Source organism: Bradyrhizobium sp. HKCCYLRH2047 (genome assembly GCF_051168175.1).
Classification (GTDB): domain Bacteria; phylum Pseudomonadota; class Alphaproteobacteria; order Rhizobiales; family Xanthobacteraceae; genus Bradyrhizobium.
On sequence record NZ_JBNPUM010000011.1, the window covers coordinates 1 to 56,295 of the forward strand.

Below are 56,295 nucleotides of genomic sequence, written 5' to 3' on the forward strand. Positions count from 1 at the left end.
CTCGCGTGTCGTGACGATCGCGCGCTACGCCCCTCTGCGGTGAGGCGGGATGCGCGGAGATAATCATGATTTCCGATAAAGCGCAAGATGTTTTTATTTTTCGGAATAAGCGCTGGGTCTTTCGCTTGTCAGGCCGGTTATCTGGCGGAGCTGGTTCGGTTGCCTCAGGACCGCTCGGCATCCTGAGGCCAATGAAAAAATCGCTGTCTCGATTTGAGGGCGGAGTGTCGCTGAAGTGATTGCCTCGTGCCGAGCAGCCCTCTGCAGCCTTCTCGCGAGGGCAACCGTCTTGCTGGCGTTATGGCCACTGGCGGCAAGCGGTCTGCCGACTGAAATCCTCGCCTATATCTACAATGTAAGGCTTCGTCGGTCACGGCGAGGAAATCGCCTCAACAGTTAGGCGCCTCTCCCCCCCGACTACTCGGATAGTTTGATTTTAAAAATCTACAATCTATGATAGATTTCGGACGTTTGAAGTTGTAAAGGGCCGCCGAGGCTGTTCTTGAGATGACAGCGTCGGTCTGATGCACCCACGTCCTATTGATTTTCAGGAATGAATACTGGCGAAGGACTAACGGATGTCTATGCAGACGGTACCGTCGGGATCCACCGGTGGAGGCGCTGGTTCGAAATCATTGAGTGGCTTCGCGGTTCAGATGCAGGAACAAGAGTTCTGGTGCTGGGCTGCCGTGAGCGCGAGCGTCGCCATCTTCTACGGTGCGGTCAATCGGACACAATGCGAAGTTGCTTCAGGTGAACTGGCACCTTTGGATTGCTGTGGGGTGGATGCGAGCGGTGCATGCAATCGGGCGTGGTACCTGGACCGCGCGCTCACTCGCGTTGGTCACTTTGCCGGTCTCATTCTCTCCGACATATCCTTCGCGGACCTCGTGAGCGAAATGAATGCTGATCGGCCATTAGGTTGCCGGATACAGTGGGCCGGCGGCTTTGGCGCCCACTTTGTCGGAGTGGGCGGATGGTCCCGGGATGGTACGGGCCTGGAGTATGTGGAGGTTCACGATCCATTTTACGGCTTCGTTCAAATCGCATACAACGATTTTTGCTCGTCTTACCGTTCTCCCGGAGACACATGGACGCATACGTATTTTACTTCTGCAACTCCTAGCCCCGTGGCCGGCGGCCCTGTCGCGGACGCTCCGCTTTCGGCGTAATGGGATCGTAAAAAGGGACTCCCGATATGACTATTGTCAGTCGTCTTGGTCCGTCTGGCGGGGTGGCTGCGGTGAACGCCGCTCTCCCGCATTTGTTGTCCAGGGGCCCTCGAAGCAGCAGTTCTACGCTCGGCGGCGCCAAGAAAGTTCATAACAAAGGTGCGATCCCGCTTTTTCTGATTAGTCCAGCAGACGCACTAAAATCTGATTTTCTGCACAAGAGTGATCCCACGGCGTGGCGATATCCGATCGTTTGGGCAGGCGGCATAGCCTTGGCTGACGTCCGAGCCGATAAAGCTCCTCCAAATCTCTCAGCGCTTATTCGCGGACCTGTGGCCGAGCGCTTTTTCAAAGCGACGGAGATAGTGAAGCGGGAGTATGAATCCTCGAGTGAAGAGTATGAGGTCAGAGCGCTGGAGGTGCCTGCAATGTATGTGACGGCACTATGGCTACATGAGGCTCGCGGGTTTGAGGATATTTTCTTTCCAATAGCAGAAGGCAAAATCGAGCCAAGCATAGATGGCAGAAGTATAGAAGATGATCCGCATTTCCTCGATCGACTGAAAGAAGCGGCACAAGATCGCTTCGCTATCGCCGTCCCGTCTTCTCCTCATCGACGCGGTTTCTAGAATTGTTGCGGTCGACTCAATAGTCGCGCATGATTTGATGATCTCGTTTAATCAGTGTGGCTTTCCGTAAGGTTTGTGTTCACCGCTTCTTCCACCCGCCCCGCTTCCCCGGCGCGCCGCCGGTCGAGCGTGGGGCCGGGCCGAATTCGGGTCCGGATTCGCGGGAGTTGGTCGGCTGGATGATCTTGCTGCTGCTGCCGAACGGCTTTGCCGGCAGCTTGGCGTTGGGGCGGTAGGGCAGGGATTCCGGGCCGTGCATCTCGTCGAGATGCGGCTTGTGGACTTTGGAGCTGGTGCTGCGTGAGGCGCCGCCGGTGATCTCGTCGACCGAGGGCATCAGTGGATCGTGGTCGCGAGACTTTGCGCCGCCACGACCGCCGCGACTCGCGGGCCCCCCTCCCTGACCCTCCCCCACGAGGGGGGAGGGAACGGAGGGACCGCCGGCGCGGCTTGATGAACTGCGGCTGGAGCCACCCCGGCCCTTCAAGGCCGCCGTCGGCAAATTGGCGGCGTCGCCGTATTTCTTGGTGCCGGCGTAGGCGCCGGCCTTGCCCTGGACGGTGCGCTGCTTGGCGGTGGGGTCGTCGACGACGGCGAGTTCGGTGGCGCGGAGGCGTTTGACCTCGTCGCGGAGGCGAGCGGCTTCCTCGAAGTTGAGATCGGCGGCGGCTTCGCGCATGCGGGTTTCGAGGTCGGCCAGCACGGCCTCGAAATTGTGCCCGATCGAGATGACGTCGTCGGTGGTGGTGCCGCCGCCGGTCTCGATCAGCACGTGGTCGCGCTCGTACACCGAGTTGAGGATGTCGCCGATCGACTTCTTGACGCTCTCAGGCGTGATGCCATTGATGGTGTTGTACTCGACCTGCTTCTCGCGGCGGCGGTTGGTCTCGGCGATGGCGCGCTCCATCGAGCCGGTCATCTGGTCGGCGTAGAGGATCACCTTGCCGTCGACGTTGCGCGCGGCGCGGCCGATGGTCTGGATCAGCGAGGTCTCGCTGCGCAGAAAACCTTCCTTGTCGGCGTCGAGGATGGCGACCAGCGCGCATTCGGGAATGTCGAGACCCTCGCGCAGCAGGTTGATGCCGACCAGCGCATCGAAGGCGCCGAGGCGGAGATCCCGGATGATCTCGATGCGCTCGATCGTGTCGATGTCCGAATGCATATAGCGGACGCGGATGCCCTGCTCGTGCAGATATTCGGTGAGGTCCTCGGCCATGCGCTTGGTCAGCACCGTGATCAGCGAGCGATAGCCGGCCTGCGCGGTGGCGCGGACCTCGCCGAGGAGATCGTCGACCTGGGTACGGGCGGGGCGGATGTTGACGGGAGGATCGATCAGGCCCGTGGGGCGGATGACCTGCTCGACGAACACGCCGCCGGCCTCGTTCAGCTCCCAGCCGCCGGGGGTCGCCGACACCGCGACCGTCTGCGGCCGCATCATGTCCCACTCCTCGAAGCGCAGCGGGCGGTTGTCCATGCAGGACGGCAGGCGGAAGCCGTATTCGGCGAGCGTCGCCTTGCGGCGGAAGTCGCCGCGGAACATGCCGCCGATCTGCGGCACGGTCACATGGCTTTCGTCGGCGAACACCAGCGCATTGTCGGGGACGTATTCGAACAAAGTCGGCGGCGGCTCGCCGGGCAGGCGGCCGGTGAGGTAGCGCGAGTAGTTCTCGATGCCGGCGCAACTGCCGGTCGCCTCCATCATCTCCAGGTCGAAGGTGGTGCGCTGCTCCAGCCGCTGCGCCTCGAGCAGGCGCCCCTGCGCATGCAACTGGTCGAGCCGGATCTTCAGCTCTGATTTGATCGACTTCATCGCCTGCACCAAAGTCGGGCGCGGCGTCACATAGTGCGAATTGGCGTAGACCTTGATGAACTCCAGCTCGTCCTGCTTGTGGCCGGTGAGCGGATCGAACTCCTCGATATTCTCGACGGTGTCGCCGAACAAATTCACGCGCCAGGCGCGGTCCTCATAGTGCGCCGGGAAGATGTCGATGACGTCGCCCCGCACACGGAAGGTGCCGCGGGTGAAGTCGTGCTGGGTGCGCTTGTATTGCAGGGCGACGAGGTCGGCGATCAGCTGGCGCTGGTCGATGCGCTCGCCCTTCTTCAGCGCGAAGGTCATCGCGGTGTAGGTCTCGACCGAGCCGATACCGTAGATGCACGACACCGAGGCGACGATGATGACGTCGTCGCGCTCCAAGAGCGCCCGCGTCGCCGAGTGGCGCATGCGGTCGATCTGCTCGTTGATCGAGGAATCCTTCTCGATATAGGTGTCGGTGCGTGGGACGTAGGCCTCGGGCTGGTAGTAGTCGTAATAGGAGACGAAGTACTCGACGGCGTTGTCGGGGAAGAAGCTCTTGAACTCGCCATAGAGCTGCGCGGCCAGCGTCTTGTTCGGCGCCAGGATGATGGCCGGGCGCTGCGTCGCCTCGATCACCTTGGCCATGGTGTAGGTCTTGCCGGAGCCGGTGACGCCGAGCAGCACCTGGGTGCGGTCGTTGCGCTGGATGCCCTCGACCAGCTCCTTGATCGCCTGCGGCTGGTCGCCCTTGGGCTCGTAGGCGGACTTGATCTCGAAGCGGACGCCGCCTTCCGACTTCTCCGGGCGCGGCGGACGATGCGGCGTCCATATCTTGAGCGACCCGTCGTCCTTGCGGAACTCGGGACGGCCCTCGCGGATCAGCGACTCCAGCGCTTCCGCCGTGGCCTTGACGCCGAGCGCCTCCATCTTGCTGCGCGGCGGACGGGCGAGCGCTTCCTCGTCGTCCTCGGCCGTGGGCAGGCCGAGCTGCCGCGCCAGCTCGGGATCGAGCGTCGGGATGGTGGCGGCGGTGCCGTAATTGGCTTGCGGCGCTTCGGCGAGGCCTGACTCGCCAGCGTTGTCAAAGGGCGCGTCCGCTTGCGCTGCGGCGCTCCCTCCCCCCTTGTGGGGGAGGGGGGGGGAGGGGGGCACTCCGGCACGAGCTGTGTCTGAGTCGTCAGCCAGCGCGGGAGGCGGCGCAGGTCGCGCTGCCACGCTCTCCTCCTCTCCCCCTTGCGGGGAGGAGGCGGGGGTGGACTCACGGGTAGTGTTGCTTGGGGCACCCCCCTCCCCAGCCCTCCCCCACAAGGGGGGAGGGAGCGCAGCGTCCTGCTGGGCTGAAGCTCGTGACGTGTCACGGACGGACGACCGCCCCCCCGCCGGCTGCGGATTCGGCCGCAGCGGCATGGGTCGCGCCGAGGCGTCGCCCGTCGCGACCTCGGCGCTCCTGCCCTTCGTCGACGCCCGCGCGCGGTGCGCGGCGGCTTCGCCGCCGCTGCGGCGGTCCCAGGAATTATCCGGCGGAGGCTGCAGTCCCGTTGAGGAACCGATGCCGCTCTCGCCGCGGTTGATGGCGGGATTGAGCAGCTCGGCGAGCGCGGGCCCGATCGGCTGCACGTCGGGCCGGTGCGCTTTCGATTTCGGAGTTCGGCCGGGCTTCTTGGGGGTGTCGGGGGTCTTCGCCATCGCCCGAATATGGGACGGATGAGGCCGACTTGAAAGAGTGATCGGGCGCCCCCTCCAGCCCTGCTGACAGCATGGTGGCAGCAGGACGCCGCGATGCGCATGCGCGCGGACGACCACGCGCGTTCAATGAGCGCGATGGCGTTCCCGCGACGCCGTGCCGACGGTCAATGCCGGGTCGGCTGCTCGACGATGTCGAGATGCACGCCGTGGCAGGCGACGCATTGCAGGGCCCAGTACTCGGAACCGCCGCGGCCGTTGATGACGCTCAGGACGCTCAGCTCCGCATCGCAGTCCGGGCATCGCGTACGCACCGAAAAAGCGAGGTGTTTGACGGCAGGCTCAGCCATGAATTGCAGTCCGCATTACGAATACACTCGGCATTTCGAATTGGCGTTTGGAATGTTGGCTTGGAACCGTCTGGCCGCGCGGGTGGACTCTCGGGGACTTCACTCTCGGAGATTGTTCCACGTCGCGCTATCCGTCTTTTCCCGGGGTTCGGTCGATATCCTCCGTCGCGTGCTTCAAAGTGCGCCGAATCGGTTTGCAGGTGTCAGCCCCACCGCTTGCGAAAGCGGTCGATATGGCTTTTCGCGTCGGCAATCGCCATGTCCGCATCGGACCAGGCGAAGCCGACTTCGAGCGAGGGGAACGAAACGCCATTGATCACCACCGGGGTCATGTCCGCGCGGCGGATCCGCGCGTGCCACAAGCCGCGTCCTGCTTCGAACGGCTCGATGGCGAAGTCCTCGTACAAATACGTCATTGCGCAGTCCTGGATGTCCCGAACGGCAACGACAGCATGAATTGGTCCGATCATTTGTGAACAGGTTCACACGTCCGCGTCTTTTTTGATCGCGTCCCTGCGTTGAGAATTCCGGGTCGCGGGCTGTGACGCCGCGCGCATGATCCAGCGCCGGAACGCGGCGAAATCACGTTGGCCGGCCTGGAAATGTCGGTAGACAAGATACCAGCGCTCGCCTTTCGGGACGGTCAGTGCGAACGGTGCAACCAGGCGTCCCGCGGCGAGATCGTCGTCGATATAGGGCCGGATGCCCATGGCGACGCCGAGACCGTCGATCGCGGCCTGCAGCGCATGGCCATAGTACTGGAACTCGGTGCCGCGCGCGCTGACGCGCGTGATGCCCGCGGCCTTCAGCCACAGCGCCCAGTCCTCGGCGGCGTGCGACACCCGCAGCAGGCTCGGTCCCTTGAGATCCGCCGGCTTCTTCAAGGTCGCGGCGAGCCGCGGCGTGCACACCGGCACGAGATCGGCGGCGAACAGCGGCTCGGCGACGAGGCCCGGCCAGGCGCCGTCGCCGAGCTTGATGCCGCAGCTCCAATCGTCGCCGAACGGCACCGCCGCTCCGCCGGTGGTGATGCGCACCTCGATGTCCGGCTGCTCGGTGCTGAAATCGGCGAGCCGCGGGATCAGCCATTTCATCGCGAAGGTCGGCCCGACGCCGAGCGTCAGCACCCGCATCGACGACGGCGCCATGATCTGCGCGGTCAGGCTCGACAGCGCGTCGAAGATCGGCGTCAGCCCGCTCTGATAGGCGCGGCCGGCGGCGGTCAGCGCCAGCCGGTTGGCCTTGCGCTCGAACAGCACCACGCCGAGCCGCTGCTCGAGCAGGTTGACCATGCGGCTGATCGCAGCCGCGGAGACGTTGAGCTCGCTGCCTGCCGCGGCGAAGCTGCCGGTGCGCGCCGCCGCCTCGAACGCCTTGATGCCGTTGAGGAACAGCAGCCGTCTCATCGCGCCCTCAGGAAAACTGATGGAGGGCAAGATAACTCGGTTTGTGCCGATATCGCCAGTGCGACAAATTGCATGGCGAGGAGCTCAGCCATGACACCCGCCCTGATTGCAGCGCTCGGATTGCTGATGGTGGCGACGGCGTTCCTGTCGGGCCTGTTCGGCATGGCGGGCGGGCTGATCCTGATCGGCGTGCTGCTGGCGATCATGCCGCTGCCGGCGGCGATGGTGCTGCACGCGGCGACGCAGATGGCGTCGAACGGCTGGCGCGCGGTGCTGTGGCGCCGGCACATCCGCTGGCGGCCGGTCGCGGTGTATCTCGTCGGCTGCGCGCTGGCGCTCGGCCTGTGGTCGCTGATCCGCTACGTGCCGGACACGCCGATGGCGCTGCTGCTGCTCGGCATCACCCCGTTCATGGCGCGGCTGATGCCGCCGAGCCTGAAGCCCGATCCGGACAGTGTCTGGCAGGGCGCGATCTACGGCACGATCTGCATGGGGCTGATGCTGATGACCGGCGTGTCCGGGCCGCTGCTCGACACGTTCTTTCTCGGTGCGCGGTTCGATCGCAGGTCGATCGTCGCCACCAAGGCGACGTGCCAGGTCGCGAGCCATCTCACCAAGCTGATCTATTTCGGCGGCATCATCGACCAGGCCGCGGGTCTCGATCCGGTGCTCGCGCTCGTCGCCGTCGGGGCGTCGATGCTCGGCACCAGCCTGGCGCGGCGGCTCCTGGAGGCGATGAGCGAGCAGCAGTTCCGCACCTGGGCCACCCGCATCATCACGGCGGTGGCGAGCTATTACATCCTCTATGGCGGCTGGCTGCTGCTGGCCGCGCAGAGCTCGGCGGCGGAGTAAGGCGAGCATGGCCGTATCGGCAGATCCCCTGGTGCTGGACTTCGTCGAGTGGATCGCGCGCGCGCCGCGCCGCCACGCCGAGGTGGTGGCGACGTGGCGGACGAGCTGCCCGCGGCTGACGGTGTGGGAGGATGCCGCCGATCTCGGCTATGTCACGCGCGAGGCGATCGCGGGCGTCGGCATCTTCATCGTCGTCACCGACGCCGGCGCGCAGCTGCTGCGCGACAACGGCCGCGTGGTGCGCTAGAACGGGCCGGAGATGGAGGAAGGACCGGGAATGGCCGTGAAGCTGTATGAACTCGTCGGGACCGATGCGGGCCGCCCGTTCAGCCCGTACTGCTGGCGTACGCGGATGGCGCTGGCGCACAAGGGGCTGAGCGCCGATACGATTCCGTGGCGCTTCACCGAGAAGAGCGCGATCGCCCCGCATGGCTCGGAGAAGGTGCCGGTCATGCTCGACGGCGACCGCGCGGTGGCCGATTCCTGGGCGATCGCCAACTACCTCGAGGACACCTATCCGGACCGGCCGTCGCTGTTCGGCGGCGCCGGCGGCCGCGCGATGGCGCGCTTCATGAATGCCTGGGGCGACATCGCCATCGTCGGCGGCATCTTCCCGCTGATCATCGCCGACATTCCGAAGAACCTCGCCGCCGCGGATGCCGACTACTTCCGCAAATCGCGCGAGGCGCGGTTCGGCAAGAGCCTCGAAGAGGTCATGGCCGCGCGCGACCAGGCCGTCATCGGCTTCCGCAGGTCGTTGGAGCCGCTGCGCCAGACCTTGAAGACGCAGGCCTTCATCGGCGGCGATGCGCCCGATTATGCCGACTACATCGTGTTCGGCGGCTTCCAGTGGGCGCGCGTGGTGAGCCCGTTCCGGCTGCTGGAGGAGAGCGACAGCGTCCATGCCTGGCGCGAGCGGCTGCTCGATGCGTTCGACGGGCTGGCGCGCAAGTCGCCCGGTCACCCGGTCTAGCTGGGGACCCGCGGCGGCCGGCGCTCGCGCCAGGCCGCCAGCCCGTCGGCGAGATCGCGGCTGCCGACCAGGCTCGCGAACTGCTCGCTCTCGACCTGCAGCCCTTCGCCGATCGTCATGTTGAGCCCGCGCGTCGCGGCGGTGATGATGCCCGTGACCGTATCCGGCCCGTGGCGGATGATGCGCTGTGCCAGCGCGCGCGCCGCCGGCAACAGCCCGTCGTGCGGCACGACGGCGTTGACGAGGCCGATCTCCAGCGCGCGCTGCGCCGGGAAGGCGTCGCCGGTCAGCAGCAGCTCGAGCCCGCGCTTGCGGCCGACCAGCCGCGGCAGCCGCTGCGTGCCGCCGAAGGTCGGCGGCATGCCGAGCCTGATCTCGGGCTTGGCGAAGCTGGCGCGCTCGCTCGCCACCGCCAGATGCACCGCCTCGGTGATCTCGCAGCCGCCGCCGAAGGCGAGCCCGTTGACCGCCGCGATGACCGGCTTGCGGAACGCCTCAAGCCGCGCCGTCATCGCCTGGCCGCGCCGGACGAAGTCGCGCAGCGCCGCGGCACGCCCCTGGCGGACGCTCGCGGTGAATTCGTCGATGTCGGCGCCGGCTGAGAAGGCGCGTTGCCCGGCGCCGGTGAGGATCACGGCCCTGACGCCGGCATCGGTCTCGATGCGGTCGAGCGCGGCCATCAATCGATCGATCAGCGCGTAGCTGAGCGCGTTCAGCCGCTGCGGCCGGTTCAGCGTGATCACGGCGATGCGGTCGGAGATGTCGAGCAGGATGAGGTCGGTCATGGCGTCTCGCAGGCTGAAGGGTGGAGCAGGCGGAGACTAGGCGCCGCGGCCGCCGAGGTATATTCACTGGTCAGTATACATTGACCGAGCGCCGCCATGCCCCGTTCCTCCGATCCCACGCCCGCCCGCATCGTCGCCGCCGCGAGCCGGCTGTTCTATGCCGAGGGCATCCGCGCCGTCAGCGTCGATGCGGTGGCGGAGAAGGCGGGGGTCACCAAGAAGACGCTGTACTATCATTTCCGCAGCAAGGACGATCTCGTCGCGGCCTATCTCGCCGCGCGCGACCAGCCGAACCTGGCGCTGTTCAAGCGCTGGTTCGACGAGACCGACGGCGCGCTGCCCGACAAGATCGCCGGGATCTTCAACCAGCTCGCCCGCGCCGCGCGGCATCCGAAATGGCGCGGCTGCGGCTTCCTGCGCACCACCGCGGAGCTCGCCAATCTGCCCGGCCATCCCGCCATCAGGATCGGCGCCGCCCACAAGAAGAAGTTCGAGGCCTGGCTGCAGGCGATCTTCGCAGAGCAGGGAATTGCCGAAGCGGACGCGCTCGCCCGCCAGATGCTGCTGCTGCTCGACGGCGCGTTCGCCGTCGTGCTGCTGCATCGCGACCCCAGCTACATGGAAACCGCGGGCGCGGCGGCACGGACGCTGATCGCCGCGACCCTGCCGAAGGGCAAGCGGTCCGCGTCGCGCGCAACCCTCAGCCGGCGCAGCCGCGTCCCCTGACCTGTTCGCCGCGGACGACCGTGGCGACCATCTGGCTCGCCATGCCGTCGAAATCGGATGGCTTGATGTAGCCGGCGGCGTAGGCTTCCTGCGTGAGCCGTTCGATCCTTCGATCCTCGGCGGTCGTCCATACGCCGGCGATATAGGCGGCGCCGGCCGGACCATAGGTCTCGGGGTAGCGCTCGTTCTGGTTCTGCCGATGATAGTAGTAGTGGTTGAGACCGCTGATGAAGTTGTCGCGCTTGGCGCCGCAGCGGTCGCTCCAGGCGAGGTCGAGCGACTTCAGCGCGTCTTCGCGCTGCGAGCGCCGGGCGTCCTCGGTGTATTTCTCGTGGTCCTGAAACTCCGCGCCGGTGACGGGCGGAAACGCCGCCGTGGTCGGCGCGTCTGTCAGGAACAGCCGTCCGCCGACCTGCCAGACGACGATGGCCGCAATGATGAAGATCAGCCGGTTCATGGCAGCGCCCGTTGCTATCGCCGGTCCCGTTGCGCCTGCCTCGTCCGGCACACCGCCGACTCGTCGGACCAGAAAGCGGGGCCGGCGAAGTGCGGGACCTCCTCGCGCACATCAGCCGGAAAGTCCGCCTTGGTGATGCCCTTCTCCTCGAAGGCTTCGAACAACGCCTCCTTCACGCGCTGATCGAGCGGCGTGCCGACGCTGTCGGCCGCCTCCCGAAGCGATTTGTCGGTGCAGATTTTCGCGCCCCAGAACTGCCGCTTGCAGTCCAGCTTGGCAACATAGGCCCGCGTGTAGGCCGTCAGTGCGTCGACCAGGTTCTGCTTCATGGTTGTGTCGCAGGGCGACAGCTTGTAGGCCGTCGCGGCCTGCAACGCGTCCATGCGTAAAACGTCCAGCTTGGGATTCTTGTCGCTCTGCGAGGTGTGCTGCGCGAGCCACGCCTTGCGCTCGAACTCCTTCGATTCTGGGCCGCCGAAGGTCCTGTCGACCGTCGGGGAGAGGGGAGCCACGACCGCCACGGTCCCGGGCGTCGGCGCAGCGAGATTTGATGCGGCTTCAATCGAAGCTGTCTGCATCATGCCCCGCCACGGTCCATCCGGAAGCGGAAACCCCCTGACCGCCCAACTCACACCAGCGAACGCAGCCAAGAATGCCGCACCTGCGGCGCCAATGAATCGCAACATGAAATAAGCCCATCCACCAACGCCGTGCACGGTAGGGCGTGCGGGTTAATGCATCCGATAGGGCCGTGGGCACCGGCGCAACGACGTGAACCGATTGTGACCATGTTCGGTCGCGTTTGAAGACAATGGCAAAGCTGTACGGCCGCTTCACAGGCCGCGGATCTGACGTCACATCCTGGCGGGCAGCACCGAACGGCGCGCGAGCAGCGCCATGGCGGCGTCGAGATCCGGCAGCACGGCCGCCGCATTCGCCCGCGAATGATCGTTCGGCGCCACGATGTCCGGCACCATCAAGGTGATCGCGCCGGCGGCGTACGCCGAGGCGACGCCGGGATTGGAATCCTCGATCGCGACGCAGGCTGGCGCGCGCGTCCGCAGCCGTTCCGCGGCGAGCAGAAAGAGGTCCGGATGCGGTTTGGCACGGGTCACGTCGTCGCGCGTCAGCACCGCATCGAAGCGGTGGTCGATGCCGGCGAGGCCAAGGTGTTCCGCCGCCGTGCGGCGCGAGGAGGAGGTCACGACGGCCTTGGGCAGCCCGACCGCGTCGATCGCGTCGAGCAGCGCGATGACGCCGGGTTTCAGCGGCATGCCCGCCTGCAGGATCTCGATGGTCTTGGCCGCGAACAGGCGGTTGACTTCGAGCAGCGGAAAATCGTCGCCGAAATGGTCGCGCAGGGTCTGCTCGTTGTCGGGTCCGGGAATGCCGATCATCGCGTGACAGAGCTCGACGACGCCATCACTATAGCCGAGCGCATTCAGCGCTGCGATTGCCGCTTCGAGATAGACCTTCTCGGTGTCGAGCAGCGTGCCGTCCATGTCGAGCAGGACGGCTTCGACGTGCCAGCGTGTCACGAGCCCGGCTCCGGTTCGCCGGCCAGCCTCTTGAGGCAATTGATGCACAGGCAGTCCTTGAACCGGGTCTGTCCGGTCTCGGGCAGCGGCAGGCGCACGGCCTCTTCGAAGCACCAGCAGGAGCCGCCGGGATCGCAGCTGAACTCCGCGCCGCACGACTCGCAGATGAGTTGCCGCGCGGCCACGTCTGCTAAACGATTTGTCACCTTCGGAACCACGTCCGATCCACCTCTTTTCATGTCCGGTTCATCTGCGCGGGCAAGTATAGTGCGTGACAATCTGCCGCGCCATCGCAGTCTGCGGTCGCGGCAGCAAACTGCTTCGGGAGCTCCCGTGATGACGGGCCGCTGGTGAGGATGAGGCATGGCGCGTGATGCCCAGGCGGCTCTTGTCGCATTGAATCGCTTCGGCTTCGGCGCGCGTGGCGGCGCCTCGGGCGATCTCGTCAATGCGGCGTCGGACCCGCGCGGCTTCGTCAAGGCCGAGCTCGGCCGTCCCAATGGAGCGCTGCTGGAGGCGCCGGGCTTGCAGTCGACGCCCGCACTCGCCGCTGCCGTCTTCGCCTATCAGGACGAGGTCAAGCGGGCCCGCGAGGCCGCGAAGTCGGAGGCTGCGCCGCAGGACCCGTCCAGTCAGACGCGCGGCTTGTCCACGAACGGCGCGGACAAAGCCATGGCCGCGCCGCCCTCGGCAGCCCCGGCGGCCGGTGCCGACCCCGCACCCGCGATGCAGGGAGCGCCGGCAAAGCCCGCGCAGGCTCAGCAGCCGCCCAACGTCGTCCAGAAGACGTTCCGTGCTGAAGCGCTGGCGCGGCTGCAGCGCGCCGTGCTCGCCGATTGCGGCTTCACCGAGCGGCTGGTGGCGTTCTGGTCGAATCATTTCTGCATCTCAGCGGGCAAGGGCGAACTGGCGCGGATGTGGGCTGGCGCGTTCGAGCGCGAGGCGATCCGGCCGCACGTGCTCGGGCGCTTCGCCGACATGCTGAAGGCGGTCGAGCAGCATCCGGCGATGCTGTTCTTTCTCGACAACCAGGAATCGCTCGGACCGGACTCGCGCGCCGGCCAGAACCGCAAGCGCGGCCTCAACGAGAATCTCGCGCGCGAGATCATGGAGCTGCACACGCTGGGTGTCGGCGGCGGCTATAGCCAGGAGGACGTGACGTCGCTGGCGCGCATCATCACCGGCTGGAGCTTCGCCGGCCGCAACGCCCGCAACGCGGCGCCCGGCAGCTTCGTGTTCAATGCCAATGCGCATCAGCCAGGGCCGCAGACCCTGCTCGGCAAGGTCTACGGGGATGATGGCCTCGCCCAGGGCGAGGCTGCGCTCGGCGATATCGCGCGGCATCCGTCGACTGCGAAGTTCATCGCCACCAAGCTCGCGCGCCATTTCGTCGCCGATGATCCGCCGCCTGCGCTGGTCGCGCGGCTCGAGGCCGTATTCAAGAAGAGCGACGGCGATCTGAGAGCGGTGACGCTGGCGCTCGTCGATGCCGATGAAGCCTGGTCGGCACCGCTGACCAAGATCCGCTCGCCTTATGAGTTCCTGGTCGCGGGCGGCCGGCTGCTGGCGCGCGTGCCCGAGGATCCCGGCTTCTATCTCAATTCCCTGAACATGCTGGGACAGCCGCTGTGGGCGCCCGCAGGGCCGAACGGATTCGGCGGATACCACCGCGATGTGGGCCGCCCCCGAGGGCATGAAGCTGCGGCTGGACATCTCCGCGCAACTCGCCGCGCGTCTCGGCAACAATCTCGATCCCCGTGATCTGCTCGATCTCGCCGCGGGAGACGCGACTTCGACGGAGACGCGGCGCACGATCGAGCGTGCGGAATCGCGCCAGCAGGCGCTGGCGCTGCTGCTGATGTCGCCGGAATTCCAGAGGAGATGACGATGGACCGGATCGCGACCTCGCTGTTGACCTCGCGTCGCCACCTGCTGCTGGCAGGCGCGTCCTTTGCCGCCTGGGGCTATCTGCCGAAATTCGCGCGGGCCGCCGATCGGCGTGATCCACGGCTGATCGTCGTGATCCTGCGCGGCGCGCTCGATGGGCTCGCCACCGTGGCGCCGGTCGGCGATCCCGACTACGCCGGGCTGCATGGCGCGATTGCGCTGACGACGGCGGGACCGAATCCGGCGCTGCCGCTCGACTCGTTCTTTGCGCTGCATCCGGCGATGCCGGAATTCGCACGCATGTATCGCGACAAGCAGGCGGCGGTGGTTCACGCGGTCGCGACACCGTATCGCGAGCGCTCGCATTTCGATGGCCAGGACGTGCTCGAAAGCGGCTTTGCCGGTCCTGGCCGCGTGCAATCGGGCTGGCTGAACCGCGCAGTCGAGGCTCTGCCACGCGGCCCCCGCGTCACGGGCGCGCTCGCGGTCGGTCCGACGGCACCGCTGGTGCTGCGCGGCGCAGCGCCCACCGTCGGCTGGGCGCCGGTGACCTTGCCGCAGGCCGATGACGACACCGCGACGCGGCTGGTGGACCTCTATGCGCATCGCGATCCCGCATTGGCGGCTGCGCTGTCGCAGGGGCTCAAGCTCGACAAGGTCGCGTTCGGCGACGACATGAAGCCGAAGCCGGGCGGCAACCAGATCGCGGCGATGCGCCAGGTCGCGCGCGGCGCGGCGAAGCTGATCGCGGCGGATGATGGTCCGCGCATCGCTGCGCTGGCGTTCGACGGCTGGGACACCCATGCCAATGAAGGCGGCGCGGTCGGCCGGCTGGCGCAACTCCTGTCGGGTCTCGATGGTGCGCTCGCCGAGTTCGAGAGCGGGCTCGGCCCGCGCTGGCGCGATACGGTCGTGATGGTCGCAACCGAGTTCGGGCGCACGGCGAAGATCAACGGCACGCAAGGCACCGATCATGGCACCGGCACCGTCGCCCTGCTCGCCGGCGGTGCGGTGAAGGGCGGGCGGGTGATCGCCGACTGGCCGACGCTGAAGATGGCCAGCCTCTACCAGGGACGCGATCTTGCGCCGACCACGGATCTGCGCGCGGTGCTCAAGGGCGTGCTCGCCGATCATCTCGGCATCGGTGAGCACGCCCTCGGCGGCGCGGTGTTTCCGGACAGCGCGGCCGTGAAGCCGATCAAGGGGCTCGTGGCGTAGGGATCGCTTGCGCCCTGTCCTGATCGGGTCCCGTAGCGTTCAACGTCGCGGCATCAGCGGCGATTGCCGCAGGCGCATTGCATCGCGAAGTCTGCTACTCCCTGGCCTGCGGCATTCATCCTCAGGAGATCAGCATGTTCATCGCCATGAATCGTTTTCGCGTTGCCAAGGGTTCGGAGGCCGCCTTCGAGCAGGTCTGGCTGTCGCGCGACAGCCATCTCGACAAGGTGCCGGGCTTCGTCGAGTTTCACTTGTTGAAGGGACCGGAAGCCGAGGACCATACGCTCTACGCCTCGCACACCATCTGGGCGTCGAAGGGGGCGTTCGAGGACTGGACCAAGTCCGAAGCCTTCCGCATGGCCCACAAGGGCGCCGGCGACAACAAGCCGCTCTATCTCGGCCCGCCGCAGTTCGAGGGCTTCGAGGTGAGGCAGACGGTGGGTGGGAAGAAGTAGGACGTTGCTCGGGATTTGGATTCGAGCTGCCGCTGCGTAGCCGGTATGCTCCCTCTCCCCGTTCTTCACGGGGAGAGGGTTGGGGTGAGGGGCAGCGGCACGGGTGGTGGTCGTCGCGCTCGCCCGGTCTCGTCAGCTCGTGCTGTATTGCAGTCTCAACGGCTTCAGCACGATGAAGACCTGCGATGAGGTACGGCACATGCGAGGACCAGATCTGAAATCCGTCGGTCTTGCTCGGCGGCTCCGCACTGCCCAGACGAACGCGGAGAACACGCTGTGGGATAAGATACGCAGCCGTCGGCTGGATGGTCACAAGTTTGTTCGGCAGCTCCCGGTCGCAGAATATATCTGCGACTTCGTTTGTCGAGAGAGGCGCCTCATCGTTGAAATTGACGGGGGACAACACAGCGAGTCTAAGCAGGATGTTGTTCGCGATCGCCGTTTAGCGGAGGAAGGCTATCGGGTTCTTCGCTTTTGGAACAACGATGTCCTAGGAAATATCGAAGGCGTTCTGACGCTGATTCAAGATGAGCTGACGCGTGAGTAGTGGGCGCTCTGGCAAGGCTGCACCGCCCGATCCGCTGCCCCTCACCCCAGCCCTCTCCCCGTGAAGAACGGGGAGAGGGAGCCCACCGATCGCACGGCAGCATCTCGCTTTCCGCTCTCAGAGGTGGCCACGCCAAAAAAATGCGGCCCCGGTCAGAGACGGCGACTGACGGGGACCGCTGAAACGCGTGACCGGTGACGGGGGATGATCAGGCGCTCGATGGAGCGTAGGCCTGCCCCGTGACGGCGGCGTGACACCGTCCGCTCACAGCGCCTTGCGGTAGACGATGAAGCCCGAGCGCTCGGCGACCTTGTCGTAGAGCGCCTGTGCCGTGGTGTTGGTCTCATGCGTCTGCCAATAGACCCGCGGCGCACCGGCCTGTCGCGCTTCGCGGTAGACCGCCTCGATCAGCGCCCGGCCGACGCCCTTGCCGCGGGCGGCCTCGCTCGTGAACAGGTCGTTGAGATAGCAGAGCGGCCCGATCGTGGTGGTGGCGCGATGAAACAGGTAGTGCGCCAGGCCGATCAGCTCGCCGCCACACTCGGCGACCAGGGCATGCACCGGCTCGTCGGCATCGAAGAAGCGCGACCATGTCACGGCGGTCACCTCGCTCGGCAGCGCCGTCGGCCCCGAACGGCCGTAGAAGGCGTTGTAGCCGTCCCAGAGCGGCAACCAGCGATCATGATCGTCGCGCGCGATGGCGCGCACAGTGAGGGCTTCGTGCATGAAGGCTTCGCCGTCCGTTTGAATCTCGACGGACCTTCGATACGCGCAGCCGCGCTCGCGATCAATCCGAGACGGTCAGCGGCGGCACCGGTTCGGCGGCGGGCGGCCGCACCAGCTCGACATAGACAGACCGATCCTCCTCGGTCAGCGGCGAGAACGAAAGCTCGCCCCGCCGCTCGATCAGGATCAGCAGTGACGCCGCCAGCAGGATCGCGAGTGCCAGGGTCACGGCAACGATTACGACCGTCGATTTCATCGCCATCTTGTGCGCGAGACAATCATCGCCTGTTGTCGCGAAAACCGCGAAGGGTTGTCAAAATGGCTTCCTGTTAAGCGGGCATCGACAAGACGGCGCGGATCGACACCACCGCGATGGTGACGCTGACACCCAACGAGAGCGTGCTGGCCGCGATCGTCGCGACCACGGCGGTGGTCAGGCTCGGCGACAGGGTGAGCGTCGCGTCGTCGTGAAAGCCGCTGACGGGCGCCGGGAGCTCTCGGCGGAGGTCCGGCGCTAGCGGCCATGCCTGGCCGCGAACCCAACTGAACTTCGGAACGGAAGCAAGACGCCACCCGGACATGAAGTCGAAATCCCTTACCCATACATCCGCGAGCGAATCACTCGCAGAGGTAAATTCTAAGGTCGCGCTGGGCAGGATTGCGGCGGCAAATCAGAAAAAAGGGCAGAAACATGGCGTCGGCGGTGATCGTTCCCGCCATCGCGTGTATTTTCCCCGCTGTTCTACGGATAGTCGGTAGTCTTACGGTGAACGTGTCAGCCGTAGTCGGCAGCAATGCCTGCCGAATCGATCAGCGCCGGCTGCCAGTCCATCGCGACGAAGCCGGGCGTCTGCTCGACGCGGCGCAGCCAGCTGCGAATCTTCGGGAAGGTCGACAGATCGAAGTCGCAGCGATCGGCGACGTGGGTGTAGCCGTAGAGCGCGATGTCGGCGACCGTCAGCTGTTTCGCGGCGAAGTAGTCGTTGCTCTTGAGGTGATTCTCCATCACCTGGAGCGCGGCATAGCCACGCTCCATCCAGTCCTCCAGCGCATGGGTCTGCAGGTCGCGCCCGCCCTTGACCAGCAGCAGCCAGAAATAGGCGGCGCCGATGTTCGGCTCGAGCGCATGCTGTTCGAAGAACATCCACTGCAGCGCTTCGGCGCGCTCGATGCGCTGCTCCGGCACCAGCGGCGTGCCGCCGGCGACATACCAGAGGATCGCGTTCGATTCGGCGATGAAGCGGTCCTCGCCGACCTCCAGCAGCGGCACCTGGCCGCTGGGATTCTTGGCGAGAAAATCCGGCGTGCGGCTCTCGCCGCGCAGGATGTCGATCTCGATCGCCTGATAGGGCGCGTTCAGAAGCGCGAGCGCAAGGCGGACCTTGTAGCTGTTGCCTGACCGCTGCATCGAATAGAGCTTGTACATCCGGCCGGTTTCGAGTTCGAGGAATCAAGGGTTGGACGCATCGCGCATCCGGACGCCAGATCGTCCCGCAATGCGGCCAGACAATGATGCCGATGAGCGCAGGCTGCAAGAGCCGGCGGATGGAAAAAGTCGAAATGCGCTACTGCACTGCACTCTCGAATAACAACTTTCCAATAGATTCAAACAATCGAGATCACGCCTGCGCGATGCGCGCCTGTCCACCGATCTCGACCGCGCGATCGGTGAGTGCGCGGCGCAAGGTCAGCGCGAACAGGGTCATCAGAACGATGAGGCCCAGCGGTATCGTCGTCAGCCCGGCGACGCTGCGCGAGAGCAGCGGCACGATCCAGGCGGCCGCGAGCACGCTGAGCTCGTAGTCGCGAAAGCCGTTCGCGAGGCCGTGCCGGACGAAGAAGATGATCGCGACCGCAACGACGACGAGGTCGTAGTCGAGCACATAGGGCGTCGCCAGCAGGCTCGCGCTCGCCAGTGCCGACGCCTTGAGATCGAACGCCGCCTCGCTCCGCCACAGCCAGGCAAGTCCGGCCGCGAGCGACAGCGCCAGCAGGCTCTGCAGCGCATAGGCGGATCTGATATCGGCGCCCCAATGACGCGCGGCCGAGAACACCGACTGGATCTTCTCCCAGCCGGTGCCGCCTTGCTCGAGCACGACGCTCTGTGTGAAGGTCATCGACTGGAAGAAGGCGTGCCAGACGTCGTTGCCGAGCGCGGCGAAGCTGATCGCGACCAGCGCGGCCACCGTGGCGGTTGCCGCAGCAATCGTCGGCCAGCGAGCGCCTGCGAGCAGCGCCACGGGAATGAGCACGCCGAATTGCGGCTTGTAGGCGAGCAGGCCGATCAGGATGCCGGCCGTCCACGGCCGGCTGCGCTCCATCAGCAACAGCGCGCCGCCGAGCAGCGCCGCGGTGAAGAACGCGTTCTGGCCGTGACCGATGTTGACGAACACGGCGGGAAACGCGGTCGCGACCAGCAGGGTCTCGGAACGCGGCAGGATCGCGCGCATGACCGCGAGGTACGCGAGCAGGCTCGACACGACCCAGAGCGCGAGCCCGCCGGCATAGGGCAGCAGGGCGGTGATGGCGGCGATCGCGAAGAAGAAGGGCGGGTAGTGCCAGCCGAAGAACGGCACGTCGCGGCCGTCGAACACGGCCTTTTCCATCGCATGCTGCAGCGGCGGATCATAGGCGTCGGCCGCCTTGCCCTGAAGGGTCAGCACGCCTGCCGCATAGACGTTGGAGAAGTCGGTACCGATCGGCTTGCCGTTGCGGTCGATCAGGCCATCGGACAGCGCGATCCAGCCGGCGATGGCCACGATCGTGACCGCGAGCAGGATCCAGCTGTAGGACTTGATCCGCGTGGCCGTCAGCCAGTCGCCGGATCGCAGGGCGTACCCGATATTGGTCATTTCGGCCTGAAACTCTGGACAATCGTGGGGGCCACGCTAGCGGGGCCGCTTTAACGTTCCCTAAAGTCTTGGGAGCCATGTGCCCAAGCTTCTTGCGATGCAGCGCCCGGGGCCTTAAAAGCAAGCGTTTCCCTGACATGACTGGTCGTGGCCCGAAAAGGGTGATCCACGACGCCTGCATAGGAGCTGATGATGTCCTTTCTCGCCGCTGCGCTCGACCGTGTGAAGCCGTCCGCGACCATCGCGGTCACGGACAAAGCGCGCGTCCTCAAAGCGGCGGGGCGCAACGTCATCGGGCTGGGCGCCGGCGAGCCGGATTTCGACACGCCCGACAACATCAAGCAGGCCGCGATCAAGGCGATCCAGGACGGCAAAACCAAGTATACCGCGGTCGACGGCATCCCCGAGCTGAAGGAAGCCATCATCGGCAAGTTCCAGCGCGAGAACGGCCTGACCTACAAGCCGAACCAGGTGATCGTCGGCGTCGGCGGCAAGCAGGTGCTGTACAATGCGCTGATGGCGACCATCAATCCCGGCGACCAGGTGATCATCCCGGCGCCGTACTGGGTCAGCTATCCCGAGATGGTGGCGCTCGCCGGCGGCGAGCCGGTGCCAGTGGTCTGCACAGCCGCGCATGGCTTCAAGCTGCAGCCGGAGGCGCTGGAGAAGGCGATCACGCCGAAGACCAAATGGCTGATCCTGTGCTCGCCGTCGAACCCGACGGGCGCGGCCTACACCAAGGCCGAGCTGAAGGCGCTCACCGAGGTGCTGGTCAAGCATCCGCATGTCTGGATCATGACCGACGACATGTATGAGCATCTGGTCTATGACGACTTCGTGTTCACCACGCCGGCACAGGTCGAGCCGTCGCTGTACGACCGCACGCTGACCGTGAACGGCGTCTCCAAGGCCTATTGCATGACCGGCTGGCGCATCGGCTATGCCGGCGGCCCGGCGCACCTGATCAAGGCGATGGCGACGATCCAGTCGCAGTCGACCTCCAACCCGTGCTCGATCGCGCAATGGGCTGCCGTCGAAGCCTTGAATGGTCCGCAGGACTTCATCCCGGCCAACAACAAGGTGTTCAAGGAGCGCCGCGACCTCGTGGTGTCGATGCTGAACCAGGCCAGCGGCATCGAATGCCCGCGCCCCGAGGGCGCGTTCTACGTCTATCCGTCCTGCGCCGGCACGATCGGCAAGACCGCGCCGTCGGGCAAGGTGATCGACAATGACGAGGCCTTCGTCACCGAGCTGCTGGAGACCGAGGGCGTCGCGGTGGTGCACGGCTCGGCATTCGGCCTCGGCCCGGCATTCCGCATCTCCTACGCGACCAAGACCTCCGACCTCGAGGACGCCTGCAAGCGCATCCAGCGCTTCTGCGGCAATTTGAGGTAATCGGGCAACAGCGACCTTTGAATCTCTAAAGGTCAATTTCCGCACAGAAAGGCGCCATGTTTTGAACATGGCGCCTTTCTTTTGTCCGGGATCAAGTTGCGTGGCGTAAGGTTGGAGTTCGATGCGGCTGCTTGTGCTGTCGATCGTGGCGATGGTGATGCTCGTGCCGCTCGCGCAGGCCCATCAGGGCCGCCCGATGCGTGCGGGGGTTCTGGAGTGCGAGGGCCGCCGGACGGCCGGCAAGCTCGTGATGTCACAGGCCCGTCTGCGCTGCGTCTTCCGCAGCCAGGGCCGCGCGCCGGAGCGTTATGTCGCCAAGGTCCGCCGCTACGGTCTCGATCTCGGACTGACGGATCAGACCCGGATGGCGTGGGCGGTGTACGCGCCGGTCAACGATTTCGGCCGCAGCGAGCTGCGCGGGCGCTATGGCGGATTGTCGGCCAACGCCGCCGCGCTGGTCGGCTTCGGCGGCAGCTTCCTGGTGCGCGAGACCGATCGCGCCACCCAGCTGCAGCCGATCAGCCTGCAGGGGCAGACCGGCATGAACCTCGCCGCGGGAATCACCGAGGTCGAGCTGGTGCCGCTGCTGCCGATCCATCCGAGCCCGAGCCAGCCCTCGTCCTACTTCTCGCGCTACTACCGCTGAGCACGGCGACAATGCCTCGCAGCCGCGCTGTGCGAGAGCGTGCTTCGTTCAGCCAGATGAACGGCGCGCCGCTTCTGGTGCGGCTGTAAGCCTTGTGGCATAGATGTGATGGCTCGTGATCATCAGTCCCGATCACCGAGCGCCGCATCACATGTTCATTTCAGCCGGAGTTTTATTCATGCGCTCGACCATCCTCGCCGGGCTCACCGCTGCGGCCGTCCTCTGCATCGGCGGCGCTGCCCAGGCGCAAGATCGCGTGCGGGTCGGCGTCCTCGAATGCCGCGGCGGCGCCAGCGTCGGCTTCATCGTCGGCTCGGTCACCCATCTCGGCTGCGTGCTGCGCGCCGACGGGCTGCCGGAGGATCGTTACGTCGCGACCATCCGCAAGGTCGGCCTCGATCTCGGCATCACCCAGGAATCGCTGCTGGCCTGGGTGGTCTATGCGCCGGTCGCGCGGCTCGGGCCGGGCGATCTCTCCGGCGATTATGCCGGTGCGCAGGGTTCGGCCGCGGTCGGCGTCGGTGTCGGCGGCAACGTGCTGGTCGGCGGCTCCGCCAACTCGATCGCGCTGCAGCCGCTCAGCGTCCAGGGCCAGGTCGGCATCAGCGTCGCGGCGGGGCTGCAAAGCCTCGAATTGCGCCCGGGTCGGTGATCTTCCCTTTGCCGTGAACAGCGCTCTTCCCGCCATCGTGCGGGAAGACGGTGGGATCCCCCGCACTGCAGCAACGTTTTTCGCAGGCCGCCTGCTTGCCAAAGCGGCAGCCGAGGCAGAGCATTCGGCTTTGCCGACCCAATCAAGGGCCGAGCTCCACAACGAGGAGGCGGCGAATGGGACAAGACCTGAGAAGTCCCCGAGGTCCACGGTGCATCGCGCTGGTGGGCCCTTTCCAAAGCGGTAAAACCACTCTCTTGGAGGCGATCTTGGCGCGGACCGGCGCGATCGCGCGCGCGGGCAGCGTCGATGCCGGCACATCCGTCGGCGATGCCAGCCCGGAGGCGCGCCAGCACAAGATGAGCGTCGCCATGACGGCGGCGACCACGACCTTCATGGGCGACAGCTACACCTTCCTCGACTGTCCCGGCTCGATCGAGTTCATCCACGACATGCGCGCCGCGCTGCCGGCGGTCGATGCGGCGATCGTGGTCTGCGAGGCCGATGAGAAGAAGCTGCCGCAATTGCAGATCATCCTGCGCGAGCTCGAGCAGCTGCGCATCCCGCGTTTCCTGTTCCTCAACAAGATCGACCGCGCCAATGCACGCATCAGGGAGACGCTCGCGACCTTGCAGCCGGCCTCGCGCGTGCCGCTGGTGCTGCGCCAGATCCCGATCTGGAACGGCGAGCTGATCGAGGGCTTCGTCGACCTCGCATTGGAGCGCGCCTTCATCTATCGCGAGCACAAGGCCAGCGAGGTGATCGCGCTCGAAGGCGGCGATCTCGACCGTGAGAAGGAGGCGCGCTTCTCGATGCTGGAGAAGCTCGCCGATCACGACGATTCGCTGATGGAGCAGCTGCTGGAGGACATCCCGCCGCCGCGCGACGCCGTGTTCGATGATCTCGCGCGCGAATTGCGCGAGGGACTGATCTGCCCGGTGCTGCTGGGCTCGGCGCTGCGCGAGAACGGCGTGCTGCGGCTGATGAAGGCGCTGCGCCACGAGGCGCCCGGAATCGCCGAGACCGCGCGGCGGCTCGGTGTGAAGGACACCAAGGAGCCGCTCGGCTATGTCTTCAAGACGCTGCATTTGCAGCATGGCGGCAAGCTGTCATTGACGCGGGTGCTGTCCGGCCATCTCGACGACGGCGCGACGCTGCATGCCGCCTCGGGCGAGGCGGCGCGCGTATCCGGCATCCTGGCTGCGACCGGCGCCTATGACAGCAAGCGCGCGGGGGCCGAGGCCGGGGACACGGTGGCGCTCGGCAAGCTCGATGCGGTCAAGACCGGCGATACGGTTGCGACCGGCAAGACGGCGCCACCGCCGCTGGCAAAGGTGGAGGCGTGCCCGCCGGTGCTGGCGCTCTCGATCGCCGCCGTGGACCGCAAGGACGACGTCAAGCTCGGCCAGGCCTTGCAGCGGCTGCACGAGGAGGATCCGTCGCTGACCATGGTGCAGAACCCGCGCACCCACGACACCGTGCTGTGGGGGCAGGGCGAGATGCATCTGCGCGTCGCGCTGGAGCGGCTGCGCGACCGTTTCGGCGTCAACGTCAAATCGCACCAGCCTGCGATCGGCTATCAGGAGACCATCCGCAAGCCGATCACGCAGCGCGGCCGCCACAAGAAGCAGTCCGGCGGGCACGGCCAGTTCGGCGACGTCGTGCTCGACATCAAGCCGCTGCCGCGCGGCGAAGGCTTCCGCTTCGCCGAGAAGGTGGTCGGCGGCGCGGTGCCGCGCAACTACATCCCGGCGGTGGAGGAGGGCGTCGTCGACGCAATGGCCCGCGGCCCCCTGGGCTTTCCGGTGATCGACGTCGAGGTGACGCTCACCGACGGCTCCTATCACAGCGTTGATTCGTCCGACCTCGCGTTCCGCACCGCGGCGCGGGCCGGCGTCGGCGAAGGCCTGCCGCAATGCGCGCCGGTGCTGCTGGAGCCGATCCACACCGTCGAGATCGTCTGCCCGACGGAAGCGACCGCCAAGATCAACGCGATCCTGTCGGCGCGGCGCGGCCAGATCCTGTCCTTCGACACCCGTGACGGCTGGCCGGGCTGGGACTGCGTCCGCGCGATGATGCCGGAGGCGGAGATCGGCGAGCTGATCGTCGAACTGCGCTCGGCGACCGCCGGTGCCGGCAGCTTCACCCGCCAGTTCGACCACATGGCCGAGGTGACCGGCCGCGCCGCCGACCACATCATCGCTTCCCACCGCGACGCCGCCTGAGCCGAACGCGTCGCGCCGAACAGCACCGGCCCGTCATCCTCTCTCGGGATGGCGGGCCGGATCGCGTCATGGCCGTCGCTCGCCCGCGCGGGGAACGGACGGCGAGGGCCGGGTTCCAGCTTGATTCTGAGATCAGTTTGTGATGTATTTTACATCATTGTCTTTGTCTCAGACATCATTTATGGTGTCTGCCACGTGAGGCCATCGTGATCACGTCGTTCCAGATGCGGGCAGCGCGAGCGCTGCTCGGGATAGATCAGAGAACCTTGGCCGAGCTGGCCGGCGTGTCGCTGCCGACGATCCAGCGGATGGAAGCCTCCACGGGCAACGTCCGCGGCGTGGTGGACTCGCTGACCAAGGTCGTCGATGCGCTCAATCGTGCGGGCGTGGATCTGATCGGTGAGCATTCCCGCAGTGAGAATGGCGGGCGTGGTGTTCGCCTGAAGGACCCGGGGCCGCCCCGCCGCATGGGCCGTCAAACTGACATTGTGCGCGATGACGCGAGCTAGGCTCATCGCGCGCCACGGGGCTCCTGAGCGCTTCGTGTGGGACGCATCGTCGGCTGCGCCGCGGTCCGATGAGGCGACGGGAGCGTGGTCGGCATGAGCATCGCAAACGAACACCGTTCGCATGGGCGGGTCGGACATCATGAGCCGACCTTCGCCGAGCTTTATTCCCCCAAGCTCCTGACGGTCTTGCGCGAGGGCTACGGCCTCAGCGACTTTCGCGCCGACGCGCTGGCGGGCCTGACGGTGGCGATCGTGGCGCTGCCGCTGTCGATGGCGATCGCGATCGCCTCCGGTGTCTCGCCGGGGCGCGGCCTCTACACCGCGGTGGTCGGCGGCTTCCTGGTTTCGCTGCTCGGCGGCAGCCGCTTTCAGATCGGCGGTCCCGCGGGGGCCTTCATCGTGCTGGTCGCTGCGACGGTCGATCGCCAGGGTGTCGATGGCCTGCTGATCGCGGCGATGATGTCCGGCGTGATGCTGGTGATCGCCGGATATCTGCGGCTCGGCACCTACATCAAGTTCATTCCCTATCCGGTCACGGTCGGCTTCACCGCGGGCATCGCCGTCATCATCTTTGCCAGCCAGCTGAAGGATCTGTTCGGTATCACGCTTGCGGGCAAGGAGCCGGGCGAGCTGATCCCGAAGCTCGCGGCGCTCGCGCATGGCGCGCCGACCGCGACCATGCCTGCGGTCGCGACGGCCGCGCTGTCGATCGCGATCATCGTCGGCCTCAAGCATCTGCGGCCGACCTGGCCCGGCATCCTGATCGCGGTCGTGGTCGCCGCCATCATCACCTACGCGCTGCAGCTTCCCGTCGAGACCATCGGCACCCGCTTCGGCGGCATCCCGCGCGAGCTGCCGGCACCGGCGCTGCCGGCGTTTTCGCTTGCCAAGATCCAGGCGGTGTTTCCCGATGCGATTGCCTTCACGCTGCTCGGGGCGATCGAGTCGCTGCTCTCGGCCGTGGTCGCCGACGGCATGACCGGCCGCCGCCATCGCTCCAACTGCGAGCTGGTGGCGCAGGGCTTTGCCAATATCGGCTCGGCCTTGTTCGGCGGCATCTGCGTCACCGGAACCATCGCGCGCACCGCGACCAACGTCCGCGCCGGCGCGCGCGGGCCGGTGTCGGGCATGCTGCATTCGCTGTTTCTTTTGGTGTTCATGCTGATCGCGGCGCCGCTGGCGAGCTACATCCCGCTGTCGGCGCTGGCCGCGGTGCTCGTCGTTGTCGCCTGGAACATGGCCGAGAAGCACGAGTTCGCCACCCTGATCCGATCGTCCTGGGGCGATGCCACGGTGCTGCTCGCAACCTTCGGGCTGACGATCTTCCGCGATCTCACCGAGGGCATCCTGGTCGGCTTCGCGCTCGGCGCCGTGCTGTTCATCAACCGCATGGCGCAGATGACCGGCGTCGAGAGCGGGTCGCCTCTGGCCGCAAAGGACCGCGCCGACTTCGAGGATGAGGCGCGGGTGCCGTACAATCCGAAGCTCAGCGCCGACAAGGACGTGCTGGTCTATCGCATCACCGGCGCGTTCTTCTTCGGCGCCGCCTCGACCGTCGGCACCGTGCTCGACTCGATCGCCGACCGCCGCAAGGCCTTCGTGGTCGACTTCGCAGCGGTGCCGTTCCTGGATTCGACAGCCGCCAACGCCATGAGCCGCGTCGCCGCCAAGGCCAGGCGCCAGGGCATCCGCCTGTTCATCACCGGCGCATCACCGACCGTGCGCCGGGCGCTGCTGACCCACGGCGTGCGGCCGCCGCTGGTGCGCTTCCGCGAGACCATCGAGCGCGCGGTCGCCGACATCAAGGGCAAGGAGACGCCGCAGGAGGACATCTCCGACGGGCTGGCGGCGAGCTGAGTCCGGCCTCGCGCGCCGGTCTCCACCGAGGCGCACCGACGGCCGGCTTCGTCGTCGCGGCCGGTTCGACTGCCCGCAGCATTGACTCCGGCCGGAGCTTGTCCGATGTCACGGCCATGACCGTCGCCGCCAAACCCCGCGCCGCGTGCCTGATCGGCTGGCCTGCCGCGCATTCGCGCTCGCCCCTGATCCATCATCATTGGCTGCACGAGCTCGGCATTGCCGGCGGCTACACCATCGAGGCGGTGCCGCCGGAAGAGCTTGCGGATTTCGTCACGCATCTCGACCGCCGCGGCTTCGTCGGCGCCAATGTCACCATTCCGCACAAGGAGCGCGTGCTGGAGCTGACCGAGCCGGACGCGCGCGCCCGTGCCGTCGGCGCCGCGAATACGTTGTGGTACGAGGACCGCATCCTGCGGGCCACCAACACCGACGTCGAAGGCTTCATCGGCAACCTGGATGCCGCCGCCCCGGGCTGGGACCGCACCGACGAGGCGCTGGTGCTCGGCTCCGGCGGCTCGGCGCGGGCCGTCGTGTTCGGTCTGCTCGAGCGCGGCATCGGCCGCGTCCATGTGGTCAACCGCACCGCTGCGCGCGCGCAGGCGCTGGCCGATCAGTTCGGCGACCGGGTCGTTGCCGAAGGCTGGGATCGCGTCGGCGCGCTGCTGCCGCGCGCGGGCCTGTTCGTGAACACCACCTCGCTCGGCATGCACGGCCAGCCGCCGCTCGAGCTCGACGTCGATCTGCTGTCGCCGCACGCCGTGGTCGCCGACCTCGTCTACGTGCCACTGGAGACGCGATTGCTCGGCGCCGCGCGATCGCGGGGCCTGCGCACCGCCGATGGGCTCGGCATGCTGCTGCACCAGGCGGTGCGCGGCTTCGAATTGTGGTTCCACCGCCGCCCCCAGGTCACGCCCGAACTGCGCGCGTTGGTCGAGGCTGATCTCACAAGGGCTTGAGTGTGGAATGAGCGGCCCTCTCCGGCGTTTCACTCGTCAGATGCCCGCGTCTCCGATACGAGCGCGGAACGCGTCTCTCGAGCCCTCGGAGTTTTCAGCATGTCTGCCCGTCTCGTTCTGATCCGTCCGGTCGCCGCGCTCGCAATGGTTGCGGCGGCGTCGCTGACCGCCATCGCGCAGCAGGCGCCAGTGCCGACGCGCGTGCGCGGCGCCATCGAAAGCGTCGACGCCGATACCATGACGGTGAAAGCCCGCAGCGGCGAGATCTTCAAGCTCCGCATGGCCGGTGATCTGCGCGTCTCGGGTGTCGTCAAGGCGCAGCTTTCCGACATCAAGCTGGGCTCGTTCATCGGCGCCACCACGGTGCCCGGTCCGGACGGCGCGCCGAAGGCGGTCGAGATCCACATTTTTCCCGAGGACATGCGCGGCACGGGCGAAGGCTCGCGGTCGTGGGACCTGAAGCCGAACTCGAGCATGACCAACGCCACCGTATCCGAAAGCTCGGTCTCGACCGACGGCCATACGTTGCTGGTCAAGTACAAGGGCGGCGAGAAGCGCGTCGACATCGCGCCGGACACGCCGATCGTGACCTTCGTGCCCGGCGACAAGTCCGAGCTGAAAGCCGGCGCCAAGGTGATCGCGATCGTCAAGCCGTTGCCTGACGGTTCGCTCGAGACCAGCCGCGTCAGCGTCGGCCGCGATGGGCTGACGCCGCCGATGTGAGCGGCGCCGCGAGCACGGTGCGCTCCCTCTCCCCTTAGACCCTCGACCCAACTCCGCCTAATCCGCCAGCACCTTGCGGTCGATCTCGGCCACCGTGTTAACGCCGCACAGGCCCATCGTCGTCAAGAGCTCGTTGCGGATGATGTCGATGGCCTTGGCGACGCCGGCCTGGCCGCCGGCACCGAGGCCGTAGGCATAGGCACGGCCGAGCATGCAGGACTTGGCACCGAGCGCGAGCGCGCGCATCACGTCCTGGCCGGAGCGGATGCCGCCATCGAACATGATCTCGATCTTGTCGCCGACTGCTTCCGCAATGCCGGGCAGCACGTGGATCGAGGACGGCGCGCCGTCGAGCTGGCGGCCGCCGTGGTTGGAGACGACCAGCGCCTGCGCGCCGGTGGCGGCCGCGAGCTTGGCGTCCTCGATGTCGTGGATGCCCTTGATGATCAGCTTGCCCGGCCAGATCGAGCGGATCCAGTCGACGTCCTTCCAGTTCAGCGAGGTGTCGAACTGCGCCGCGGTCCAGGCCGAGAGCTTGGTGAGATCCTCGGTGTTCTTCACGTGGCCGGCGATGTTGCCGAACGTCCGGCGCTTGCCCTGCAGCACGCCCTGCACCCAGGCCGGCCTGATCGCGAAATCGAACAGCTTCGACAGCGTCCATTCCGGCGGCACGCTCATGCCGTTCTTGATGTCCTGGTGACGTTGGCCGATCACCTGCAGGTCGACGGTCAGGCATAGTGCGCTGCACTTCGCGGCGATCGCGCGCTCGACCAGGGCCTTGATGAAGCCGCGGTCCTTCATGACGTAGAGCTGGAACCAGAACGGCTTCTCGACGCTAGCAGCGATGTCCTCGATCGAGCAGATCGACATCGTGCTCTGCGTGAACGGGATGCCGGCGGCCTGCGCTGCGCGGCAGGCGTGAATCTCGCCGTCGCCGTGCTGCATGCCCAGGAGGCCGACCGGCGCCAGGATCAGCGGCATCGACGCGGGCTCGCCGAGGATCGTCGTCGACAGATCGCGCTTGGACACGTCGACCAGGATGCGCTGGCGGAATTTGATCTTCTGCAGATCGTCGCGGTTGGCGCGCAGCGTCTCCTCGGCATAGGAGCCGCGATCGGCGTAGTCGAAGAAGGCTTTGGGCACGCGGCGCTTGTGCAGCAGGCGCAGGTCTTCAATGCAGGTGACGTGTTTCATCGCGGTCTTCGGCTCCCCACCGGCGTCTCGTTTCTTAAGGCTGGGGCAGTCATCTAGCATCTTTGCGGCGCCTGCCAAATCCAACTTGGGAACCGCAACGGCGTCTGGGCAAGGCAGGGCAAACTGCGCGCGTCACGCAACACGACGTCGGGGCTGCCGGAGCGAGCACATTCCGGCTGCGGCGGGCTCCGGCGGGCGAGCCCTCCGGAGCCGTCAGGTCGAATGAAAAATTAGCCTTAACAACGGCTTACAGAGGCTATGGCGGTTTCGTGGTAATGATTCATCATATTTTTTGAAGCCATCTTAGCCTTAAGGCGACTATAACCCGCGGGCTGACCGGCAGGGCGGCTCCCGTGATTCGCACCCGCCGGTAACGAAATCCAGAAGCCGTTGCTGGGGGTCATATGAGCCGTAACTATTTCGGGACCGATGGGATTCGTGGCCGCGCCAACGGCCTGATCACGCCGGAACTCGCGCTCAAGGTGGGGCAGGCCGCAGGTCTTCTGTTCCAGCGCGGCGAGCACCGCCACCGCGTGGTGATCGGCAAGGATACGCGCCTCTCCGGGTACATGATCGAATACGCCATGGTGGCCGGCTTCACCTCGGTCGGCATGGACGTGCTGCTGGTCGGCCCGATGCCGACGCCGGCGGTCGCGATGCTCACCAAGTCGATGCGCGCCGATCTCGGCGTCATGATCTCGGCTTCGCACAATCTGTTCGAGGACAACGGCATCAAGCTGTTCGGGCCGCAGGGTTTCAAGCTGTCCGACGATGTCGAGAGGCAGATCGAGCAACTGCTCGATGAATCGCTCGACAAGAAGCTGGCGCAGAGCGCGAGCCTCGGCCGCGCCCGCCGCATCGACGGCGTGCACGATCGCTACATCGAATTCGCCAAGCGCACCCTGCCGCGCGACCTCTCGCTCGACGGCCTGCGCGTCGTGGTCGATTGCGCCAACGGCGCGGCCTACAAGGTCGTGCCCGAGGCGCTGTGGGAGCTCGGCGCCGACGTGATCTCGATCGGGGTCGATCCGGACGGCTTCAACATCAACAAGGAATGCGGTTCGACCTCGCCGGAGGCGCTGTGCCGCAAGGTGCGTGAGATGCGCGCCGACATCGGCATCGCGCTCGACGGCGACGCGGATCGCGTGATCCTGGTCGATGAGCGCGGCCACATCGTCGATGGCGACCAGCTGCTCGCGGTCATCGCGCAGAGCTGGAAGGAGGACGGCCGCCTGGCGCGCGCTGGTATCGTCGCGACCGTGATGTCCAATCTCGGTCTCGAGCGCTTCCTGCAGGGGCAGGGGCTCGAACTGGTGCGCACGCCGGTCGGCGACCGCTACGTTCTCGAGCGCATGCTGGCCGACGGCTACAATCTCGGCGGCGAGCAGTCGGGCCATATCATTCTCTCGGACTACGCGACCACGGGGGACGGCTTCGTCGCCGCGCTGCAGGTGCTGGCGACAGTGCAGAGGCTGCGCCGTCCGGTGTCCGAGGTCTGCCACCGCTTCGATCCGCTGCCGCAGATCCTCAAGAATGTGCGCTATCGCAGCGGCAAGCCGCTCGACGCGGACGAGGTGAAGTCGGCGATCGATACCGGACAGAAGCGCCTCAACGGCCATGGCCGACTGCTCGTGCGCTCCTCCGGCACCGAGCCGGTGATCCGCGTGATGGGCGAGGGCGACGACCGCGACCTGGTCGAGGAGGTCGTCGACGAGATCGTGGCCGCGGTGGGCAATGCGGCGGCTGCTGCCGCCTGATCACCGGCGATCATATTTTCGATTGTGGCCTGTCATCGTCAGATGGCAGGCCTTTTTGCTGGCTCACGATCTTCTCGCGTCCGAGTACGTCGCCAGGATGCTTCTGATCGCGTCGTTCAACCATTTCGTACGGCGGATCGGTATTTGGAAGGCATGGCTTCGCCATGAGCCGGGTCGGTCGACTAATTAGTTCGCATTGCCTGCATCGCCTGGCGCAGCCGCTAACGATCTGTTAGGATGAGTTGTCCGGCCGTTAACGGTTCCCACTCGCTCATGGAAAATCAACCTTAATTATTAGGGTTAAGCGCCGCTTAAGCATTTGGTGCGATTGTACGGCCGTCAGTTGTGATGTGGGGCCTGGTTCTCGATTGCCTCACCGGCCAAAGGGACGAAGCCAATGCGTAGCGTTATGTCTTTGATCGCCGCCGGAGCGGCCTCTCTGTTTTCCACTCTGGCCTTTGCGGCCGACATGCCCATCATGCCGCCTCCGGTCTACGCGCCGCCGCCGGCGGCCGATTTCGGTGGCTGGTATCTGCGCGGCGACATCGGTTTCAGCAATCAGAAGGTCAAGGACGTCCATTATTCGCGCGAATCCGCCTACACGCCGATGACGTCCTTCAACCAGACCTCGGCGTTCGATACAGCGGGCATCTACGGCGTCGGCGTCGGCTATCGCTTCAACAGCTGGTTCCGCGCCGACGTCACCGGTCAGTATCGCGGCAATTCGAACTTCAAGGCTACCGACCGCTTCAACGCGACGGCGGGCGGCGTGCCCTATAGCGGCATCGACAATTACAGCGGCAGCAAGTCGGAATGGCTGGTGCTCGCCAACGCCTATGTCGATCTCGGCACCTGGTGGTGCGTGACGCCGTTCATCGGCGCGGGCGTCGGCGGCGCGCGGGTGACGGTCTCGAACTTCACCGACACCGGCATCAACAACCTGCCGTTCACGACCACGAGTTTCGCGACGGCGCCGACCTCCTCGAAATGGAATTTCGCCTGGGCGGCCCATGCTGGTCTGGCCTACAACGTCAATCCGAACCTGGTGCTGGAGCTGGCCTACAGCTACGTCGATCTCGGTCAAGGCCAGACCGGCGTCCTGTCCGACTATGTCGGGAACACCACCGGCAACGTCTTCAAGTTCAAGGACATCACCTCGCACGACCTGAAGCTCGGCGTGCGCTGGAATTTCGACCAGCCGCCGCCGCCTCCGATGCCGGCGCTGATCCGCAAGGGCTGAATCGAGCGCTCGCCCTCACTGCAAATCGAACGAACGGCGCGGGCGTCCCGCGCCGTTTCGCGTTTCTGATCGGGCGAAGCGCGCGCGTTTTCGCTGAAAGAATTTCCGTGCAGAGCGCTGCGACAACGAATGATTAAGGTTAACGCGCGATGATCGGAACAGAGAGTCAAGTGCTGATTGGAGCGTTGCGATGCGTAGCCTGGTGGTGGCGGTTTCGGTGTGCGGCATGATCTCCGCGGCCCAGGCCGCGGACTTGTCCGACCTTCCGATCCTGCGCGGCGGCCTGACCGAGGGCCTGAACAATTCGCGGGTCAACTGGGACGGCTACTATGTGGGCGTCCAGGGCGGCTACGGCTCGTCCGATGAGAATTTCAACGGCTCGACCAAGAACATGACGGCGGCGGTGCTGGCCAACACGCTGATCGAGAGCCAGATGCAGGTCTCGTCCTGGAACCCGAATCTCGGCAAGCAATCCTCGCGCGCATCGGGCTTCGGCGCCTTCGTCGGCTACAACAGTCAGTGGGACGACGTCGTGCTCGGCGTCGAGGCGAGCTATCTGCACGGCAAATACGGCGGCATGGCCTCTTCGAGCCGCACGCTCGTCAGCACGGCCGCACTGACCGACGGCAACTTCCACGCCGTGACGTCGACGCAGTCCTCGCAGATCTCGATCACCGACATGGCGACGATCCGCGGTCGTGCCGGCTATGCGATGGGCTGCTTCCTGCCCTACGCATTTTTCGGCCTTGCACTCGGCAACGCAGATATCGGCCAGTCCGTGACGGTTCAGGACCGGGTCAGCACGACCTTTCTCGGCACCTACACGCCGCTTGCGCCGCTCAGCGCCAACAACCTTCAGCACAATCACCTGATCTACGGCTACAGCGCCGGTCTCGGCGTCGACGTCAATCTGGTCGGCGGCCTGTTTGCGCGGGCCGAATACGAATACGTCCGCTTCACCTCGACGGTCGACACCAGCATCAATACGGTGCGCGCGGGCCTCGGCTACAAGTTCTGAGCTGATTGCAAGCCTGTCCTGTATGCCGATGTCCATCAGCATCCGTCCTGCGCAGCGCGACGACGTCGCTGCCATTGTCGCCATGCTCGCCGACGATCATCTCGGCCGGGCGCGCGAGCGCCTCGAGCAGCCGTTGCCGCAGTCCTACTACGACGCGTTCGAGACGATCGCGCGGGATGGGAACATCACCCTGATCGTTGCCGAGGAGGCGGGCCGGGTGGTCGGCTGCCTGCAACTCTGCATCCTGCCCGGGCTCAGCTCGCAAGGTGCGTCGCGCGCGCTGGTCGAGGATGTTCGGGTCGCCACCGACCGCCGCAGCCGCGGCATCGGCGAGCAGCTGCTGCAATGGGCGATCGCCGAGGCGCGCAAGCAGCGCTGCAATCTGGTCGAGCTGATGACGCATCAAAGCCGCACCGACGCGCAACGCTTCTACGGGCGGCTCGGCTTCGCCAAGAGCCATTTCGGCATGGTGATGCGGTTCTGATCAGCGCGGCAGGCGGTAGGCCGCGACGGCGTTCGGGCCGAACGCCTTGTCGCGGATGTCCGAGCCGAGCTGTGTCAGGCAGTGCTCGAGCGCCTGCTTGATTTCACGGTAGCTGCCGGCGAGCAGGCAGACCGGCCAGTCCGAGCCGAACATCAGCCTGTCGGCGCCGAAGCAGCGCGCCACATGTGTCACATAGGGCTGCAGCCGCTCCGCGTCCCAGTCGGTCCAGACGGCTTCCGTGGCGAGCCCCGACACCTTGCACCAGACATTGCCGCAGGCCGCGAGCTCGGCGATGCGATCGGCCCAGTCCTGATCGAAGCCGGTGGCGATCGGCGGCTTGGCGGCGTGGTCCAGCACGAAGCGCGCCCTCGGAAAAGCGCGCACCGTCGCAATCGCCGCCGGCAGCTCGCGCGTGCGCATCAGCAGATCGTAGGTCAAATCGCGGGCGAACACGATGTCGAGGCCGCGCCTGACGTCGCCGCGAAAGATCCATGCCGGGTCGGCCTCGTCATGGACCTGGTGGCGGATGCCGACCAGCCTGTCCCCGCCGGGCAGGCCGCGCAGCCGGTCGATCGTTGGTCCCACCGATGGATCGGTCAGCTCGACCCAGCCGACGACACCGGCGACGAACGGCGTCGCATGGGCAATGCGCAGGAATTCCTCGGTCTCGTCGAGCGACGACCGGGTCTGCACCAGGATGCTGGCGTCGAGACCGTTCTCGGCCAGCAGCGTGGCGAGATCGGCGGGACCGAACGGCCGGCGGATCGGCGCCAGCGCGTCACCGGCCATCCATGGATAGTCGGCGCGACCAGGATCCCAGAAGTGCTGATGCGCATCGATGAGGCGGCTCATGGCGCCTCTCCCGGCAGCGGCGCGCGGGCGTCGACCAGGTCGCTGGCGCGCAGGTCGCGCCAGAACGCGGGCGGGATCGGCGCGTGCGCCAGCGCGATGTTGTCGGCCGCCTCCTGCGCATTGCGCGCGCCCTGCAGGCCGACGGTCACCGCGGGATGGGCCAGGCAGAACTGGATCGCGGCCGCCTTGAGCTCGATGCCGTGCTGCCTGCACAGCACATCGAGCTGGCGTGCCCGCGCCACCAGGGCGGCATCGGCATCCTCGTAGTTGAACTTCGCCGGCCCATGAGGGTTGGCGAGGATGCCGCTGTTGTAGATGCCACCGAGAATGATGGCGATGTTCTGCCTCTCGCAGATCGGAAACAGCGCCGTCAGCGCACCCTGGTCGAGCAGCGTGTAACGGCCCGCCAGGAGAAAGCAGTCGACCGGAACGGCTTCGGCAAAGCGCGCCAGCATCTCGGACTGGTTCATGCCGGCGCCGATCGCCTTGATGCTGCCGTCGTCGCGCAGCCGCTGCAGCGCGCGAAAGGCGCCGGCCACGGCCGCGTCGTAGTGATCGTCGGGATCGTGCACGAGCAGGATGTCGATGCGATCCAGGCCGAGCCGGACCATGCTCTCCTCGACCGAACGCATCACGCCGTCATGGGAGTAGTCGAATTGTGGCCGCAGCGGCGGCGTGCCCTTGTAGTGCGGGTCTTCGCCCGAGGCCGTCGCGTCCGGCCGCAACAGCCGGCCGACCTTGGTCGAAATCACGTAGCTGTCGCGCGGCTGCCGGCGCAAGAACGCGCCGAGCCGCTGCTCGGCGAGGCCGAAGCCGTACAGCGGCGCGGTGTCGTAGAAGCGCACGCCGCGCGACCACGCCGCGGCGATCGTGGCTTCGGCATCGCCATCGCTGACCGGCGCGAACAGGCCGCCGAGCGGCGCCGTGCCGAGGCCGAGACGGGTGATGTCGAGCGAGCTCCTCCCGAGACGGACGCGTTCCATTCTTCTATCCTTATTGTTCGGCGCGTGCAGATCGCGTCATTGTGCATGGATGCGTTCGACGAAACAATGACGTCGCATGGTGCAGCACAACGAAGAGGAAGGGACGATGTCGGCGATCAATCCACTGACGGCCTTCGGAGTCGTGCTGGCGACGGCGGCGACCGACGCGGTCTACGTGATGTTCACGTCGGCGGTCGTCGCCAAGCGGCGCGTATCGGCCGCGACCTGGAGCTCGATCTGGTACATGCTCTCGTCATTCGCCGTGATCAGCTACACGGAGAACTGGATCTACGTCGCGTTCGCTGCGGTCGGCTCCTGGATCGGCGCCTACGCCTCGATGACCTTCCTGCATCGTCCTCCGGCTGGCCAGTCGCCCGTCGGTGCCGCGCCGGAATGAATTGCATTCGCTTGCATGCCAGCACGACTGCGTGAACGCCGGCGCGAGCGCGCGAAGTTCCTTGACGCGGAACGACCCTTCCCGTAATCACCGGGGCGGGACACCTCCCCCCAACGGGAGGCTTACTATCTGGAAGGATAGACGATGACTGCAGCGAAGCCCTCGCAGCGGCCTGTTGTGCCGCATTTCTCCTCCGGCCCCTGCGCCAAGCGTCCCGGATGGACCTCCGAAAATCTCAAGGACGCTCCCCTCGGCCGCTCGCATCGCGCGAAGGTCGGCAAAGCCAAGCTCAAGCAGGCGATCGAGCTGACGCGCGACGTTCTCGAAGTGCCGGCCGACTACAAGATCGGCATCGTGCCCGCGTCCGACACGGGTGCGGTCGAGATGGCGCTGTGGTCGCTGCTCGGTGCGCGGCCCGTCACCACGATCGCCTGGGAATCGTTCGGCGAAGGCTGGGTCAGCGACATCATCAAGGAGCTCAAGCTCAAGGATGTCACCAAGCTGCATGCCGGCTATGGCGAGATTCCGGATCTGTCGAAGGTCGATCCGGCCAGCGACGTCGTCTTCACCTGGAACGGCACCACCTCGGGCGTCCGCGTTCCCAACGCCGACTGGATCAGCGCGACGCGTGAAGGCCTGACCATCTGCGATGCGACCTCCGCTGCATTCGCTCAGCCGCTTGACTGGCCGAAGCTCGACGTCGTTACCTTCTCCTGGCAGAAGGCGCTCGGCGGCGAGGCCGCGCATGGCATGCTCATCCTGTCGCCGCGCGCAGTCGAGCGTCTCGAGACCTACAAGCCGGCCTGGCCGCTGCCGAAGATCTTCCGCCTCACCAAGGGCGGCAAGCTCAATGCCGGCATCTTCGAGGGCGAGACCATCAACACGCCGTCGATGCTGTGCGTCGAGGACTATCTGGATGCGCTCACTTGGGGCAAGTCGATCGGCGGTTTGAAGGCGCTGATTGCGCGCGCCGATGCCAACACCAAGGTGCTGGCCGACTGGAAGGCGCGCACGCCCTGGATCGATTTCCTGGCGCAGGATCCCGCGATCCGCTCCAACACCTCGGTGTGCCTCAAGGTCATCGATCCCGCGATCACATCGCTTTCGGCCGATGCCCAGGCGGAGTTCGCCAAGAAGCTGGTGGCGCTGGTCGAGAAGGAGAACGCCGGCTTCGACTTCGCACACTATCGCGATGCGCCGGCTGGCCTGCGCATCTGGTGCGGCGCCACCGTGGAAGCGAGCGACGTCGCGCTGCTGACGCAGTGGATCGACTGGGCGTTCGCCGAGGCCAAGGCCGCGCTGCCGAAGGCCGCCTGAGGCACGTGCTGTCTTCGTAGGGTGGGCAAAGGCGCGTAGCGCCGTGCCCACCATCTATCTCACCTCACGCGAGAGAGCGGTGGGCACGCTCCCGCCTTCGCTCGAAGAGCTACGGCGGGCAAGTCGCTTTGCCCACCCTACAAGTTTCCAACTCATCTCGGCGCCCTGCGCCGTCCCTCGCAAAGAGGGCGTGAAGGAACATCGTCATGTCCAAACCCAAAGTTCTCATTTCCGACGCACTCTCCCCGGCTGCCGTGCAGATTTTCAAGGATCGCGGCATCGAGGTCGACTTCCAGCCCAATCTCGGCAAGGACAAGGACAAGCTCGCCGACATCGTCGGCGACTATGACGGCCTTGCGATCCGCTCCGCCACCAAGGCCACGGCCAAGATCATCGAGCGCGCCAAGCGGCTCAAGGTGATCGGCCGCGCCGGCATCGGCGTCGACAATGTCGAGATCCCCGCGGCGACCGCCAAGGGCATCATCGTGATGAACACGCCGTTCGGCAATTCGATCACGACCGCCGAGCATGCGATCACGATGATGCTGTCGCTGGCGCGCGAGATCCCGCAGGCCGACGCCTCGACCCAGGCCGGCAAGTGGGAGAAGAACCGCTTCATGGGCGTCGAGATCACCGGCAAGACGCTGGGCGTGATCGGCTGCGGCAATATCGGCTCGATCGTCTGCGACCGTGCGCAGGGCCTGCGCATGAAGGTGATCGGCTTCGATCCGTTCCTCACCGAGGAGCGCGCGCTCGATCTCGGCGTCGAGAAGGTCGAGCTCGAGGAGCTGCTGAAGCGCGCCGATTTCATCACGCTGCACACGCCGCTGACCGACAAGACCCGCAACATCATCGATGCCGCGGCGATCGCCAAGATGAAGCAGGGCGTGCGCATCATCAATTGCGCCCGCGGCGGCCTGATCGACGAGCAGGCGCTGCTCGCGGCGCTCAACAGCAAGCATGTCGCGGGTGCCGCGCTCGACGTGTTCGCCGAGGAGCCGGCCACCAGCAATCCGCTGTTCGGCCATGCCAACGTGATCTGCACGCCGCATCTCGGCGCCTCGACCACGGAAGCGCAGGAGAACGTCGCGCTGCAGATCGCCGAGCAGATGTCGGACTACCTGCTCACCGGCGCGATCTCGAACGCGATCAACTTCCCGTCGATCACGGCCGAGGAAGCGCCCAAGCTGAAGCCGTTCATCGCGCTCGCCGAGAAGCTCGGCTCGTTCGCGGGCCAGCTCACCGAAAGCAGCATCACCAAGATCCAGATCACCTATGAAGGCCACGTCGCCGAGATGAAGACCCGGGCGCTGACCTCGGCGGTGCTGGCCGGACTGCTGCGGCCGATGCTGGGCGAGGTCAACGTCGTGTCGGCGCCGGTGATCGCCAAGGAGCGCGGCATGATCGTCGACGAGGTGCTGCGCGCCGGCGAGAGCGACTATGAGAGCCTGATCACGGTCGCGGTCACCACCGAGCACCAGGAGCGCGCGGTGTCGGGCACGGTCTACGCCGACGGCAAGCCGCGCCTCGTCGACATCAAGGGCATCCGTGTCGACGCCGAGTTCGGCAAGTCGATGATCTACGTCACCAACGAGGACAAGCCGGGCTTCATCGGCAAGTTCGCAAGCCTCCTGGGCGATGCCAAGATCAACATCGCGACCTTCCATCTCGGCCGCGTCGCGCCGGGCAGCGACGCGATCGCGCTGGTCGAGGTCGACGGTGCGGTGCCGGCCGATCTGCTCGCCAAGATCCAGGCGCTGCCGCAGGTCAAGCAGGCCAAGGCGCTGGCGTTCTGATCGTCCGATGAGATGAGTTGCAACGGCGGCGCGGCCTCTGGCCCTGTCGCCGTTGCGACTCTGAAGGGCCATCGATCGACCGGCCCTTCAAGCCGTCGATTGAACCCGGCTTTCTTTCCCTGCGTCTAACGCCCGATGAAGGACCGGCTGACCCGGTCCCGTGGGCGTTGGGCTGCGGAGAAAGTGATGACCATGCGAAACAAGGGCCTGCTTGCCACGGGTCTCGTCCTGGGTGCTGCGCTGACGGCGGTGCCCGGCCATGCGGCAAACGTCGATACGACCTCCACCGTCGATGCCGTGACGGTCTATCCGGATGGCGCGACGGTGACCCGGGTCATCTCGCTCGACCTTCCCGCAGGTGACAGCACCGCGATCGCCAAGGACTTCCCGCTCGGCCTCGATGCGTCCTCGCTGCGCGTGGAAGGCGAGGCCGGCACCAAGCTCGTGATCGGCACCGTCGACGCCAAGCCGCCGCGTGCGGCGCCGCCCGTCAACCTGCCCGACATCGACAAGCGCATCGAAGCGCTGCAGGACGAGCGTGCCAATCTCGACGGCGCGATTGCAGCGGCTGTTGCGCGCAAGAAATTTGCCGAGCGTTTTGCCGAGGCATCGCCGGCCGGGCTCGGCGAGAAGGGCGAGGCGCGTCCGATCACGGAATGGCGTGCCGCGTTCGCCGCCGTTGCCGACGAGGTCGGACAGGCCGACGCGGCGATCCGTGATGCGGAGCGCAAGCAGCGCGACATCGATCGCGAGATCGCGCGCCTGCAAGACAATCTCACGACGAAGCCCCCGAGCAAGCTGGAGGTGCGGATCGAATTGTCGGCGGCGGCAGCGACCAAGGCGACCTTGCGCGTGACCTACGCGGTGCGCAATGCCCGCTGGGTGCCGCTCTATGACGCGCGTCTTGACACGTCGGCGAAGGACCACAAACCGGCTCTCGAGCTGGTGCGACGCGCCGAGATCCAGCAGGCCACCGGCGAGGACTGGCCCGAGGTCGCGCTCACGGTTTCGACGGTGCGGACCGGACGCGGCGGCAGCGCGCCCGAGCTCAGGACGATCATCGCGCAATATCCGCCGCCGCCGCCGCCAGCGCCGAAGCCGGCCGCCGTGAGCGCGGCACGAGGACTCATGGAGAGCCGGCAGGAGTTTCGCTTTAACGGAGGGACGACGTTCGGAGATGTCGCGGACAAGGCCGTCGAGCAGCAGACGGTCGCGGAGATCAGCGCCTTCCAGACCGTCTTCCGTCTTCCCGGACGCGTCAGCGTCGGTGCCAATGATGGCGCGAAGAGCCTGCGCATCTCCACCGCGACGATCACGCCCGAACTGACGATCCGTTCCGCGCCCGTCATCGATCCCACCGCCTATCTCGAAGCGAGCTTCCCACAGGCGGAGGACGCGCCGCTGCTGCCGGGCAAGGTCTCGATCTATCGCGACGGCATGTTCGTCGGCACCAGCAAATTGGCCGCCGCGGGCAAGGATGAGCCCGTTCGTCTCGGCTTCGGGGCCGACGACAAGGTCAAGGTCGAGCGTAGTGTCGTCAAGCGCAACGAAGGCTCGGCCGGCCTGATCGTGACGACGGCGAAGATCGACGAGCGCGCCTTCAAGACGACGGTCCGCAACGCGCATGATTTCCCGGTCAAGGTCGCGATCCAGGATCAGCTGCCGGTCAGCGAGAACGAAGAGATCACGGTCGAGATGCTTCCTGCGACCACGCCGCCGGTCTCGACCAACGTCCGCGACCGGCGTGGCGTCGTCGAATGGGTGATCGACGCCAAACCCGGCGAGACCAAGGATATCGCCTTCGCCTGGCGCGTGCGCTGGCCGAAGGACAAGTCGATCGTGATGCAGCCGTCGGGCTGAGTGCCGGGCGGGGGGACTGGTGCCGCTTGATCCATGACAAGCCGCCCGGTCCCGGTCCTGTTATGCGCGAGTGGAACCCCGTTGATCACGTCCTGTCCGGCCGTGATCGATCTCGACCGAGAGCGCCGACATGGAATCCGACCCGAACACCCGCAAGCAGGCCGTCGCCGTCGGCTACATCTTCCTCGCCGGCGTCGGCATGCTGCTGCTGCAGTGGCTGCTGACGACCTACAACACGGTCGAGACCATTCCATACAGCCAGTTCGAGCAATTGATCGAGCAGGGCAAGATCTCCGAGGTGTCGGTCAGCCAGGACACCATCCAGGGCAAGTTCAAGGACAAGCAGTCCGACGGCAAGACGTCGTTCATCACCGCGCGCGTCGATCCGCCGCTGGCCGAGAAGCTCGCCGCGAAGGGCGTGAAGGTGACCGGCGTGCCCTCGGGCGGGCTGATCCAGACGCTGCTGTCCTGGGTCGTGCCGGCGCTGATGTTCTATCTCATCTGGGTGTTCCTCGGCCGCAAGGTGATGGACCGCCAAGGCTTCGGCGGTCTGATGTCGATCGGCAAGTCGCGCGCCAAGGTCTATGTCGAGACCGACACCAAGGTCACCTTTGCCGATGTCGCAGGGGTCGACGAGGCCAAGTTCGAGCTGCAGGAGGTCGTGCAGTTCCTGAAGGATCCGAAGAGCTATGGCCGGCTCGGCGCACACGTCCCCAAGGGCATCCTGCTGGTCGGCCCGCCCGGCACCGGCAAGACCCTGCTCGCGCGCGCCGTGGCGGGCGAAGCGGGGGTGGCGTTCTTCTCGATCTCCGGATCCGAGTTCGTGGAGATGTTCGTCGGCGTCGGCGCTGCCCGCGTGCGCGATCTGTTCGAGCAGGCCCGCAAGGCCGCGCCTTGCATCATCTTCATCGATGAGCTCGACGCGCTCGGCCGCAGCCGAACCGCGGGTGGCCAACTCGGCGGCTACGATGAGAAGGAGCAGACGCTCAATCAATTGCTGGCGGAGCTCGACGGCTTCGACCCAAGCTCCGGCGTCATCCTGCTCGCCGCCACCAACCGGCCGGAGATCCTCGATCCCGCGCTCATGCGCGCCGGCCGCTTCGATCGCCAGGTGCTGGTCGACCGTCCTGACAGGGGCGGGCGGCTCGCAATTCTCAAGGTGCATGTCCGCAAGATCACGGTCGCCGACAGCGTCGATCTCGACAAGGTCGCGGCACTGACGGCCGGCTTCACCGGCGCCGACCTCGCCAATCTGATCAACGAGGCGGCGATCGCGGCGACCCGCCGCAAGGGTCACGAGGTGACGTTCGACGATTTCACGATGGCGATCGAGCGCATCGTCGCCGGCATCGAGAAGAAGAGCCGCGTGCTCAGTCCCGCCGAGCGCCGCCGTGTCGCCTATCACGAGATGGGCCACGCGCTGGTCGCGGCCAATCTCGTCGGCGTCGATCCGGTGCAGAAGGTCTCGATCATTCCGCGCGGCGTCGGCGCGCTCGGCTACACGATGCAGCGCCCGACCGAGGATCGCTTTCTGCTCGCGGTCAGCGAGCTGAAGAACCGCATCGCCGTCCTGATGGGCGGCCGCGCCTCGGAGCAGTTGATCTTCGACGGCGACGTGTCGACCGGCGCCGCCGACGATCTGCAGCGCGCGACCGAGATCGCCATCGAGATGGTCACCAAATACGGGATGGATGCGACTGTCGGGCAGCGCACTTACGCGCCGCGTCCACAGATCTCGTTCCTGCAGCCGCAGGATCAGATCGTGTCGGCGGCCGAGGAGACCGGGCGCGAGATCGACCTCGCGGTGCGGGATCTGATCGCAGACGGCGATGCCCGTGCCAGGGCGATTCTCGAAAGCCATCGCCCGGACCTCGAGCGCGGCGTCGCCCTCCTGATCGCCAAGGAGACGCTGACCGCCGAGGAGTTCGCGCCATTGCGGCCCGCCTCCGCCGCGGTCCCGGCCCCGGATGCCGTTGTCCCGAGCTGATCCGGGTTTCTACGGGGGCGCGTTCGCAACCGAACTCTAACCATCACCTGATCAGTTAACCGGCAGCTCACCTTGACAGATCGAGGCCGTCGATCGGGGACCGGGCGGAGTTCTTTGCGTGCTGCTGAACAACCTGAAGATTGCCCCCAAGCTCGCCATCGTCGTCGGCGTCGCGATGCTGGGCCTTGCCGCGGCCGGTACGTTTGCCGGCACTCTGATGCAAAAGGAGATGGTCAATGCCCGCATCGAACAGTGCCGGGCGATCGTCGAGACCGCGCGTAACATGGCCCTCGGCCTCATCAAGGATGTCGAAGCCGGCAAATTGACGAAGGAGGCTGCGCTCGACGAGTTCGTCAATCGCGGGAGAACGATGACCTTCGACAAGGGCACGGGCTATCTGTTCGCCTATACGATGGACGGCAATGTGGTCCTGTCCCAGGATCCGAAGCAGCGCGGCTCGAACGTGATCGATTTCGAGCTCAACGGCCGCAAGCTCGTCGTCGAGCTGCGCGACGGCGTTGCCAAGGATGGCGAAGTCACCTTGCACTACGAATATCTGCGTCCCGGTCAGGAGCAGCCGACCCGCAAGATCTCCTATGCGGTGATGATTCCCGGCTGGAATACGTTCGTGGGCACCGGCGTCTATGTCGACGATCTCGACGCGAAGATGAAGCCGTTGAAATGGCTGATCTGGATGGCCTGCGCAGGCATCGCGGTCGTCGCCGGCGGGATCGCCTGGCTGATCAGCCGCAGCATCAGCGTGCCGCTCGATCGTCTCGGCGTCCGCATGCGCGAGATCGCCGACGGCCGGCTCGAGGGCGAGATTCCCGGTGTCGGCCGCGGCGACGAGATCGGCGGGATGGCCGCGACCGTCCAGATCTTCAAGGACAACGCGCTGCGGATGCGCGAGCTCGAGCAGGCCGAGGCCGCCACCCAGCAGCGCGCGGCCGCCGAGCGGACCGCGGCCATGCAGAACCTCGCAGCCGACTTCGAGCGCAGCGTCAATGGCATCGTCCGCTCGGTGGCGTCGGCGGCCGAGGGCATGCAGCACACCGCGCAGTCGATGACCTCGACCGCGAGCGATGCCAGCTCGCGCGCTTCGACCGTCAGCGCCGCCACCCAGAGCGCCAACGACAATGTCGGCACGGTCGCCGCCGCGGCCGAGGAGCTGTCGAGCTCAGTCAACGAGATTTCGCGCCAGGTCGCCCGCTCCAGCGAGATCGCGAGCAAAGCCGTGGGCGACGCGGAGCGCACCAATGCCACCGTTCAGGTGTTGTCGACCGGTGCCGAGAAGATCGGCGAGGTCGTCAAGCTGATCCATTCGATCGCAGCGCAGACCAACCTGCTGGCGCTGAACGCCACGATCGAAGCCGCCCGCGCCGGCGAATCCGGCAAGGGTTTTGCGGTCGTCGCTTCGGAGGTGAAGGCGCTCGCCAACCAGACGGCGAAGGCGACCGAGGAGATTTCGGCGCAGGTCGCGGCGATGCAGACCTCGACCCAGGATGCGGTCACCGCCATCAGCGGCATCACCCAGACCATCGCGCAGATGAGCGAGATCACCAATTCGATCTCGACCTCGATCGCGCAGCAGGGCGACGCGACGCGCGAGATCGCGCGCAACATCCAGTCGGTCGCGGCCGGCTCCAACGAGATCAGCGCCCATATCGGCGGCGTCACCAAGGCGGCGGAAGCGACGGGCATGGCCGCCTCGGAAGTGCTGTCGAGCGCACGTGAGCTCGACAGCCAGTCGGGCCTGCTGCAGCAGGCCGTCGATGGCTTCATGGCAAAGGTGCGAACGGCCTGAGGCGGCTTGGAACGGACCCCACGCTCAGGCCATCTTGGGGCCGCCCGTGCGCGAGGCGATGATCACGCCCGCGATGACCAGCGCATAGCCCATGAGGTGGAACAGCCTGAGCTCCTCGCCGAGCAGCAGGATCGCCAGCACCGAGCCGAACAACGGGACCAGGTGCAGGAACGGCGCGGCGCGGTTCGGTCCGATCAGGCTGATGCCGCGGTTGAAGAACAGATAGGCCAGCGTCGAGGCGAAGACGACGACGTAGCCGAGCGTCGCGATCGAGAGCAGGTCGGGCGCGAGCACGAACCCGGAGGAATATTCCCAGACCGCCAGCGGCAGCAGCAGAACGGCGCCGAGCGCCGTGCAGGACGAGATCAGCGACAACTGGTGCACCGCCGGCCGCCGCGTCATGGCGGCGGAGTAGAGGCCGAACACCAGCAATGCGCCCGCGAACATCAGGTCGCCGCGGTTGAACTGGATGCCCGCGAGCGCACCGAGATCGCCGCGCGTCAGGATCACCAGCACGCCGCTCAGCGACATCGCGATGCCTGCGAACTGGGCCAGGCTCAGCCTGACGCCGAACAGCAGCAACGACCACAGCGCCACGAACAGCGGCGTCGACGATTGGATCAGCAGCCCGTTGAGCGCCTGGGTGTATTGCATGGCCCAATAGGACAGCGCGTTGTTGATCGCGAATCCGGTCAGCGCCAGCAGCAGCAGAAGCGGCCAGTGCGCGAGCAGCGTGCGCCAGTCGCGCGCCAGGTGCGTGCGTGCGAACGGCCACAGCATCAGGAAGGTCCCGATCCAGCGGATGCACGACAGCGTCAGCGGCGGCACGTGCCCGGCGACGTAGCGCGCGAGCACGATGTTGCCGGCCCAGAACAGCGAAGCCAGCGTGAGCAGCACGTAAGGCTGGTTGTTGAGCCAGGCGAGCGGCGATGATGGCTTGATGTCGTCGGCGGGCAAGGGAGGCGGGACGCTCTGGCGGGGGGAGGACGCAAGGTGGGCCAAATCGCGGCGCTGCGCAATGCGCCGCCGGGGATTGGTGCCATGCAGGCGCCGTCGCCCGGGAGCAGCGTCTCACGTCGCCTGTTTGCGCGACGCCACGAACACGCCGGCCAGCACCAGGGCAAAGCCGATCACGTGGAAGATCTGCGGCTGCTCGCCGAGGAACACGAAGGCCATGATCGAGCCGAACACCGGCACCACGTGAAAGAACGGCGCGGCGCGGTTGGCGCCGATCAGGAGCACGCCGCGGTTGAAGCAGAGATAGGCGATCGTCGAAGGAAAGATCGCGACGTAGAGCAGCGACAACAGGTTCTGCGCGTCGAACGCCATGACCGGCCGCGCGTGGAGTTCCCAGATCAGCAGCGGAATGAGGCTGGCTGCACCGCAGCCGAAGGTGAAGGCGACCATCGACAGGCCGTGGATCTGCGGCCGCTTGATCGTCAGCACCGAGTAGAAGCCGAACACCGCCATCGCCAGCAGGAAGATCAGGTCCCCTCTGTTGAAGCTGATGTCGGCCAGCGCGGTGGGGTGACCGCGGGTCAGGATGAGCAGCACGCCCACGAGCGACAGCACGATGCCGATGGCCTGCGCCAGGGTCAGGTGCACGCGCAGCAGCAGCATCGACCAGATTGCCACGATGAGCGGACCAGCCGACTGCAGCAGCAGGGTGTTGAGGGCCTGCGTATATTCGAGCGACCAGTATTGCAGCGTGTTGAAGGCGCCGATGCCCGTCACGGACAATGCGATCATGATGCCGAGCCGCGACCGGATCGCGGGCCAGTCCTGGCGCAGCTGTTTCCAGGCGAGCGGCAGGATCAGCAGGAAAGCCAACGACCAGCGCAGGAACGACAACGTCACCGGCGGGATGTGGCCGGCGGCGAGCCGGCCGACGATCGAGTTGCCGGCCCAGCACAGCGCCGTGATGCTCAGCAATATGTAGGGCTGGTTGGCGATCCAGCCGGGCGCGGTGGACGCGGTGCGATCGGCGGCAGACATGCGGCGCTGTTGGACCCGGTTGATGCGCCGCGGCAATCGGCCCGGCGATCCCAGGCCGAAGTTTCTCCCCGGCTGGGTCGACAGACACCAATTGCCGCTGCCTATCAAGAGGGCAGATGCATCGCGACCATGCAGCGATGATCGTCTTCAGGAGCCGGCATGCGGGGCATGTCCACGGTGCCGTCGCCGGGGTCCGGATTGGACCGCGACGGATTTGAGACGCTCCGCACTCAGCAGATAGACGATGACGAGAGCGGCGATGGCGGCCAAGACGATGGCAGGCGGCGCAACGAAGCCGAACCAGGCGCCGGCCGGGGTGAAGGGCACGACCAGCGCGACGGCGAGCGCAGTCAGTGACGACGCCGTCAGCATCGGATCGGCGCGGTTGCTCCATGGCCGTCCGTTGGTCCGGATGATGAAGATGACGAGGATCTGGGTCGCCATCGATTCGAGGAACCAGGCGGTCCGGAACTCGTCGGGCGTCGCATGGAACAAATACAGCAGTGCGCCGAAGGTGAGAAAATCGAACAGCGATGACAGCGGGCCCATGATCGCGGCAAAGCGCAGCAGCCGCTTCATGTCCCAGCGCTGCGGCCGCGCGGTGGCCTGCGGACTCACACGATCGAACGGGATGCCGAGCTCGGAGAGATCGTAGAGCAGGTTGTTGAGCAGGATCTGCGTCGGCAGCATCGGCAGGAACGGCAGCATGATCGAGGCGACCGCCATCGACAGCATGTTGCCGAAATTCGAGCTCGCGCCCATCCGCACGTATTTCAGGATGTTGGCGAAGGTGCGCCGTCCTTCCTCCACGCCGTCGGCGACCACCTCGAGATCGGAGGCGAGCAGGATCATGTCGGCGGCCGATTGCGCCACGCCGGTCGCCCCGTCGACCGACAGGCCGATGTCGGCCACCTTCAGTGCCGGCGCGTCGTTGATGCCGTCACCCAGGAAGCCGACGACGTGGTCCGAGGCCTGCAGCGCCTTGACGATGCGCGATTTCTGATCGGGGGCGAGCCGGCCGAACGCATCGGCCGAACGCACCTGCACCGCAAGCGCATCGTCGCTGAGCTCGGCGATGTCGCTGCCGGACAGCACGCGATCCGCTCTCAGCCCGACCAGCCCGGCCAGTCGCTTGACCACGACCGGATCGTCGCCGGACAGGATCTTCAGCGCGATGCCGGCGCGCGCAAGCTGCGCGATGGCCGCGGCTGCGGTCGGCTTGGGCGGATCGGCGAACGCGCACAGACCCTCGAAGATCAGCTCCTGCTCGTCATCGGTCTCGATCTCGCGCGGCACGCCGGTCCAGGGCCGTGACGCGATGGCGACCGTGCGCAGGCCCTCGCGCGCCAGCGCGTGGACGCGCTCGCGCATGTCGGTGCGGCCGCTGTCGTCGAGCGGCGCGACGGTGCTGCCCTGCCGCTGCTGCGTGCACAGTTCGATCACCGCCTCCGGCGCGCCCTTCACGATCAGGATCTGTTCTGCCCCGCGGATCGCCAGCACCGAGCCGAGCCGGCGCGAGAAGTCGAAGGTCTGCTGTCCGCCCAGTGTCCATCCTGCCACCTCAAGGTCCGCGCCGGCGATGAGCGCGGTGTCGAGCGAACCACGATCACCGCCGAGTGCGGCAGCGATCGCGCCGAGCTCCGCGGCTCGCGGGTCGTCGCTGCCGTCGGGCGCGATGCTTCGGGCCAGCGTGATCTCGGCTGAGGTCAATGTTCCCGTCTTGTCGGTGCACAGCACCGACATCGCGCCGAGATCATGGATCGCCGCGAGCCGCTTCACGATCACCTTGCGCTTGGCCATGCGGAGCGCGCCGCGCGACAGCGTCACGGTCGTGATCATCGGCAGCAGCTCGGGCGTCAGTCCGACGGCCAGCGCCACCGAGAACAGCAGAGAGTCGAGCACATCGCGTCCGAATACGACGCGCACCGTGAGCACGATCACGACCAGGGCCAGCGTCAGCCGCGCGATGACGAGGCCGAATTCGTGCAGGTCGCGCTCGAACGGCGTGCGGGCCTGCGCTTCGGCCAGCGCCGAGGCGGCAGCGCCGAACATCGTGTTCGGTCCGGTGTTGACGACGATCGCGACGGCCTCTCCGGTCTGGGCCACTGAGCCGCGAAACAGCACATTCGACGTGTCATTCTCATCGCCGGGGATGCCGGCCTGTTTCGTCACGGGATAGGGCTCTCCCGTCAGCGCCGCCTCGCCGGCAGTGAAGGCCTTGCTTTCGATGATCAGCGCATCGGCCGGCACGATGTCGCCCGCGCGGACGCGCAGGATGTCTCCGGGAACGACGGCGTCGACGTCGATCTCGCGATAGGCGCCGTCCCGCTTGACCTCGGCCTTCAGGGCCACGGAGCGGCGGAGCTCCTCGGCCGCCTTGACGGCATGCCCCTCCTGAACCGTATCGAGCCCGATCGACAGCGTGAGGATGAGGACGATGATGGCGCCGCCGATCACGTCGCCCGTCACCATCGAGATGATGCCGGCCACCAGCAGGATCAGCGATAGCGGCTCGAGCAGGCGGCGAAGCACGGCGCGCATCGGCCCCACGACATGGGATGGGGAGTCGGCATTCCGGCCGTAGCGTTGCAGCCGCTGCCCGGCGTCGGCCCCGCCGAGGCCGTTCAGGTCGCAGCCCAGCGCTGCGGCTGCCTGCGCAGGCGACAGCCGCCAGAACCGGTGCAGGCCGGGGCTCGTATCGGTGCTCACATGCATCCGTTCATGTTCGTGGATGATTGGTGATGGTCATCTTGTCTGATTTGCATGAAGGATCGTGCGCCGGTTGACCTAGCGCAACATCCTCCTGCCGCGATCCCCTAGCTTTGCGGGCAATGCGCCGCGGGCTGACGGCCGCACCCGAGGAATGGATGGCGCCCGTCGCCGGGCATCATCCGCATTGACGAGTTTGTATTGAGGACCATGGCCGAACAAGCCGCAGCTCTCCCATCCCCCACGAAAGCCGCCGCTGGTCCGACCGTCCTGGCGGCGGTATGGGCGCATCGCTGGTTCGCTCTCGCCATCATCGTGCTGCTCGGCCTTGGCGGCTGGCAAAGCGTCCGCGTCATGCTTGGGCCTGCCATCGTGGTCGATCAGGTCCGGCGCGGCGACCTCGTCGAGACTGTCGTCGCCAGCGGTCACGTCGAGACGCCGTTCCGCGTCGAGATCGGCAGCCAGATCACCGGCACCGTCGAGGAGGTGCTGGTGCTGGAAGGCCAGCATGTCACCAAGGGCCAGCCGCTGATCTCGCTGGAGTCGCGCGAACTGAAGGCCGCGGTGGTGCAGGCACAAGGGCAGGTGGCGCAGGCCGAGGCGCGGATGCGCCAGCTCGCCGAGCTGACCTTGCCGTCGGCGAAGGAGGCGTTGCGCCAGGTGCAGGCGACCTTGCTCAATGCCCAGCAGACCTATGACCGGACGTCGCAGCTGACCGGCAACGGCTATGCGACGCGCGCTGCGCTCGACGAGGCCCAGAAGACGCTCGACGTTGCGCTGGCGCAGAAGCGTGCCGCCGAATTCCAGGTCTTCACGGCGAGCCCCGGCGGCAGCGACTACGTCATGGCCGAGACGCAGCTGAACCAGGCGCGCGCCAATCTCGACACCGCGCAGTCGCGTCTCGGCTATGCGACGATCTCGGCGCCACGCGACGGCGTGCTGATCACGCGCAGTGTCGAGCGCGGCACCGTGGCGCAACCCGGCAAGACGCTGCTCGTCCTGGCACCTGCCGGCGATCTCCAGCTCGTCCTGCAGATCGACGAGCGCAATCTCGGCAAGCTGGCGCTCGGCCAGACGGCGCTGGCGTCGGCCGATGCCTATCCCGACAAGCGCTTCCCCGCCGTGGTCAGCTACATCAACCCCGGCATCGATATTTCCCGCGCGTCCGTCCAGGTCAAGCTGATCGTCAAGGACCCGCCCGACTATCTGCGCCAGGACATGACGGTGTCTGTCGACATCGAGGTCGCCTCCCGCAAGGATACGCTGGAGCTGCCGGTGCGCTCGGTTCACGATATCACCTCGGGACAGCCCTGGGTGCTCGGCGTGAAGGACGGCCGCGCCGCCAAGCAGCCGGTGCGCGTCGGCATCCGCGGCAACAGCCATGTCGAGATCGTCGACGGCTTGAATGCCGGTGACATCGCCGTGCCCCAGAGTTCCGGCATCCTGACCGGCCAGCGCTTCCGTCCGGTGCTGCCGTGAACCGCTGGCTGCCCTTCGAGTGGATCGCGGCGGTACGCTTCCTGCGCGAGGGCCGGCTGCAGACCTTGTTCATCATCGGCGGCATCGCGATCGGCGTCGGCGTCATCGTGTTCATGTCGGCGATGCTGGCCGGCCTCGAGGCCAATTTCATCAAGCGGGTGTTGACCTCGCAGCCGCAGATCCAGCTGCTGACGCCGGATCAGGTTGCGCGTCCCCTGCGCAACGACAATGGCGTGATCGAGGATGCCATCGTGCAGCGTCCGAGCCAGCGCGTGATCTCGATCGATCAATGGCCGAAGATCCGCAATCAGATGCTGGCGATGCCGGAGATCTCGGCGGTGTCGCCGACCATCTCCGGCTCCGCCCTCGCCATTCGCGGCGACGCCAGCCGCGCCGTGACGCTGTCCGGCATCGAGCCGGAGAGCTACTTCAGAATCGTGCGCGTGCCGGACTACATCGTCGCCGGCGAGCCGCGGCTGACCAGCGAGGACATCATCATCGGTACCGAGCTCGCCAGGGATCTCGGCGCCATCGTCGGCGACAAGCTCAATGTTCAGGCCGCCTCCGGCGCCAACCGCGTGCTGATCGTGACTGGCCTCGTCGACCTCGGCAGCAAGGGCGCCAATCAGCGCTCCGCCTATGTCGCGCTGCGCACGGCGCAGTCGCTGCTCGGCATGGTCGGCGGCGTCACCACGATCGACATGACGGTACGGGACATCTATGCCGCTGAGGACATTGCGCAGCGCATCCAGGCCGCCAATCGCGTCAAGGCCGACAGTTGGATCAAGACCAATGCCCAGTTCTTCACCGCGGTGCGCGCGCAGGCGACATCCAACACGCTGATCCGCGTCTTCGTCGCGCTCTCGGTCGCGTTCGGCATCGCCGCTGTGCTGATCGTCTCGGTAATCCAGCGCTCCAAGGAGATCGGGATCCTGCGTGCGATGGGCACCTCGCGCGGACAGATATTGCGCGTGTTCCTGCTGCAGGGCGGGCTGCTCGGCTTCGTCGGCTCGCTGTTCGGCGCGGCGATGGGCGCGGGTGCGCTGATCTATTGGCATGCGGTGCAGCGCCAGGCCGATGGCTCGGAGTTGTTTCCGTTGATCCTCGAACGCCGATTGTTCGTCATCACGGCCCTGCTCGCGACGGTGACGGGCCTGCTCGCCGCGACCGCGCCGGCGCTGCGCGCGGCCAAGCTCGATCCGGTGGTGGCGATCCGTGGCTGAGGTCCTGCTGCGACTGGAAAAGGTCTGCAAGGCCTACAATGTCGGGCAGCCGACCGAGACCGAGGTGCTGCACGATATCGACATCGAGGTCGACCGCGGCGAGTTCGTCGCGCTGATCGGCCCGTCCGGCTCCGGCAAGAGCACTCTGCTGAACATCGTCGGTCTCTTGGACCGGCCGACCTCCGGCCGGCTGACGATCAAGGGCCAGGATACGGCATCGCTCAATGATACCGAGCTCACCCATCTGCGCGGCCATACCATCGGTTTCATCTTTCAGTCTCATCTCCTGATCTCCGCCTTCACGGCCAAGGAGAACGTGATGATGCCGCTGCTGGTCGATCGCGGCTTCCCGGGTCCCGAGATCGAGGCGCAGGCGTCGAAGCTGCTCGACCAGGTCGGGCTGGCGAAATTCGCCGACCATCTCGCCAGCAACATGTCGGGCGGCCAGCAGCAGCGCGTCGCGGTGGCGCGGGCGCTGGCCATGAACCCCGATCTGGTCCTGGCGGACGAGCCGACCGGCAACCTCGACACCAAGTCTGCCGAGGCGGTCTTTGGCCTGATGCGCGACGTCAATCGGAAGGTCGGCACGAGCTTCCTGCTCGTCACCCACAACCTTGATCTGGCCCGGCGCTGCGATCGTATCATCGAGGTTGTCGATGGCCGCATCCAGAGCTGAGAGCGGGCCGCTTCGATCGTAGATTCGCCGCCGTTCGGGTGCTCAATGGAACTGCCCGGCTCGATGCGCCGCCAGAAGCGCACGGCCGGGTCGCCCGATCCGCAGCCGGGGCGGCTTGAAATTTTGGGGCTTATCAAAGGCTTGGTGGCGCTGTTGTGTGCTCCGAAGGCCCGTTCTCGCTTGCCTAGCCCGGCGGCTTCCTTTATCCGGTGGGTCGCCTCGCAAGCGAGCGGTCCTGGCCGCGATTTGGGCTGGGCGCATGGTTGGCCAGGCTGGCCCCTCATCGGAAGCGATTTCGTCCGAACCGATCGTGCTGTTTTGGATCTTGGCAGAGGAAAGAGCTGCGAATGGCTAACGTCGTCGTCGTCGGCGCCCAATGGGGTGACGAGGGGAAGGGCAAGATCGTCGACTGGCTATCGGAGCAGGCCGACATCGTGGTTCGCTTCCAGGGCGGCCACAACGCCGGTCATACGCTCGTCATCAACGGCGCGACCTATAAGCTGGCGCTGCTGCCGTCGGGCGTGCTGCGCACCGGCAAGCTGTCGGTAATCGGCAATGGCGTCGTGTTCGATCCGCAGGCCTTTCTCGACGAGGTCGGCAAGCTGCAGTCGCAGGGCGTCGCCATCAGCCCGGACAATCTGCGCGTCGCCGAGAACGTCACCTTGATCCTGCCGCTGCACCGCGAGCTCGACGCGCTGCGCGAGTCCGCGAGCGCGGCGACCGCGATCGGCACCACCCGCCGCGGCATCGGCCCGGCCTATGAGGACAAGGTCGGCCGCCGCGCGATCCGGCTGATGGACCTCGCCGATCTCGATACGCTGCCGCACAAGATCGATCGCCTGCTCGCCCATCACAACGCGTTGCGCCGGGGTCTCGGCCTCGAGCCGATCGACGGCCAGCAGATCCTGCGCGAGCTGACGGCGCTGGCGCCGAAGCTGCTGCCCTACGCGGAGACCGTGTGGCGGCTGCTCGACATCAAGCGCCGCGAAGGCAAGCGCATGCTGTTCGAGGGCGCCCAGGGTGCGCTGCTCGACGTCGACCACGGCACCTACCCTTACGTGACCTCGTCCAACACGGTGGCGGCGCAGGCGGCGACCGGCGCCGGCCTCGGACCGGGCGCGATCGGCTACGTGCTCGGCCTGTGCAAGGCCTACACGACCCGCGTCGGACAGGGGCCGTTTCCGACCGAGCAGGACAACGAGACCGGCCGCAAGATCGGTGAGCGCGGCCGCGAATTCGGAACGAATACCGGCCGGCCGCGTCGTTGCGGCTGGTTCGATGCGGTGCTGGTTCGCCAGGCGGTGCGGACCTGCGGCATTAACGGTCTTGCGCTGACCAAGCTGGACATTCTCGATGGTTTCGACACCATCGAGGTCTGTACCGGCTACAGGCTGGACGGCAAGGAGATCGATCATTTTCCGGCAGGTGAGGGCGCGCAGTCCAGGGTCGAACCGATCTACGAGACGATCGAAGGCTGGAAGCAGCCGACGGCGAACGCGCGCTCCTGGGCCGATCTGCCGGCTCAGGCCATCAAATACGTCCGGCGCATCGAGGAACTGGTGGGTTGCCCGATCGCGCTGCTTTCCACCAGCCCCGAACGCGAGGATACTATTCTGGTCCAGAATCCCTTCGAGGCATGACGGGACCCGACAGCTGAGCGCGCGAATTGAGTTGATATGGCCGACTACTACCCGCTGATAGCCCGTGCCATTGCCGGATTGGACCCCAACGCTCCCGGGGAAAGCCGGCGTGCGCTTTACGAGCGGGCGCGGGCGGCGTTGATCGCGCAGCTGCGCAGCGTCCAGCCGCCGCTCAGCGAGTCCGAGATCACGCGCGAGCGGCTGTCGCTCGAGGAGGCCGTGCGCAAGGTCGAGGCGGAAGCAGCCCAGCGTGCCCGCGAGGCGCAGCGGGCGTCCAGTGGCGCCGCTCGCCCAGGTGATGCGCTCCGGCGGGCCGGTGCGCGGAGTTCGGATGCTCCGGCACCCCCCTCGGCTCAGCCCACTCCGACTCCAGACCAGGCCGCCACTGCCGCTCCCCGGCCACGACCGGCGGCCCCGGCCGCTGCCCGGGCCGAGCGCCCGCCGCTCGGCGGCGAGACGGCCGAGCTGCGGCCGGCGCGCAATCAGCGACCGGAAGGGCCGCCGGCTGCGGCTGGCGCACCAGCCGTGCCACCGCGGCCCCAGCCGCCTCAAACGCCTCCACAGGATGGGGCGGCGCCTCCCGTGCGCGAACGTCCGGCTGCCGCTCGCCGCGGTGCTCAGGACAACGGCAATCCGGCAACGCCGCCCGCCATGCGCGGCTTCCGCGACATCACCGCTGATGTCGACGATCTCGGCAAGGCCACCGCTCAGGCCAACCGCGCGGCGCGCAAGACCTACGCCAACGTTCCGGCCACCGATCTCGACCGGCTCGAGGGCGACGACGATGACCGGCCGCCGCTGCCCGAAGCGCCGTACTCCTATGACGAGTCGGTTCAGGAGGCCGAGCGCTACGCGCTGCCGGCC

53 protein-coding genes and 1 pseudogene (1 of these 54 only partly in view) are annotated in these 56,295 nt (G+C 66.5%); 34 read left to right on the forward strand and 20 right to left on the reverse strand.

Annotated features, from left to right (window positions below; genetic code table 11):
* The first annotated feature begins 65 nt into the window (after positions 1-65).
* From ACQR1D_RS24340 to ACQR1D_RS24350, 3 genes are all read left to right on the forward strand, one after another.
* Positions 66-239, forward strand: a complete 174-nt coding sequence (locus ACQR1D_RS24340; protein WP_434840244.1) for a hypothetical protein — start codon at positions 66-68, stop codon at positions 237-239.
* Positions 240-656: 417 nt separating this feature from the next.
* Positions 657-1,172, forward strand: coding sequence for a papain-like cysteine protease family protein (locus ACQR1D_RS24345; protein WP_434840272.1), 516 nt, complete (start codon positions 657-659; stop codon positions 1,170-1,172).
* Positions 1,173-1,198: 26 nt separating this feature from the next.
* On the forward strand, positions 1,199-1,801 hold the full coding sequence (locus ACQR1D_RS24350; RefSeq protein ID WP_316217504.1) for a hypothetical protein: 603 nt from the start codon (positions 1,199-1,201) through the stop codon (positions 1,799-1,801).
* Positions 1,802-1,880: 79 nt separating this feature from the next.
* Here the strand turns inward: ACQR1D_RS24350 and uvrB are convergent, their stop codons facing one another.
* From uvrB to ACQR1D_RS24370, 4 genes are all read right to left on the reverse strand, one after another.
* A complete protein-coding gene (gene uvrB, locus ACQR1D_RS24355; protein ID WP_434894120.1) occupies positions 1,881-5,285 on the reverse strand; it encodes an excinuclease ABC subunit UvrB in 3,405 nt (1,134 codons plus the stop codon).
* Between the two features lie 164 nt (positions 5,286-5,449).
* The gene (locus tag ACQR1D_RS24360; RefSeq protein WP_315714095.1) at positions 5,450-5,632 is read right to left on the reverse strand and encodes a hypothetical protein; all 183 of its coding nucleotides are present in this window, start codon (positions 5,630-5,632) and stop codon (positions 5,450-5,452) included.
* 203 nt (positions 5,633-5,835) lie between these two features.
* On the reverse strand, positions 5,836-6,048 hold the full coding sequence (locus ACQR1D_RS24365; RefSeq protein ID WP_315803493.1) for a hypothetical protein: 213 nt from the start codon (positions 6,046-6,048) through the stop codon (positions 5,836-5,838).
* A gap of 66 nt (positions 6,049-6,114) precedes the next feature.
* Positions 6,115-7,038, reverse strand: a complete 924-nt coding sequence (locus ACQR1D_RS24370) for a LysR substrate-binding domain-containing protein (protein WP_315803292.1) — start codon at positions 7,036-7,038, stop codon at positions 6,115-6,117.
* A 90-nt stretch (positions 7,039-7,128) separates the two neighbouring features.
* On the opposite strand from ACQR1D_RS24370, the gene ACQR1D_RS24375 reads away from it, so the two are divergent.
* From ACQR1D_RS24375 to ACQR1D_RS24385, 3 genes are read left to right on the forward strand one after another with little or no spacing between them, the layout of a single operon-like run.
* The gene (locus tag ACQR1D_RS24375) at positions 7,129-7,890 is read left to right on the forward strand and encodes a TSUP family transporter (RefSeq protein ID WP_434894119.1); all 762 of its coding nucleotides are present in this window, start codon (positions 7,129-7,131) and stop codon (positions 7,888-7,890) included.
* 7 nt (positions 7,891-7,897) lie between these two features.
* Positions 7,898-8,137: a hypothetical protein gene (locus ACQR1D_RS24380; RefSeq protein WP_316177581.1), complete on the forward strand. Its 240-nt coding sequence runs from the start codon at positions 7,898-7,900 to the stop codon at positions 8,135-8,137.
* Between the two features lie 30 nt (positions 8,138-8,167).
* On the forward strand, positions 8,168-8,863 hold the full coding sequence (locus ACQR1D_RS24385) for a glutathione S-transferase family protein (protein ID WP_434894118.1): 696 nt from the start codon (positions 8,168-8,170) through the stop codon (positions 8,861-8,863).
* On the opposite strand, the gene ACQR1D_RS24390 is transcribed toward ACQR1D_RS24385, so the two are convergent.
* Positions 8,860-9,648 (reverse strand): crotonase/enoyl-CoA hydratase family protein, encoded by a 789-nt coding sequence (locus ACQR1D_RS24390; protein WP_434885115.1) that lies wholly within the window; start codon positions 9,646-9,648, stop codon positions 8,860-8,862. The two genes, ACQR1D_RS24385 and ACQR1D_RS24390, sit on opposite strands and share 4 nt — an antisense overlap.
* Before the next feature lie 96 nt (positions 9,649-9,744).
* Between ACQR1D_RS24390 and ACQR1D_RS24395 the strand changes: the two genes are divergently transcribed.
* Entirely contained in the window at positions 9,745-10,374 is a 630-nt protein-coding gene (locus ACQR1D_RS24395) for a TetR/AcrR family transcriptional regulator (RefSeq protein ID WP_316237594.1), read from the forward strand.
* Here ACQR1D_RS24395 and ACQR1D_RS24400 read toward each other — a convergent pair.
* From ACQR1D_RS24400 to ACQR1D_RS24415, 4 genes are all read right to left on the reverse strand, one after another.
* Positions 10,349-10,831 carry a hypothetical protein gene (locus ACQR1D_RS24400; protein ID WP_316237593.1) on the reverse strand — a complete coding sequence of 161 codons (483 nt, stop codon included), beginning with the start codon at positions 10,829-10,831 and terminating at the stop codon, positions 10,349-10,351. The genes ACQR1D_RS24395 and ACQR1D_RS24400 overlap by 26 nt on opposite strands.
* Before the next feature lie 14 nt (positions 10,832-10,845).
* Positions 10,846-11,481: a hypothetical protein gene (locus ACQR1D_RS24405; RefSeq protein WP_316177589.1), complete on the reverse strand. Its 636-nt coding sequence runs from the start codon at positions 11,479-11,481 to the stop codon at positions 10,846-10,848.
* 204 nt (positions 11,482-11,685) lie between these two features.
* Positions 11,686-12,369: an HAD family hydrolase gene (locus ACQR1D_RS24410; protein WP_434894117.1), complete on the reverse strand. Its 684-nt coding sequence runs from the start codon at positions 12,367-12,369 to the stop codon at positions 11,686-11,688.
* Positions 12,366-12,587, reverse strand: coding sequence for a cysteine-rich CWC family protein (locus ACQR1D_RS24415; RefSeq protein ID WP_315803301.1), 222 nt, complete (start codon positions 12,585-12,587; stop codon positions 12,366-12,368). The genes ACQR1D_RS24410 and ACQR1D_RS24415 overlap by 4 nt, the downstream gene beginning before the upstream one ends.
* Before the next feature lie 145 nt (positions 12,588-12,732).
* On the opposite strand from ACQR1D_RS24415, the pseudogene ACQR1D_RS24420 reads away from it, so the two are divergent.
* The 4 genes and pseudogenes from ACQR1D_RS24420 to ACQR1D_RS24435 all read left to right on the forward strand — a co-directional run bounded on the left by ACQR1D_RS24420 (position 12,733) and on the right by ACQR1D_RS24435 (position 16,476).
* Positions 12,733-14,254: pseudogene (locus tag ACQR1D_RS24420) on the forward strand (DUF1800 domain-containing protein).
* A complete protein-coding gene (locus ACQR1D_RS24425; protein ID WP_316237591.1) occupies positions 14,251-15,474 on the forward strand; it encodes a DUF1501 domain-containing protein in 1,224 nt (407 codons plus the stop codon). The pseudogene ACQR1D_RS24420 and the gene ACQR1D_RS24425 overlap by 4 nt, the downstream one beginning before the upstream one ends.
* A 134-nt stretch (positions 15,475-15,608) precedes the next feature.
* Complete coding sequence (locus tag ACQR1D_RS24430) at positions 15,609-15,929, forward strand: antibiotic biosynthesis monooxygenase family protein (RefSeq protein ID WP_315803304.1); 321 nt, start codon at positions 15,609-15,611, stop codon at positions 15,927-15,929.
* A gap of 103 nt (positions 15,930-16,032) precedes the next feature.
* The gene (locus ACQR1D_RS24435) at positions 16,033-16,476 is read left to right on the forward strand and encodes an endonuclease domain-containing protein (RefSeq protein ID WP_316177599.1); all 444 of its coding nucleotides are present in this window, start codon (positions 16,033-16,035) and stop codon (positions 16,474-16,476) included.
* Positions 16,477-16,740: 264 nt separating this feature from the next.
* Here the strand turns inward: ACQR1D_RS24435 and ACQR1D_RS24440 are convergent, their stop codons facing one another.
* From ACQR1D_RS24440 to ACQR1D_RS24460, 5 genes are all read right to left on the reverse strand, one after another.
* The gene (locus ACQR1D_RS24440; RefSeq protein ID WP_434894116.1) at positions 16,741-17,202 is read right to left on the reverse strand and encodes a GNAT family N-acetyltransferase; all 462 of its coding nucleotides are present in this window, start codon (positions 17,200-17,202) and stop codon (positions 16,741-16,743) included.
* Positions 17,203-17,263: 61 nt separating this feature from the next.
* On the reverse strand, positions 17,264-17,464 hold the full coding sequence (locus ACQR1D_RS24445; RefSeq protein ID WP_316217490.1) for a hypothetical protein: 201 nt from the start codon (positions 17,462-17,464) through the stop codon (positions 17,264-17,266).
* A 67-nt stretch (positions 17,465-17,531) separates the two neighbouring features.
* A complete protein-coding gene (locus tag ACQR1D_RS24450) occupies positions 17,532-17,783 on the reverse strand; it encodes a hypothetical protein (RefSeq protein ID WP_434894115.1) in 252 nt (83 codons plus the stop codon).
* Positions 17,784-17,977: 194 nt separating this feature from the next.
* Positions 17,978-18,628, reverse strand: coding sequence for a glutathione S-transferase family protein (locus tag ACQR1D_RS24455; RefSeq protein ID WP_315803309.1), 651 nt, complete (start codon positions 18,626-18,628; stop codon positions 17,978-17,980).
* Positions 18,629-18,821: 193 nt separating this feature from the next.
* Positions 18,822-20,054 (reverse strand): glycosyltransferase family 87 protein, encoded by a 1,233-nt coding sequence (locus ACQR1D_RS24460; protein WP_434894114.1) that lies wholly within the window; start codon positions 20,052-20,054, stop codon positions 18,822-18,824.
* Positions 20,055-20,246: 192 nt separating this feature from the next.
* Between ACQR1D_RS24460 and ACQR1D_RS24465 the strand changes: the two genes are divergently transcribed.
* The 8 genes from ACQR1D_RS24465 (at position 20,247) to ACQR1D_RS24500 (ending at position 29,020) form a co-directional block, all read left to right on the forward strand.
* Complete coding sequence (locus tag ACQR1D_RS24465; RefSeq protein WP_315733933.1) at positions 20,247-21,449, forward strand: pyridoxal phosphate-dependent aminotransferase; 1,203 nt, start codon at positions 20,247-20,249, stop codon at positions 21,447-21,449.
* 121 nt (positions 21,450-21,570) lie between these two features.
* The gene (locus ACQR1D_RS24470; protein WP_434894113.1) at positions 21,571-22,095 is read left to right on the forward strand and encodes a DUF992 domain-containing protein; all 525 of its coding nucleotides are present in this window, start codon (positions 21,571-21,573) and stop codon (positions 22,093-22,095) included.
* 178 nt (positions 22,096-22,273) lie between these two features.
* Positions 22,274-22,747 (forward strand): DUF992 domain-containing protein, encoded by a 474-nt coding sequence (locus ACQR1D_RS24475; protein WP_315803312.1) that lies wholly within the window; start codon positions 22,274-22,276, stop codon positions 22,745-22,747.
* Positions 22,748-22,923: 176 nt separating this feature from the next.
* Positions 22,924-24,972, forward strand: coding sequence for an elongation factor G (locus tag ACQR1D_RS24480; protein WP_434894112.1), 2,049 nt, complete (start codon positions 22,924-22,926; stop codon positions 24,970-24,972).
* A gap of 206 nt (positions 24,973-25,178) precedes the next feature.
* The gene (locus ACQR1D_RS24485; protein ID WP_315757334.1) at positions 25,179-25,481 is read left to right on the forward strand and encodes a helix-turn-helix domain-containing protein; all 303 of its coding nucleotides are present in this window, start codon (positions 25,179-25,181) and stop codon (positions 25,479-25,481) included.
* Between the two features lie 93 nt (positions 25,482-25,574).
* Complete coding sequence (locus tag ACQR1D_RS24490; protein WP_434894111.1) at positions 25,575-27,338, forward strand: SulP family inorganic anion transporter; 1,764 nt, start codon at positions 25,575-25,577, stop codon at positions 27,336-27,338.
* Positions 27,339-27,454: 116 nt separating this feature from the next.
* The gene (locus tag ACQR1D_RS24495) at positions 27,455-28,297 is read left to right on the forward strand and encodes a shikimate dehydrogenase (RefSeq protein ID WP_316177613.1); all 843 of its coding nucleotides are present in this window, start codon (positions 27,455-27,457) and stop codon (positions 28,295-28,297) included.
* Between the two features lie 144 nt (positions 28,298-28,441).
* Positions 28,442-29,020: a hypothetical protein gene (locus ACQR1D_RS24500; protein ID WP_315803494.1), complete on the forward strand. Its 579-nt coding sequence runs from the start codon at positions 28,442-28,444 to the stop codon at positions 29,018-29,020.
* A gap of 57 nt (positions 29,021-29,077) precedes the next feature.
* Here the strand turns inward: ACQR1D_RS24500 and ACQR1D_RS24505 are convergent, their stop codons facing one another.
* Positions 29,078-30,214 (reverse strand): alpha-hydroxy acid oxidase, encoded by a 1,137-nt coding sequence (locus ACQR1D_RS24505; RefSeq protein WP_315803316.1) that lies wholly within the window; start codon positions 30,212-30,214, stop codon positions 29,078-29,080.
* Positions 30,215-30,618: 404 nt separating this feature from the next.
* Between ACQR1D_RS24505 and glmM the strand changes: the two genes are divergently transcribed.
* The 4 genes from glmM to ACQR1D_RS24525 all read left to right on the forward strand — a co-directional run bounded on the left by glmM (position 30,619) and on the right by ACQR1D_RS24525 (position 34,713).
* Positions 30,619-31,971: a phosphoglucosamine mutase gene (gene glmM / locus ACQR1D_RS24510; protein ID WP_315803317.1), complete on the forward strand. Its 1,353-nt coding sequence runs from the start codon at positions 30,619-30,621 to the stop codon at positions 31,969-31,971.
* A gap of 397 nt (positions 31,972-32,368) precedes the next feature.
* Positions 32,369-33,211: an outer membrane protein gene (locus tag ACQR1D_RS24515; protein WP_316217483.1), complete on the forward strand. Its 843-nt coding sequence runs from the start codon at positions 32,369-32,371 to the stop codon at positions 33,209-33,211.
* Between the two features lie 190 nt (positions 33,212-33,401).
* Complete coding sequence (locus ACQR1D_RS24520; protein ID WP_315803319.1) at positions 33,402-34,229, forward strand: outer membrane protein; 828 nt, start codon at positions 33,402-33,404, stop codon at positions 34,227-34,229.
* A 28-nt stretch (positions 34,230-34,257) separates the two neighbouring features.
* Positions 34,258-34,713 (forward strand): GNAT family N-acetyltransferase, encoded by a 456-nt coding sequence (locus tag ACQR1D_RS24525; RefSeq protein ID WP_316177616.1) that lies wholly within the window; start codon positions 34,258-34,260, stop codon positions 34,711-34,713.
* Here ACQR1D_RS24525 and ACQR1D_RS24530 read toward each other — a convergent pair whose 3' ends face one another.
* Positions 34,714-35,565 (reverse strand): amidohydrolase family protein, encoded by an 852-nt coding sequence (locus ACQR1D_RS24530; protein WP_434840262.1) that lies wholly within the window; start codon positions 35,563-35,565, stop codon positions 34,714-34,716.
* Complete coding sequence (locus ACQR1D_RS24535) at positions 35,562-36,548, reverse strand: aldo/keto reductase (protein WP_434840263.1); 987 nt, start codon at positions 36,546-36,548, stop codon at positions 35,562-35,564. Before ACQR1D_RS24535 ends, ACQR1D_RS24530 begins: the two co-directional genes overlap by 4 nt.
* 106 nt (positions 36,549-36,654) lie before the next feature.
* On the opposite strand from ACQR1D_RS24535, the gene ACQR1D_RS24540 reads away from it, so the two are divergent.
* The 6 genes from ACQR1D_RS24540 to ACQR1D_RS24565 all read left to right on the forward strand — a co-directional run bounded on the left by ACQR1D_RS24540 (position 36,655) and on the right by ACQR1D_RS24565 (position 45,709).
* The gene (locus ACQR1D_RS24540) at positions 36,655-36,945 is read left to right on the forward strand and encodes a hypothetical protein (protein ID WP_315803323.1); all 291 of its coding nucleotides are present in this window, start codon (positions 36,655-36,657) and stop codon (positions 36,943-36,945) included.
* Between the two features lie 144 nt (positions 36,946-37,089).
* Positions 37,090-38,262 (forward strand): phosphoserine transaminase, encoded by a 1,173-nt coding sequence (locus ACQR1D_RS24545; protein ID WP_315803324.1) that lies wholly within the window; start codon positions 37,090-37,092, stop codon positions 38,260-38,262.
* Positions 38,263-38,468: 206 nt separating this feature from the next.
* Positions 38,469-40,058 (forward strand): phosphoglycerate dehydrogenase, encoded by a 1,590-nt coding sequence (serA, locus tag ACQR1D_RS24550; protein WP_316237580.1) that lies wholly within the window; start codon positions 38,469-38,471, stop codon positions 40,056-40,058.
* 192 nt (positions 40,059-40,250) lie between these two features.
* Positions 40,251-41,918, forward strand: coding sequence for a mucoidy inhibitor MuiA family protein (locus ACQR1D_RS24555; protein ID WP_315803495.1), 1,668 nt, complete (start codon positions 40,251-40,253; stop codon positions 41,916-41,918).
* Positions 41,919-42,048: 130 nt separating this feature from the next.
* The gene (gene ftsH / locus ACQR1D_RS24560) at positions 42,049-43,905 is read left to right on the forward strand and encodes an ATP-dependent zinc metalloprotease FtsH (protein ID WP_316177624.1); all 1,857 of its coding nucleotides are present in this window, start codon (positions 42,049-42,051) and stop codon (positions 43,903-43,905) included.
* A 118-nt stretch (positions 43,906-44,023) separates the two neighbouring features.
* The gene (locus ACQR1D_RS24565) at positions 44,024-45,709 is read left to right on the forward strand and encodes a methyl-accepting chemotaxis protein (protein WP_434840264.1); all 1,686 of its coding nucleotides are present in this window, start codon (positions 44,024-44,026) and stop codon (positions 45,707-45,709) included.
* Between the two features lie 24 nt (positions 45,710-45,733).
* Here ACQR1D_RS24565 and ACQR1D_RS24570 read toward each other — a convergent pair whose 3' ends face one another.
* From ACQR1D_RS24570 to mgtA, 3 genes are all read right to left on the reverse strand, one after another.
* A complete protein-coding gene (locus tag ACQR1D_RS24570; RefSeq protein WP_316177627.1) occupies positions 45,734-46,666 on the reverse strand; it encodes a DMT family transporter in 933 nt (310 codons plus the stop codon).
* Between the two features lie 114 nt (positions 46,667-46,780).
* A complete protein-coding gene (locus ACQR1D_RS24575) occupies positions 46,781-47,704 on the reverse strand; it encodes a DMT family transporter (RefSeq protein ID WP_434840265.1) in 924 nt (307 codons plus the stop codon).
* A gap of 147 nt (positions 47,705-47,851) precedes the next feature.
* Entirely contained in the window at positions 47,852-50,413 is a 2,562-nt protein-coding gene (gene mgtA / locus ACQR1D_RS24580; RefSeq protein WP_434840266.1) for a magnesium-translocating P-type ATPase, read from the reverse strand.
* Positions 50,414-50,623: 210 nt separating this feature from the next.
* Here mgtA and ACQR1D_RS24585 point away from each other — a divergent pair, with 210 nt between their 5' ends.
* From ACQR1D_RS24585 to ACQR1D_RS24605, 5 genes are all read left to right on the forward strand, one after another.
* Positions 50,624-51,892, forward strand: a complete 1,269-nt coding sequence (locus tag ACQR1D_RS24585; RefSeq protein ID WP_434840267.1) for an efflux RND transporter periplasmic adaptor subunit — start codon at positions 50,624-50,626, stop codon at positions 51,890-51,892.
* The gene (locus tag ACQR1D_RS24590) at positions 51,889-53,115 is read left to right on the forward strand and encodes an ABC transporter permease (protein ID WP_315803332.1); all 1,227 of its coding nucleotides are present in this window, start codon (positions 51,889-51,891) and stop codon (positions 53,113-53,115) included. Before ACQR1D_RS24585 ends, ACQR1D_RS24590 begins: the two co-directional genes overlap by 4 nt.
* The gene (locus ACQR1D_RS24595; protein WP_316217473.1) at positions 53,108-53,791 is read left to right on the forward strand and encodes an ABC transporter ATP-binding protein; all 684 of its coding nucleotides are present in this window, start codon (positions 53,108-53,110) and stop codon (positions 53,789-53,791) included. Before ACQR1D_RS24590 ends, ACQR1D_RS24595 begins: the two co-directional genes overlap by 8 nt.
* Positions 53,792-54,138: 347 nt before the next feature.
* Entirely contained in the window at positions 54,139-55,431 is a 1,293-nt protein-coding gene (locus ACQR1D_RS24600; protein WP_315803334.1) for an adenylosuccinate synthase, read from the forward strand.
* A gap of 36 nt (positions 55,432-55,467) precedes the next feature.
* Positions 55,468-56,295: the 5' portion of a hypothetical protein gene (locus ACQR1D_RS24605; protein ID WP_434840268.1), read on the forward strand. It continues 822 nt past the right edge of the window; only the first 828 of its 1,650 coding nucleotides appear in the window; its start codon is at positions 55,468-55,470; its stop codon lies beyond the right edge, outside the window.

Bases quoted from the DNA above. Each gene is read 5' to 3' on its own strand.
- ACQR1D_RS24340 (WP_434840244.1), top strand. From the start codon at position 66: ATGATTTCCGATAAAGCGCAAGATGTTTTTATTTTTCGGAATAAGCGC.
- ACQR1D_RS24345 (WP_434840272.1), top strand. From the start codon at position 657: ATGCAGGAACAAGAGTTCTGGTGCTGGGCTGCCGTGAGCGCGAGCGTC.
- ACQR1D_RS24350 (WP_316217504.1), top strand. From the start codon at position 1,199: ATGACTATTGTCAGTCGTCTTGGTCCGTCTGGCGGGGTGGCTGCGGTG.
- uvrB (WP_434894120.1), bottom strand. From the start codon at position 5,285: ATGGCGAAGACCCCCGACACCCCCAAGAAGCCCGGCCGAACTCCGAAA.
- ACQR1D_RS24360 (WP_315714095.1), bottom strand. From the start codon at position 5,632: ATGGCTGAGCCTGCCGTCAAACACCTCGCTTTTTCGGTGCGTACGCGA.
- ACQR1D_RS24365 (WP_315803493.1), bottom strand. From the start codon at position 6,048: ATGACGTATTTGTACGAGGACTTCGCCATCGAGCCGTTCGAAGCAGGA.
- ACQR1D_RS24370 (WP_315803292.1), bottom strand. From the start codon at position 7,038: ATGAGACGGCTGCTGTTCCTCAACGGCATCAAGGCGTTCGAGGCGGCG.
- ACQR1D_RS24375 (WP_434894119.1), top strand. From the start codon at position 7,129: ATGACACCCGCCCTGATTGCAGCGCTCGGATTGCTGATGGTGGCGACG.
- ACQR1D_RS24380 (WP_316177581.1), top strand. From the start codon at position 7,898: ATGGCCGTATCGGCAGATCCCCTGGTGCTGGACTTCGTCGAGTGGATC.
- ACQR1D_RS24385 (WP_434894118.1), top strand. From the start codon at position 8,168: ATGGCCGTGAAGCTGTATGAACTCGTCGGGACCGATGCGGGCCGCCCG.
- ACQR1D_RS24390 (WP_434885115.1), bottom strand. From the start codon at position 9,648: ATGACCGACCTCATCCTGCTCGACATCTCCGACCGCATCGCCGTGATC.
- ACQR1D_RS24395 (WP_316237594.1), top strand. From the start codon at position 9,745: ATGCCCCGTTCCTCCGATCCCACGCCCGCCCGCATCGTCGCCGCCGCG.
- ACQR1D_RS24400 (WP_316237593.1), bottom strand. From the start codon at position 10,831: ATGAACCGGCTGATCTTCATCATTGCGGCCATCGTCGTCTGGCAGGTC.
- ACQR1D_RS24425 (WP_316237591.1), top strand. From the start codon at position 14,251: ATGACGATGGACCGGATCGCGACCTCGCTGTTGACCTCGCGTCGCCAC.
- ACQR1D_RS24430 (WP_315803304.1), top strand. From the start codon at position 15,609: ATGTTCATCGCCATGAATCGTTTTCGCGTTGCCAAGGGTTCGGAGGCC.
- ACQR1D_RS24440 (WP_434894116.1), bottom strand. From the start codon at position 17,202: ATGCACGAAGCCCTCACTGTGCGCGCCATCGCGCGCGACGATCATGAT.
- ACQR1D_RS24445 (WP_316217490.1), bottom strand. From the start codon at position 17,464: ATGGCGATGAAATCGACGGTCGTAATCGTTGCCGTGACCCTGGCACTC.
- ACQR1D_RS24450 (WP_434894115.1), bottom strand. From the start codon at position 17,783: ATGTCCGGGTGGCGTCTTGCTTCCGTTCCGAAGTTCAGTTGGGTTCGC.
- ACQR1D_RS24455 (WP_315803309.1), bottom strand. From the start codon at position 18,628: ATGTACAAGCTCTATTCGATGCAGCGGTCAGGCAACAGCTACAAGGTC.
- ACQR1D_RS24460 (WP_434894114.1), bottom strand. From the start codon at position 20,054: ATGACCAATATCGGGTACGCCCTGCGATCCGGCGACTGGCTGACGGCC.
- ACQR1D_RS24465 (WP_315733933.1), top strand. From the start codon at position 20,247: ATGTCCTTTCTCGCCGCTGCGCTCGACCGTGTGAAGCCGTCCGCGACC.
- ACQR1D_RS24470 (WP_434894113.1), top strand. From the start codon at position 21,571: ATGCGGCTGCTTGTGCTGTCGATCGTGGCGATGGTGATGCTCGTGCCG.
- ACQR1D_RS24475 (WP_315803312.1), top strand. From the start codon at position 22,274: ATGCGCTCGACCATCCTCGCCGGGCTCACCGCTGCGGCCGTCCTCTGC.
- ACQR1D_RS24480 (WP_434894112.1), top strand. From the start codon at position 22,924: ATGGGACAAGACCTGAGAAGTCCCCGAGGTCCACGGTGCATCGCGCTG.
- ACQR1D_RS24490 (WP_434894111.1), top strand. From the start codon at position 25,575: ATGAGCATCGCAAACGAACACCGTTCGCATGGGCGGGTCGGACATCAT.
- ACQR1D_RS24495 (WP_316177613.1), top strand. From the start codon at position 27,455: ATGACCGTCGCCGCCAAACCCCGCGCCGCGTGCCTGATCGGCTGGCCT.
- ACQR1D_RS24500 (WP_315803494.1), top strand. From the start codon at position 28,442: ATGGTTGCGGCGGCGTCGCTGACCGCCATCGCGCAGCAGGCGCCAGTG.
- ACQR1D_RS24505 (WP_315803316.1), bottom strand. From the start codon at position 30,214: ATGAAACACGTCACCTGCATTGAAGACCTGCGCCTGCTGCACAAGCGC.
- glmM (WP_315803317.1), top strand. From the start codon at position 30,619: ATGAGCCGTAACTATTTCGGGACCGATGGGATTCGTGGCCGCGCCAAC.
- ACQR1D_RS24515 (WP_316217483.1), top strand. From the start codon at position 32,369: ATGCGTAGCGTTATGTCTTTGATCGCCGCCGGAGCGGCCTCTCTGTTT.
- ACQR1D_RS24520 (WP_315803319.1), top strand. From the start codon at position 33,402: ATGCGTAGCCTGGTGGTGGCGGTTTCGGTGTGCGGCATGATCTCCGCG.
- ACQR1D_RS24525 (WP_316177616.1), top strand. From the start codon at position 34,258: ATGTCCATCAGCATCCGTCCTGCGCAGCGCGACGACGTCGCTGCCATT.
- ACQR1D_RS24530 (WP_434840262.1), bottom strand. From the start codon at position 35,565: ATGAGCCGCCTCATCGATGCGCATCAGCACTTCTGGGATCCTGGTCGC.
- ACQR1D_RS24535 (WP_434840263.1), bottom strand. From the start codon at position 36,548: ATGGAACGCGTCCGTCTCGGGAGGAGCTCGCTCGACATCACCCGTCTC.
- ACQR1D_RS24540 (WP_315803323.1), top strand. From the start codon at position 36,655: ATGTCGGCGATCAATCCACTGACGGCCTTCGGAGTCGTGCTGGCGACG.
- ACQR1D_RS24545 (WP_315803324.1), top strand. From the start codon at position 37,090: ATGACTGCAGCGAAGCCCTCGCAGCGGCCTGTTGTGCCGCATTTCTCC.
- serA (WP_316237580.1), top strand. From the start codon at position 38,469: ATGTCCAAACCCAAAGTTCTCATTTCCGACGCACTCTCCCCGGCTGCC.
- ACQR1D_RS24555 (WP_315803495.1), top strand. From the start codon at position 40,251: ATGCGAAACAAGGGCCTGCTTGCCACGGGTCTCGTCCTGGGTGCTGCG.
- ftsH (WP_316177624.1), top strand. From the start codon at position 42,049: ATGGAATCCGACCCGAACACCCGCAAGCAGGCCGTCGCCGTCGGCTAC.
- ACQR1D_RS24575 (WP_434840265.1), bottom strand. From the start codon at position 47,704: ATGTCTGCCGCCGATCGCACCGCGTCCACCGCGCCCGGCTGGATCGCC.
- ACQR1D_RS24585 (WP_434840267.1), top strand. From the start codon at position 50,624: ATGGCCGAACAAGCCGCAGCTCTCCCATCCCCCACGAAAGCCGCCGCT.
- ACQR1D_RS24600 (WP_315803334.1), top strand. From the start codon at position 54,139: ATGGCTAACGTCGTCGTCGTCGGCGCCCAATGGGGTGACGAGGGGAAG.